At 71.3% G+C, this 57,671-nt stretch carries 46 protein-coding genes, 3 tRNA genes and 1 riboswitch (2 of these 50 only partly in view); of the genes, 30 read left to right on the top strand and 19 right to left on the bottom strand.

Going from position 1 to position 57,671, the window contains the following annotated elements; all coding sequences use genetic code 11:
* The 4 genes from dnaG to IE195_RS17045 all read left to right on the top strand — a co-directional run.
* Positions 1–2,046, top strand: partial view of a DNA primase gene (gene dnaG, locus IE195_RS17060; protein WP_191272556.1) — the 3' portion only. 780 nt of this gene lie to the left of the window's left edge; the window shows 2,046 of its 2,826 coding nt (coding positions 781–2,826); its start codon lies off the left edge, out of view; it ends in the stop codon at positions 2,044–2,046.
* Between the two features lie 104 nt (positions 2,047–2,150).
* Complete coding sequence (rpoD, locus tag IE195_RS17055) at positions 2,151–3,233, top strand: RNA polymerase sigma factor RpoD (RefSeq protein ID WP_191272554.1); 1,083 nt, start codon at positions 2,151–2,153, stop codon at positions 3,231–3,233.
* A gap of 136 nt (positions 3,234–3,369) precedes the next feature.
* Positions 3,370–4,695 (top strand): glycoside hydrolase family 18 protein, encoded by a 1,326-nt coding sequence (locus IE195_RS17050; RefSeq protein WP_229826253.1) that lies wholly within the window; start codon positions 3,370–3,372, stop codon positions 4,693–4,695.
* 95 nt (positions 4,696–4,790) lie between these two features.
* Complete coding sequence (locus tag IE195_RS17045; RefSeq protein ID WP_191272550.1) at positions 4,791–7,721, top strand: FAD-binding and (Fe-S)-binding domain-containing protein; 2,931 nt, start codon at positions 4,791–4,793, stop codon at positions 7,719–7,721.
* Positions 7,722–7,770: 49 nt separating this feature from the next.
* Here IE195_RS17045 and IE195_RS17040 read toward each other — a convergent pair whose 3' ends face one another.
* Complete coding sequence (locus tag IE195_RS17040) at positions 7,771–8,289, bottom strand: hypothetical protein (RefSeq protein ID WP_191272548.1); 519 nt, start codon at positions 8,287–8,289, stop codon at positions 7,771–7,773.
* Positions 8,290–8,291: 2 nt separating this feature from the next.
* Positions 8,292–8,624, bottom strand: coding sequence for a hypothetical protein (locus tag IE195_RS17035; protein ID WP_191272546.1), 333 nt, complete (start codon positions 8,622–8,624; stop codon positions 8,292–8,294).
* A gap of 159 nt (positions 8,625–8,783) precedes the next feature.
* Between IE195_RS17035 and IE195_RS17030 the strand changes: the two genes are divergently transcribed.
* Positions 8,784–8,856 (top strand) — tRNA-Asn (locus IE195_RS17030).
* A gap of 209 nt (positions 8,857–9,065) precedes the next feature.
* Positions 9,066–9,138, top strand: a tRNA-Asn gene (locus tag IE195_RS17025).
* A 132-nt stretch (positions 9,139–9,270) separates the two neighbouring features.
* Here IE195_RS17025 and IE195_RS17020 read toward each other — a convergent pair.
* Positions 9,271–10,158 (bottom strand): SAM-dependent methyltransferase, encoded by an 888-nt coding sequence (locus IE195_RS17020; RefSeq protein WP_191272544.1) that lies wholly within the window; start codon positions 10,156–10,158, stop codon positions 9,271–9,273.
* Positions 10,159–10,744: 586 nt separating this feature from the next.
* Here IE195_RS17020 and IE195_RS17015 point away from each other — a divergent pair.
* Together IE195_RS17015 and IE195_RS17010 are read left to right on the top strand one after the other, a co-directional pair.
* Positions 10,745–11,449 carry a RibD family protein gene (locus IE195_RS17015; RefSeq protein ID WP_191272542.1) on the top strand — a complete coding sequence of 235 codons (705 nt, stop codon included), beginning with the start codon at positions 10,745–10,747 and terminating at the stop codon, positions 11,447–11,449.
* On the top strand, positions 11,446–11,934 hold the full coding sequence (locus IE195_RS17010) for a cytidine/deoxycytidylate deaminase family protein (protein WP_191272540.1): 489 nt from the start codon (positions 11,446–11,448) through the stop codon (positions 11,932–11,934). Before IE195_RS17015 ends, IE195_RS17010 begins: the two co-directional genes overlap by 4 nt.
* Before the next feature lie 55 nt (positions 11,935–11,989).
* On the opposite strand, the gene IE195_RS17005 is transcribed toward IE195_RS17010, so the two are convergent.
* Positions 11,990–14,482 (bottom strand): DEAD/DEAH box helicase, encoded by a 2,493-nt coding sequence (locus tag IE195_RS17005; protein WP_191272736.1) that lies wholly within the window; start codon positions 14,480–14,482, stop codon positions 11,990–11,992.
* Positions 14,483–14,670: 188 nt separating this feature from the next.
* Entirely contained in the window at positions 14,671–15,660 is a 990-nt protein-coding gene (locus tag IE195_RS17000; protein WP_191272538.1) for a malate dehydrogenase, read from the bottom strand.
* A 261-nt stretch (positions 15,661–15,921) separates the two neighbouring features.
* Here IE195_RS17000 and IE195_RS16995 point away from each other — a divergent pair.
* Both IE195_RS16995 and IE195_RS16990 read left to right on the top strand, forming a co-directional pair.
* Positions 15,922–15,995: transfer RNA gene (locus IE195_RS16995), tRNA-Ile, on the top strand.
* A gap of 352 nt (positions 15,996–16,347) precedes the next feature.
* On the top strand, positions 16,348–18,258 hold the full coding sequence (locus IE195_RS16990; RefSeq protein WP_191272535.1) for a GDSL-type esterase/lipase family protein: 1,911 nt from the start codon (positions 16,348–16,350) through the stop codon (positions 18,256–18,258).
* Positions 18,259–18,274: 16 nt separating this feature from the next.
* Here the strand turns inward: IE195_RS16990 and IE195_RS16985 are convergent, their stop codons facing one another.
* Together IE195_RS16985 and IE195_RS16980 are read right to left on the bottom strand one after the other, a co-directional pair.
* Positions 18,275–18,895 carry a TetR/AcrR family transcriptional regulator gene (locus IE195_RS16985; RefSeq protein WP_191272533.1) on the bottom strand — a complete coding sequence of 207 codons (621 nt, stop codon included), beginning with the start codon at positions 18,893–18,895 and terminating at the stop codon, positions 18,275–18,277.
* A gap of 82 nt (positions 18,896–18,977) precedes the next feature.
* Positions 18,978–19,700 (bottom strand): glycerophosphodiester phosphodiesterase, encoded by a 723-nt coding sequence (locus IE195_RS16980; RefSeq protein WP_191272531.1) that lies wholly within the window; start codon positions 19,698–19,700, stop codon positions 18,978–18,980.
* Between the two features lie 233 nt (positions 19,701–19,933).
* Here IE195_RS16980 and IE195_RS16975 point away from each other — a divergent pair, with 233 nt between their 5' ends.
* Positions 19,934–20,704, top strand: a complete 771-nt coding sequence (locus IE195_RS16975) for a DeoR/GlpR family DNA-binding transcription regulator (RefSeq protein WP_191272528.1) — start codon at positions 19,934–19,936, stop codon at positions 20,702–20,704.
* A gap of 76 nt (positions 20,705–20,780) precedes the next feature.
* Here the strand turns inward: IE195_RS16975 and IE195_RS16970 are convergent, their stop codons facing one another.
* Positions 20,781–21,245, bottom strand: a complete 465-nt coding sequence (locus tag IE195_RS16970) for a VOC family protein (protein ID WP_191272734.1) — start codon at positions 21,243–21,245, stop codon at positions 20,781–20,783.
* Between the two features lie 71 nt (positions 21,246–21,316).
* A complete protein-coding gene (locus tag IE195_RS16965) occupies positions 21,317–22,576 on the bottom strand; it encodes an MFS transporter (RefSeq protein WP_191272526.1) in 1,260 nt (419 codons plus the stop codon).
* Positions 22,577–22,716: 140 nt separating this feature from the next.
* Here IE195_RS16965 and IE195_RS16960 point away from each other — a divergent pair, with 140 nt between their 5' ends.
* The 3 genes from IE195_RS16960 to IE195_RS16950 are packed head-to-tail and all read left to right on the top strand — an operon-like array spanning position 22,717 to position 25,712.
* Entirely contained in the window at positions 22,717–24,315 is a 1,599-nt protein-coding gene (locus tag IE195_RS16960; protein ID WP_191272524.1) for a sensor histidine kinase, read from the top strand.
* Positions 24,316–24,369: 54 nt separating this feature from the next.
* Positions 24,370–25,032 (top strand): response regulator, encoded by a 663-nt coding sequence (locus IE195_RS16955; RefSeq protein WP_191272732.1) that lies wholly within the window; start codon positions 24,370–24,372, stop codon positions 25,030–25,032.
* Positions 25,029–25,712, top strand: coding sequence for an HD domain-containing protein (locus IE195_RS16950; RefSeq protein ID WP_191272522.1), 684 nt, complete (start codon positions 25,029–25,031; stop codon positions 25,710–25,712). Before IE195_RS16955 ends, IE195_RS16950 begins: the two co-directional genes overlap by 4 nt.
* A 62-nt stretch (positions 25,713–25,774) precedes the next feature.
* On the opposite strand, the gene IE195_RS16945 is transcribed toward IE195_RS16950, so the two are convergent.
* A complete protein-coding gene (locus tag IE195_RS16945) occupies positions 25,775–26,047 on the bottom strand; it encodes a DUF4031 domain-containing protein (protein WP_191272520.1) in 273 nt (90 codons plus the stop codon).
* Positions 26,044–26,511: an Lrp/AsnC family transcriptional regulator gene (locus IE195_RS16940; RefSeq protein ID WP_191272518.1), complete on the bottom strand. Its 468-nt coding sequence runs from the start codon at positions 26,509–26,511 to the stop codon at positions 26,044–26,046. The genes IE195_RS16945 and IE195_RS16940 overlap by 4 nt, the downstream gene beginning before the upstream one ends.
* Before the next feature lie 204 nt (positions 26,512–26,715).
* Between IE195_RS16940 and IE195_RS16935 the strand changes: the two genes are divergently transcribed.
* The 3 genes from IE195_RS16935 to IE195_RS16925 all read left to right on the top strand — a co-directional run bounded on the left by IE195_RS16935 (position 26,716) and on the right by IE195_RS16925 (position 30,518).
* Positions 26,716–27,621: a tryptophan 2,3-dioxygenase gene (locus IE195_RS16935; RefSeq protein ID WP_191272516.1), complete on the top strand. Its 906-nt coding sequence runs from the start codon at positions 26,716–26,718 to the stop codon at positions 27,619–27,621.
* A 73-nt stretch (positions 27,622–27,694) separates the two neighbouring features.
* Positions 27,695–28,933: a kynureninase gene (kynU, locus tag IE195_RS16930; protein WP_191272514.1), complete on the top strand. Its 1,239-nt coding sequence runs from the start codon at positions 27,695–27,697 to the stop codon at positions 28,931–28,933.
* A 700-nt stretch (positions 28,934–29,633) separates the two neighbouring features.
* The gene (locus tag IE195_RS16925) at positions 29,634–30,518 is read left to right on the top strand and encodes a hypothetical protein (RefSeq protein ID WP_191272512.1); all 885 of its coding nucleotides are present in this window, start codon (positions 29,634–29,636) and stop codon (positions 30,516–30,518) included.
* A gap of 208 nt (positions 30,519–30,726) precedes the next feature.
* Here IE195_RS16925 and IE195_RS16920 read toward each other — a convergent pair whose 3' ends face one another.
* The 3 genes from IE195_RS16920 to IE195_RS16910 form a co-directional block, all read right to left on the bottom strand.
* Positions 30,727–32,118 carry a dihydrolipoamide acetyltransferase family protein gene (locus IE195_RS16920; RefSeq protein ID WP_191272510.1) on the bottom strand — a complete coding sequence of 464 codons (1,392 nt, stop codon included), beginning with the start codon at positions 32,116–32,118 and terminating at the stop codon, positions 30,727–30,729.
* A complete protein-coding gene (locus IE195_RS16915) occupies positions 32,115–33,098 on the bottom strand; it encodes an alpha-ketoacid dehydrogenase subunit beta (RefSeq protein WP_191272730.1) in 984 nt (327 codons plus the stop codon). The genes IE195_RS16920 and IE195_RS16915 overlap by 4 nt, the downstream gene beginning before the upstream one ends.
* 88 nt (positions 33,099–33,186) lie before the next feature.
* Positions 33,187–34,284: a thiamine pyrophosphate-dependent enzyme gene (locus tag IE195_RS16910; protein WP_191272508.1), complete on the bottom strand. Its 1,098-nt coding sequence runs from the start codon at positions 34,282–34,284 to the stop codon at positions 33,187–33,189.
* A gap of 133 nt (positions 34,285–34,417) precedes the next feature.
* On the opposite strand from IE195_RS16910, the gene IE195_RS16905 reads away from it, so the two are divergent.
* The 5 genes from IE195_RS16905 (at position 34,418) to IE195_RS16885 (ending at position 38,829) form a co-directional block, all read left to right on the top strand.
* Positions 34,418–34,858: an Lrp/AsnC family transcriptional regulator gene (locus tag IE195_RS16905; protein WP_191272506.1), complete on the top strand. Its 441-nt coding sequence runs from the start codon at positions 34,418–34,420 to the stop codon at positions 34,856–34,858.
* A gap of 88 nt (positions 34,859–34,946) precedes the next feature.
* Complete coding sequence (locus tag IE195_RS16900; protein WP_191272504.1) at positions 34,947–35,735, top strand: PhzF family phenazine biosynthesis protein; 789 nt, start codon at positions 34,947–34,949, stop codon at positions 35,733–35,735.
* 9 nt (positions 35,736–35,744) lie between these two features.
* Positions 35,745–36,167: a hypothetical protein gene (locus tag IE195_RS16895; RefSeq protein WP_191272502.1), complete on the top strand. Its 423-nt coding sequence runs from the start codon at positions 35,745–35,747 to the stop codon at positions 36,165–36,167.
* Positions 36,168–37,024: 857 nt separating this feature from the next.
* Positions 37,025–38,278, top strand: a complete 1,254-nt coding sequence (locus tag IE195_RS16890) for an MFS transporter (protein WP_191272500.1) — start codon at positions 37,025–37,027, stop codon at positions 38,276–38,278.
* 86 nt (positions 38,279–38,364) lie between these two features.
* Positions 38,365–38,829, top strand: a complete 465-nt coding sequence (locus tag IE195_RS16885; RefSeq protein ID WP_191272497.1) for a TetR/AcrR family transcriptional regulator — start codon at positions 38,365–38,367, stop codon at positions 38,827–38,829.
* A 286-nt stretch (positions 38,830–39,115) separates the two neighbouring features.
* Here the strand turns inward: IE195_RS16885 and IE195_RS16880 are convergent, their stop codons facing one another.
* Entirely contained in the window at positions 39,116–40,360 is a 1,245-nt protein-coding gene (locus IE195_RS16880; RefSeq protein ID WP_191272495.1) for a nucleotide disphospho-sugar-binding domain-containing protein, read from the bottom strand.
* 189 nt (positions 40,361–40,549) lie between these two features.
* On the opposite strand from IE195_RS16880, the gene IE195_RS16875 reads away from it, so the two are divergent.
* The 3 genes from IE195_RS16875 to IE195_RS16865 all read left to right on the top strand — a co-directional run bounded on the left by IE195_RS16875 (position 40,550) and on the right by IE195_RS16865 (position 44,654).
* Positions 40,550–42,313, top strand: a complete 1,764-nt coding sequence (locus tag IE195_RS16875) for an ABC-ATPase domain-containing protein (RefSeq protein ID WP_191272493.1) — start codon at positions 40,550–40,552, stop codon at positions 42,311–42,313.
* A gap of 281 nt (positions 42,314–42,594) precedes the next feature.
* Positions 42,595–43,518: a proteasome assembly chaperone family protein gene (locus IE195_RS16870; protein WP_191272491.1), complete on the top strand. Its 924-nt coding sequence runs from the start codon at positions 42,595–42,597 to the stop codon at positions 43,516–43,518.
* The gene (locus IE195_RS16865) at positions 43,515–44,654 is read left to right on the top strand and encodes a quinone-dependent dihydroorotate dehydrogenase (protein ID WP_191272489.1); all 1,140 of its coding nucleotides are present in this window, start codon (positions 43,515–43,517) and stop codon (positions 44,652–44,654) included. The genes IE195_RS16870 and IE195_RS16865 overlap by 4 nt, the downstream gene beginning before the upstream one ends.
* Before the next feature lie 152 nt (positions 44,655–44,806).
* Here the strand turns inward: IE195_RS16865 and IE195_RS16860 are convergent, their stop codons facing one another.
* Positions 44,807–46,336 carry a polysaccharide deacetylase family protein gene (locus tag IE195_RS16860; RefSeq protein WP_373295665.1) on the bottom strand — a complete coding sequence of 510 codons (1,530 nt, stop codon included), beginning with the start codon at positions 46,334–46,336 and terminating at the stop codon, positions 44,807–44,809.
* A 128-nt stretch (positions 46,337–46,464) separates the two neighbouring features.
* Positions 46,465–48,021: a polysaccharide deacetylase family protein gene (locus IE195_RS16855; RefSeq protein ID WP_191272728.1), complete on the bottom strand. Its 1,557-nt coding sequence runs from the start codon at positions 48,019–48,021 to the stop codon at positions 46,465–46,467.
* 215 nt (positions 48,022–48,236) lie between these two features.
* Positions 48,237–48,466: riboswitch (cobalamin riboswitch) on the top strand.
* 140 nt (positions 48,467–48,606) lie between these two features.
* Between IE195_RS16855 and metE the strand changes: the two genes are divergently transcribed.
* On the top strand, positions 48,607–50,907 hold the full coding sequence (gene metE / locus IE195_RS16850) for a 5-methyltetrahydropteroyltriglutamate--homocysteine S-methyltransferase (RefSeq protein WP_191272485.1): 2,301 nt from the start codon (positions 48,607–48,609) through the stop codon (positions 50,905–50,907).
* Positions 50,908–51,012: 105 nt separating this feature from the next.
* On the opposite strand, the gene IE195_RS16845 is transcribed toward metE, so the two are convergent.
* Entirely contained in the window at positions 51,013–52,101 is a 1,089-nt protein-coding gene (locus IE195_RS16845) for a DUF3558 domain-containing protein (protein ID WP_225942488.1), read from the bottom strand.
* A 598-nt stretch (positions 52,102–52,699) separates the two neighbouring features.
* Positions 52,700–53,761: a coiled-coil domain-containing protein gene (locus tag IE195_RS16840; protein WP_191272482.1), complete on the bottom strand. Its 1,062-nt coding sequence runs from the start codon at positions 53,759–53,761 to the stop codon at positions 52,700–52,702.
* Between the two features lie 646 nt (positions 53,762–54,407).
* Here IE195_RS16840 and IE195_RS16835 point away from each other — a divergent pair.
* The 4 genes from IE195_RS16835 to IE195_RS16820 form a co-directional block, all read left to right on the top strand.
* Positions 54,408–55,364: a methionine ABC transporter ATP-binding protein gene (locus tag IE195_RS16835; RefSeq protein ID WP_191272723.1), complete on the top strand. Its 957-nt coding sequence runs from the start codon at positions 54,408–54,410 to the stop codon at positions 55,362–55,364.
* Positions 55,361–56,092 (top strand): methionine ABC transporter permease, encoded by a 732-nt coding sequence (locus IE195_RS16830; RefSeq protein WP_191272480.1) that lies wholly within the window; start codon positions 55,361–55,363, stop codon positions 56,090–56,092. Before IE195_RS16835 ends, IE195_RS16830 begins: the two co-directional genes overlap by 4 nt.
* A 63-nt stretch (positions 56,093–56,155) precedes the next feature.
* A complete protein-coding gene (locus IE195_RS16825) occupies positions 56,156–57,016 on the top strand; it encodes a MetQ/NlpA family ABC transporter substrate-binding protein (RefSeq protein WP_191272478.1) in 861 nt (286 codons plus the stop codon).
* Positions 57,017–57,196: 180 nt separating this feature from the next.
* Positions 57,197–57,671, top strand: the beginning of a protein-coding gene (locus IE195_RS16820) for a GH1 family beta-glucosidase (RefSeq protein WP_191272476.1). Its footprint extends 923 nt past the window's final position; only the first 475 of its 1,398 coding nucleotides appear in the window; it begins with the start codon at positions 57,197–57,199; its stop codon lies off the right edge, out of view.

Below are 57,671 nucleotides of genomic sequence, written 5' to 3'. Positions count from 1 at the left end.
CTGCTCAACTGCGCCGACCGTTCCGTGCTGGAACACGTCCGCATGGTCGCGACCCGGCTCGGGATCGGCACCTACGGGATCACCGAACAGGTGCGTGAGGGCTTTCCCGGGCGTGAGCCCTCCTCACTCTCCAGGGTGCACTTCGTCAACGAGGACCTGACGGACGAGTTCTTCCTGCACGACGACCACCGCCTGCGCTTCACCAGCGCGGAGAAGAAGTTCGCCCGGCGGGGCTGGACGGTGCGCTCGGTGGAGGAGACCGACCGCTTCGAGGAGGTCTTCTGCGCCGTCGTGGACGAGGGCCACGCCTTCGTTCTCGAGGACAACATCCTCACCGGGAACTGCTTCGGCTGCGGAGAGGGCGGGGACGTCATCTCCTTCGTGCAGCAGATCGACAGCCTCAGCTTCGCCGAGGCGGTCGAGTCGCTGGCGCGGCAGACCGGGATCGTACTCCGGTACGAGGAGGGCGGACGCAGCACCTCCCGGCGGGACGAGGGCAAGCGCCAGCGGCTGCTGGACGCCCACCGCACCGCCGCCGAGTTCTACTCCGAACAGCTCCTGGCCCCCGGGGCGGTCGCCGCACGACGGTTCCTGGACGAACGCGGTTTCAACCGCGTCCACGCCGAGCACTTCGGGCTGGGCTTCGCCCCCGCGGGCTGGCAGAACCTCACCGACCACCTGCGCGCCAAGGGGTTCACCGACGCCGAGATCATCGAGGGCGGGCTGGCCAGCCAGGGGCGGCGCGGCGCCTACGACCGGTTCCGCAACCGGCTGCTCTGGCCGGTACGCGAGGTCACCGGGGAGGTCGTCGGGTTCGGCGCGCGCAAGCTCGACCCGGAGGAGGACGGGCCCAAGTACCTCAACTCCCCGGAGAGCCCGATCTTCCACAAGGGGCGCCTGCTCTACGGGCTGGACCTGGCCAAACGGGAGATCTCACGGCAGGGCAAGGCGGTCATCGTCGAGGGCTACACCGACGTGATGGCCTGCCACGAGGCGGGCGTCACCACGGCGGTCGCCACCTGTGGCACCTCCTTCGGCGAGGACCACCTGAAGATCCTGCGCCGGATGCTGCTGGGCCGCTCCAACCACGGCAGCAGGGTCGTGTTCACCTTCGACGGTGACAAGGCCGGACAGAAGGCCGCGGTGCGCGCCTTCGCAGAGGAGCACGGCTTCACCTCCGAAACCTTCGTCGCCGTCCAACCGGACGGGCTCGACCCCTGCGACCTGCGGCTCCAGCACGGGCCGCAGGCCGTGGCCGACCTGGTCGACGGCGCCAGCCCGCTGTACGAGTTCATGATCCGCAACATCGTCGAGGGCTACGACCTGTCCAGCGCCGAGGGCCGCATCGCCGCCCTGGACGCCGCGGCCCCGGTGATCGCCAGCATCCGGGACGAGGGCGTGCGCCTGACCTACGGCAAGAACCTGGACCGCTGGCTGGGGCTGATGGACGAGTCCTTCGTGCTGCGCCGCGTCCGCCAGCACATGGGTCGCGGTCGCGCGCGCGGCGGCTCCGCGAAGGCCCCCGCGGCCGCGCCGGTGCCCACCCCGGACGCCCGGTCGGCCCCCTACGACCTCCGGGACCCCTCCGTGCAGCGGGAACGCCAGGCCCTCAAGGTCGCGGTCAAGCACCCGAACCTGGCGCACGGCTTCGACACCCTCAGCGAGGAGGACTTCACCGTCCCCCAGCACCGGGCCGTGCTCCGGCTCATCCGGGAACAGGGCGGGATCTCGGGGGTGCAGAACCCGGAAACCTGGGCTCTCATCCTGCGTGACGCGGCCCCGAACGACGCACAACGTGATTTTGTCACGCGCCTGGGTGTAGAGGAGATCGAGTTCTATGGAGAACTCGACGAGCATTTCGCCCAGCAAATGCTGAGCACAATCAGAACTCATTCCATCAACCGGCGGGAGGCAAACCTCAAATCCGAGCTCCACCGGATCGACCAGGTCGCCCAGCCGGAGGAGTACAACCGGGTGTTCGTCGAACTCATGCGTCTTGGCCAGCAGAAAAGGGCCCTTCAGGAGTCCGGTGGCGGTGCCGTGTAGCACCGGGGTGACAATAGTAGTTCTCCCTCTCCGGGTAGTTTTATGGGCACAATGTAGTGGTGGCTCCCACTGTTGTGACCAACGAAATACCACCTGTCCGTCAGGTGGTCCGACTACTACCTGAAGCGGGTCGGGGAACGGTCAGTCGCGGGGAGGTCGCGTCGGCGTTGGAGCGCCTGGACGCGCCCCCCGACTCCCTGGACCGGATGATCACCGGCCTCGCCCGGGCCGGAGTCGACGTGGCCGACCCCGAGGAGGCGGCCCCCGCGGACCCGGGCCGCCGTTCAGGTTCCGACCTGGTCCGCCTGTACCTGCGCGAGATCGGCAGGGTTCCCCTGCTCAGCGCGCAGGAGGAGGTGGACCTGGCCAAGGCGGTCGAGGCGGGACTGTACGCGCAGCGCCGCCGACCCGAACCGGGCGAGTGCGCCGCGGACGAGCTCGCCGAGCTGGTGGACGAGGGCAGACGCGCCAAACGGCGCCTCATCGAGGCCAACCTGCGCCTGGTCGTGTCGATCGCCAAACGCTACCTGGGGCGGGGCCTGCTGCTCCTGGACCTGATCCAGGAGGGCAACCTCGGCCTGATCCGCGCGGTGGAGAAGTTCGACTACGCCAAGGGCTTCAAGTTCTCCACGTACGCCACGTGGTGGATCCGCCAGGCGATCACCAGGGCCATCGCCGACCAGGCCCGCACCATCCGCATCCCGGTGCACATGGTCGAGAACATCCAGAGGCTCCTCCGGGTCCAGCACCAACTCCACCAGCAGTTGGGCCGGGAACCCAGCGTCGCCGAGATCTCCTCGGCCGCCGGGTTCGGCGGGGAGCGCGTCCTGGAGATCCAGCGCATCGCCCGCGAACCCGTGTCCCTCCAGGCACCCATCGGGGAGGAGGAGTCGGACTTCGGTGACTTCATCGAGGACTCCGACGCGGTGGTACCGGTGGAGGCGGCCGCCTTCACGATTCTCCGGGAACAACTGCGGGTGTTCCTGGGCGACCTCTCCGAACGAGAGCAGCGCATCATCCGGTTGCGGTTCGGCCTGGCCGACGGCCGCCCGCGCACCCTGGAGGAGGTGGGCAGGGAGTTCGGTGTGACGCGGGAACGGATCCGTCAGATCGAGGCGAAAACCCTCGCCAAACTCCGCCACCCCTCGCGGGCGGGCTCCCTGAAGGACTTTCTGCGCAGCAGCTGACCTGGGCACGGGCCGGGCGGGGTCGCCTACAACGTCCAGGAGGACCTCCGGGTTCCCACACCCGCGAGAACGGCCTCATCCGGCCGACATGGGCCGAATGGCCCGTCTGACCCCGCGGTGCCCCTACGGTCGAGGTGTGAACGCCACCCCGCTCCAGCCGAGGCCCAGGACACCCGTCGGGCGGCGTCCACTGCTGGTACTGGGCGCGGCCGCCGCCGCAGCGGTACTGCTCGTGGGAACCCTCGTGCTCGTGAACCAACGCGACCCGGAACGCATCGGCTACTTCGCCGACTGGAACGTGGCCAACCGCGGCTATACCGTGAACGAGCTGCTCGGGAGCGGTGCCCCCGAGCACCTCACCAGAATCATGTGGGCCTTCGGCGACATCGACCGGGACGGCCTGTGCCACATCCCCCAGGACAACCACGACCAGCCCTGGGAGCTGTACCAGCGCCGCTACGACGCCGACGAGAGCGTCAGCGGGGAGGCCGACGAGTACGAGCAGGAACTGGCGGGCAGCCTCAACCAGCTGCGCCAGCTCCGCACGCGGTACCCGGACCTGGGGGCCAGCCTGTCCCTGGGCGGCTGGAACTGGTCGGTGAACTTCTCCACCGCGGCCCGCACCGAGGAGTCCCGTCAGGCCTTCGTGACCTCCTGCCTGGACCTGTGGCTGCGCGGCGACCTCCCGGTCCGCGAGGGGGAGCCCCAGGGCGGGGCGGGAGCGGGCGCGGGCGTCTTCGACGGCATCGACCTGGACTGGGAGTGGCCGGGCGGGCAGGGCAACTCCGACAACGTGGAGCACCCCGACGACCCCCGCAACTTCACCCTGCTGGTCGCCGAGTTCCGCCGCCAGCTCGACGAGCTCTCCCGGGAGACCGAACGGGACTACGTCCTGTCCGTCTCCCTGCCCGGGGGAGCCGCGCACACCGAGGCCTACGAGGCGGAGGTCTTCGACCACGTCGACTTCGCCACCGTGCAGGGGTACGACTTCGCCGGCCCCTGGAGCGAGCGCACCGCCCACCACTCCAACCTCCGCGTCCCCGCCTACGACGAGGACGCCAACAGCGTGGACCAGGCGGTCCGGCGCTACCTGGACCTCGGGGCCGATCCCGGACAGATCGTCATGGGCGTTCCGGCCTTCGGTCGCGGCTGGCAGGGCGTCCCCGCCGAGCAGGCGGGCCGCCACCAGGAGGCCGCCGCTCCCGCCGAGGACGACTACGACGGCCCCACCCGGGCCTTCAGCGACCTCGAGGAGACGGAGGGGCGCCGCTACCTGGACGAGGAGGCGGGCGCCTACTGGGTCTACGACGGCGACCAGTGGTGGACCTACGACAACCCCGACGTGATCGGTATCAAGGGCCGGTACGTCCGGGACAACGGCCTGGCCGGGATGATGGTCTGGAGCCTCGACATGGACCCCGACGGCGTCCTGGTCCGGGCCATGCACGACTCCCTGGACTGATCCTCGGCCCCGCCCGGGCAGTGGAGCCGCAGCCCGGCGGGCCGCGCCGCGTGCCGTGGTTGCCACGCCGCCACCGCCCGCGACACGCTGTGGGCATGGCCGACCCGCACAGCACCACCCCACGCCCGGACCTCACCGCGCTCCGCAGGGACCTGGAGGAGGGCGTCCAGGGGACCGTCGCCCTGGACGCGGGCACACTCGCCCTCTACACCTCCGACGCCTCCAACTACCGCCGGGTCCCGCTCGCGGTGGTCATCCCCGAAACCATCGACGACTGCGTCGCCGCCGTCCGCGCCTGCTCCGCGCACGGGGTGCCGATCATCCCCCGCGGCGGCGGCACCTCCATCGCCGGAAACTCCATCGGTACCGGCGTGGTCATCGACACCTCACGCCACCTGCGCACCATCGAGGCCATCGACCCCCAGGCCCGTACCGCCAGGGTCCAGCCCGGAGTCATCCTCGACGATCTGCGCGCGGCCACCGCCGAACACGGGCTCACCTTCGCCCCGGACCCCTCCACCCACAGCCGGTGCACCATCGGCGGCATGGTCGGCAACAACGCCTGCGGTTCCCACTCGGTCGCCTGGGGCACCACCGCCGACAACATCGTCGAACTGGACCTGCTGCTCTCCGACGGAACCCGGATCACCGTCGGGTCCGGGCACACCGCGGAGGAGTTCGCGGAGCTGGCCGCCCGCCCCGGCCGCGAGGGGCGGATCCACGCCGCCCTGGGCCGCCTCGTGGAGGCCCACCGTTCCGAGATGCGCACCGCCATGCCCGATTTCCGGCGCCGCGTCTCCGGCTACGCCCTGGACCGCCTGCTCCCGGAGAAGGGACGCGACGTCGCCGCCTCACTGGTGGGAACCGAGGGCACCTGCGCCATGGTCCTGGGCGCCACCGTGCGCCTGGTCGAGTCGCCGCCGGCCCGTGCCCTGGCCGTCCTGGGCTACGAGGACGCCCCGGCCGCCGCCGACGCCGTCCCCGGAATCCTCGTGCACTCCCCGCTCACGGTCGAGGGGCTCAACGACCGCATCGTCGCAGCCCTGGACCGGAACGGTTCGAAATCCCGGGTGCCCCTGCCGTTCGGCCACGCCTGGCTGCTGGTGGAGATCGCGGGCGGCGACGCCGAGCAGGCCGCGGCCGCGGCCCAGGCGATGCTCGACTCCCTGGACGGGGCCAGCCGTCCCCGCGACGCCGCCGTGGTCACCGACCCGGCCCACCAGAAGGCGCTCTGGCGTATCCGCGAGGAGGGCGCCGGGCTCACCTCCCGTACCCCGACCGGAGCTGAGGCGTGGTCGGGGTGGGAGGACGCCTCGGTGCCGCCGGAGAACCTCGGCGCCTACCTGCGCGACTTCGAGGACCTGATGGCCCGCCACGGCCGCTACGGGGCGGTGTACGGCCACTTCGGCGACGGCTGCCTGCACGTGCGCATCGACTTCGAGCTCACCCGCCGGAGCGGCCGCCGCGAGTACCGCGCCTTCATGGAGGAGGCCGCCGAGATCGTGGTCCGGCACGGCGGGTCGCTCTCCGGTGAACACGGTGACGGGCAGGCCCGGTCCGAACTTCTCAGCCGCATGTACCCCGAGGGCCTCATCCGCGCCTTCGGCGAGTTCAAGCGGGTCTGGGACCCCGACAACCTGATGAACCCGGGCATCATCGTCGATCCGCTGCCCCTGGACGCCGACATCCGGGTGGCCGCCGACGTGCGCCCCGAACTCCCCCTGATCTCTGAGGCGACCCTGGCCTACGGCGAGGACGACGGCGATTTCGCCAAGGCCCTGCGCCGCTGCTCCGGTGTGGGCAAGTGCCGACGCCAGAGCGGCCCCGGCGTGATGTGCCCCAGCTACCAGGTGACCCAGGAGGAGAAGCACTCCACCCGCGGCCGCGCCCACCTGCTGTTCGAGATGGCCAACGGGGAGGTGATCACCGACGGGTGGCGTTCGGAGGAGGTCCGGGAGTCACTGGACCTGTGCCTGTCCTGCAAGGGCTGCCTGAGCGACTGCCCGGTCAACGTGGACATGGCCTCCTACAAGGCCGAGTTCCTGCACCAGCACTACAGGGGCCGGGTGCGCCCGGCCGCGCACTACTCGATGGGCTGGCTGCCGGTCCTGGCCCGCCTGGCCGCGGTGGCGCCGGTGGAGGCCAACCGGGTGGTCCGCCTGCCCGGGGTGTCCTCCCTGGCCAAGCGGATGGCCGGGGTGGCCGCCCAGCGCGAGCTCCCGGCCTTCGCCCGCACCACGTTCACCCGGGCCTTCCAGCGACGTCAGACCCGCGGCGGGGGGCGCGTCGGCGGCCCCAAGGTGGTGCTGTGGCCGGACACCTTCGGCAACCTGCTCAACCCGAACGTCCTCGCCTCCGCCGTGCAGGTGCTGGAGGACGCCGGGTTCTCCGTGGTGCTGCCCAAGGGGCAGGTCTGCTGCGGGCTCACGTGGGTCTCCACGGGTCAGTTGGACGTGGCCCGTGCGGTGATGCGCCGTGCGGTGGCCGCGCTGTCGCCCCTGGTGTCCCAGGGGCTGCCCGTGGTGGGTCTGGAACCGAGCTGCACGGCGGCGCTCAAACACGATCTGGTGGAGCTCCTGCCGGGGGAGGAGAGCCGGCGTGTGGCGGCGGCGGTGCACACCTTCGCGGGTTTCCTGGAGGAGTACGCCCCGGACTGGCAGCCGCCGCGCGTGCCCGCGTCGGCGCTGGCGCAGGTGCACTGCCACCAGCACGCCGTGACGGGTTTCGACGCGGACCGGGACCTGATCTCCCGTGCCGGTATCGACGGCGAGGTGCTGGACTCGGGCTGCTGCGGGCTGGCGGGGGACTTCGGCTTCACCGAGGGCCACTACGAGGTGTCCCAGGCGATCGGGGAGCGTGAACTCCTTCCCCGGGTGCGTGCCGCGGACCCCGGCACCCTGGTGCTCGCCGACGGCTACAGCTGCCGCACCCAGATCGAGCAGGGGACGGGGCGCAGGGCCCTGCACCTGGCCGAGGTTCTGGCCAGGGGGCTGGCCGAACGCGACCGCGGGCGTGCCCGGGGGTGAGCAGCGTTCCCGGGGGCGGCCCCGAGCCGCCCCCGCGAACGGTGACCGCTCACACGCCCATCTGCTCCCGCAGGAGGGCCAGGGCCCGGGAGACGGCGTCGGACAGCCGGGGGTCCCGGGGGTCCAGGCCCTCGCCCAGGTGCACCCGCCAGTCGATGTCGGTGGCCAGCGGCGCGCGCCGGGCCACGAGCCGGAAGCCGGTGGTGGAGTCGGTGCGGGGGAAGGGGACGAAGCGGTTCACCAGGATGGTGGAGGTGACCCGTTCGGAGACCGTTTCCGCCATCCGGCGGTAGTCCACCGGGCCGCCGGTCAGCTCGGTCCGCAGCCGCACGGTGTGCCCGCCGACGCCCTCTTCGACGAAGGTGAGTGTGTCGGGGCTCCAGCGGGCCTGGTCGATGTCCTGCCAGAGCACTGCCCGGCCCTCGGGCAGGTACAGGGCGCGCGTGGTCGCGACGAGGTCGGCGCCGTCCCCGGCTGGAGCGGCGACGGACGCGTGCGCGAGCACGCGTTCGCCCCGCTCCAGCCGGGAACGCACCTGTTCGGGAACGTCCCGACCGAACAGTGCCATCGTCAGGCGTCCCGGCCCTCGTCGGAGTCCCGGCTGGGCCGGGTCCCGTTGGCCAGGCTGGTTTCCGACTCGACGAGGTCGACCTCCTCCTCACTGGGGCGTGCGAGGAAGTCGCGCACGGAGGTGATCGGCATCTTCTCCACGGCCCTGTCGTAGACGGCCCGGCCTGCCTTGCTGGTCTGGGCGCCGACTACCCCGGCCACCTCCTGGACCAGGGGGCTGTCCGCCACCCTGCGGGCGGTGCGGGACAGCTGCTCGTAGCGGGCCCTGCCCGCCTTGGCGCCCAGGACGTATCCGATGGCGATTCCGGCGACGAACGTGATCCGGTAGCGCATGGCTCCCTCTTTACGGCCTTGGTTGCGGTCGGCGTGGTCCGTGCCCCGACGTTACCCCTTCGTGGTTCGGGCCACACGGGCCGACACCGGTCACGAGCACTCTCCAGGCGCGCTAGTCTGTTCATGTCGCCGGAGCCGCAGGGCCCCGGAGTCGCGCGATCCCGCGTAGCTCAATCGGCAGAGCAGCCGGCTGTTAACCGGCAGGTTACTGGTTCGAGTCCAGTCGCGGGAGCAGTGGACGCTGGCCCGTCGGAGAGATCCGGCGGGCCTTCGTCGTTCCCGAGGGGTCCGGTTCCGACCCTCCCTCCCGCCTGCCCGGCGGCCGGCCGCGTGATGTGCGGAACAGGGTGTGCGGCGGAGTGGAAAGACGTCGCGAGCACCCCTGGAAAGGCGCTAGGCTTGTTCATGTCGCCGGAGCCGCAGGGCCCCGGAGTGACGCGATCCCGCGTAGCTCAATCGGCAGAGCAGCCGGCTGTTAACCGGCAGGTTACTGGTTCGAGTCCAGTCGCGGGAGCAGTGGACGCTGGCCCGTCGGAGAGATCCGGCGGGCCTTCGTCGTTCCCGACGGGCTCCTGGCGGGCAGGGGGTGGCCCTCACCCGCTGCCAGTCCCCTGGGGGCTCCAACGCGGGTACGAGGGCGTCGTGTTCAGATCCGGCCCATACCGCCGATGATGAGCTGACGGTTGCGGTGCGGCATCTGGTAGCTCCCGAAGACGGGGGGAGCGACCGGCAGGGTCCGCCACTTCTGGGCCTGGAGCAGGCCCGGGGGCACGGACTCCCAACCTTCGAAGAACGCGGAGATCTCCTTCTCGGTCCGCCAGTACCCGTGGCCGAGCCGATCGGTGAACAGGTGCTGGAGCTGTTCGGCCCGGAGGGCGTCCTTGGGGTACCGAGCGGGGTCGGGGCGGCAGTAGTGGCTGAGGACCATGTGGCTACCGGGTGCCAGTGAGTCGCGTAGGGCCGCGATGCTCCGGGCCGCCGCGGTGGCGTCGGTGGTGTGCGAGACAACGCCGGTGAGCAGCAATCCGACCGGTTGGTCCAGGTCGAGGAAGCGGTGGCTCTCCGGGTTGTGCAGCAGACCGGACGCGTCGTCCAGACCGCCGGGCACGGCGGTGGTGGTGCGGCCGTCGCGGATCAGGGCGAGGTGGTGGGTGAGCACCACGGGGTCGTCGCTGGCGTAGACGACGCGGGCCTCGGGGTTGCTCTCGTGGGCGATCTCGTGCGGGTCGCCGGGAGCGGGCATACCTGCCCCGACCTGGAGGAACTGGTGGATTCCCAGGTTCGCGGCGAGGTGCCGTACCGCGCGTTGGAGGAAGGCGCGTTCCCCCAGGACGATGTCGACGAAACCAGGGGCCGTGCGCTCGGCCTGGGTGGCCAGCTCGCGGTCGACGGCGAAGTGGTCCTTCCCCTTGAGGTGGAAGGAGTGGAGCCGCGTGATGCTGGCCCTGGCCAGGTTGACGGGCGGCGGGGGTTTGGCCCTGACGTGTTTGCCCCCCGCCTGCCTCAGGAAATCGGGGGAGGTGAAACGAGACATCGCCGTCCTCTTGTCTGAGGTGGGGAAGTGCGGTCGACTCCCAGGATTGTGGGACGGCCCCGCGCGGGGGCGCGTCAAAGGATTGTATTCCGCCTTGGCGTGGTTGTTAACCGGGTCGGGGACACCGGTGGTAAAAATCGTTGCCCGAGGTCGCCCCGGAAGGTGTGCGTGCTGCGCGTTACGACTGCCTTGGGCAGACAAGCACTTATACACCCAATGTCCATTATGCGAGGAACGACTCGGTGGTGTCGTGTCTTCGGTGGCCTGCTGGCGCCGAGATCCCCCGGAGGAAGGCGGTTCCGGCGCGCCCGTCCGTTCTCCGCCGGCGCCCGGACGCCTCGGGTCCCGGAGGAAGAACAGGGAGGCCGGTGCGAACGCTCGGGCATCGAATCGTCCGGGCCCTTATGGGAAAAAAAGGTGTGCCATTTCGCTGACGAACCGTCTGCCAGCGGAAATCCCGCACGGCACGGTTGGAACATTTGTTCCCTCCTTCACCGGGAAGCATCGGAAAAGGACCCCGCGGGCAGGGACACACCACGCGCGCATCCTCGGACCCCGAGTGCACGAACGCCGTTAACCTGGGGGCATGGACCGTCCCTACACCATCCTGAGCTGCGCGATGTCGATCGACGGCCGGATCGACGACACCAGCCCCGAACGCCTGCGCCTGTCCAACGAGGCGGACTTCGCCGAAATCGACGAGCTGCGCGCCGGATGCGACGCGATCCTGGTCGGCGCGGGGACCCTGCGTGCCGACAACCCCCGGCTCCTCGTGCGCTCCCCGGTCCTGCGCGAGCGCCGCGCCGAGCAGGGGCGCACCGAGAACCTGCTCAAGGCCGTGGTCACCCGCGGCGGCGACGTGGACCCCGGGGCGCGCTTCTTCTCCACCGGTGACGCCGGCGCGGTCGTCTACACCGGCGGCCCCGGAGTGGCCACCGCGACCCGGTGTCTGGCAGGGCGCTCCGACACCGGCCCGCCCGTCGAGGTCGTCGACGCGGGCGACCCGCCCACCGCCGAGGCGATCCTGACGGACCTGGCCGACCGGGGCGTCACCCGGCTGCTCGTCGAGGGCGGCGGGCACATCCACACGATGTTCCTCGGCTCGGGACTGGTCGACGAGCTCCGGCTGGCGGTCGCCCCGTTCCTGGTGGGTGAGGAGGACGCTCCGCGCTTCGTCATGCCGGGCTCCTACCCCTACACCCCCCAGGCGCCGATGCGCCTGGTGGAGGCCCGTTCCCTGGACGGGATCGCCGTCCTGAGGTACTGCCTGGCCACGGAGGGGCGGCCGTGACCGGGGCGGCGGAGCAGGCCCTCGGCCCCGCACCGGCGGCGGGGGAGGCCGACCGGTACTGGCTGGAGCGAGCCGTGGAGCTGTCCCGTTCCTGCCCGCCCTCGGACACGGCCTTCTCCGTGGGCGCCGTCGTGGTGGCCGAGGACGGCCGCGTGCTGGGCGAGGGCCACTCACGCCGCGACGACCCGCACGACCACGCCGAGGAGGTGGCGCTGCGCGGGATCGACCCCGACGAGCCGGGGCTGGCCGGGGCGACGATGTACTCCTCCCTGGAACCGTGCAGCTCCCGTTCCTCGCGCCCCCGCTCCTGCAGCGCCCTGATCCTCACCACACCCATCCCGCGCGTGGTCCTGGCCTGGCGCGAACCGGCCCTGTTCGTCGACTGCGACGGGGCCGAACGCCTGGCCGCCGACGGACGGACCGTGGTCGAGCGCCCCGACCTCGCCGAACCCGTACGCGAGGTCAACGCCCACCTGCTCGGCTGAGACCCCGGCCACGGGCAGGACCCCCGCCCGGGCCCCGGCAGGAGGCGGACGGAGCCTAAAGCCGGTTCACGTCCGTCACGTGGACCACCGCGCGGCCCTCGGCGTCGGAGGCGGCCAGGTCGACTTCGGCGCTGATGCCCCAGTCGTGGTCCCCGGCCGGGTCGGCGAGGATCTGGCGGACCCGCCAGATGTCGTCCTCCTCCTCGATGAGGAGCATCTTCGGGCCGCGCGCGTCCGGTCCGGTGCCGATCTCGTCGTGCTCGGCGTAGTACGCCTCCACGGCCTCGGCCCACTCCTCGCCGGTCCACTCGTCGTCCTCGGACAGCTTGCCCAGGTCGCCGTAGCGGCGCCGGGACGCCAGCTCCACCCGGCGGAACATCTCGTTGCGGACCAGCACACGGAAGGCCCGGGCGTTCGCGGTGACCGGGCGGACCTTCTCCTCGCTCTCCGCCGCCTCGCCCTCGACCTCCTCCTCGGGGTTGGTGAGCTGCTCCCACTCGTCCAGGAGGCTGGAGTCGACCTGGCGCACCAGTTCGCCCAGCCACTCGATGAGGTCCCGCAGCTCCTCGGTCTTGGCGTCGTCCGGCACCGTCTGGTTGAGCGCCTTGTAGGCGCTGGCCAGGTAGCGCAGCACCAGCCCCTCGGAACGGGCCAGCTCGTAGTGGCCCACGTACTCGACGAAGTTCATCGCGCGCTCGTACATGTCGCGGGCGACGGTCTTGGGCTGGAGCGGGTGGTCGCCCACCCAGGGGTGACCGCGCCGGTAGACCTCGTAGGCGTGGTCGAGGAGCTCCTCCAACGGCTTGGGGTAGTCGACCTCCTCCAACCGCTCCATGCGCTCGTCGTACTCGATGCCGTCCATCTTCATCTCCTGGACGGCCTCGCCGCGGGCCTTGTTGAGCTGGGCGCCGAGGATCTGGCGGGGGTTGTCCAGGGTGGACTCCACCACTGTGAGCACGTCCAGCGGATAGGTCGCGGACTCCGCGTCCAACAGGTCCAGGGCGGCCAGCGCGAACGTGGACAGCGGCTGGTTGAGCGCGAAGTCGGCCTGCAGGTCCACGGTGAGCCGCGCGGTGCGCCCCTGGTCGTCCGGCTCGGGCAGGGTCTCCACGATCCCGCCGTCCAGCAGCGACCGGTAGATGGCGATCGCCTCGTGGATGTGGCGGCGCTGCGTCCTGCGGTCGTCGTGGTTCTCGGTGAGCAGGTGCTTCATCGCGGTGAAGCAGTTGCCCGGCCGCGCGATCACACTCAGCAGCATCGCGTTGCTCACCCTGAAACGCGAGTTGAGCGGCTCGGGGTCGGCCTCGATGAGCTTGCGGAAGGTGGCCTCGTCCCAGGAGACGAACCCCTCGGGGGCCTTCTTGCGCACCACCTTGCGCCGCTTCTTGGTGTCGTCGCCGGCCTTGGCCAGCGCCTTCTCGTTCTCGATCACGTATTCGGGAGCCTGGGCGACCACGTTGCCGACGGTGTCGAAGCCCGCTCGTCCGGCGCGCCCGGCGATCTGGTGGAACTCGCGCGCGCGGAGCCGGCGCACCCGCACACCGTCGTACTTGCTCAGCGCGGTGAACAGCACGGTGCGGATGGGCACGTTCACGCCCACCCCCAGGGTGTCGGTGCCGCAGATGACCTTGAGCAGCCCCGCCTGAGCCAACCGCTCGACCAGGCGGCGGTACTTGGGCAGCATCCCGGCGTGGTGGACGCCGATACCGTGCCGCACGTACCTGGACAGGTTGCGCCCGAACTTGGTGGTGAAGCGGAAGTTGCCGATCTCCTCGGCGATCTTCGCCTTCTCCTCCTTGGTGCACATGTTGATGCTGGTCAGCGACTGCGCGCGTTCCACGGCCTGCGCCTGGGTGAAGTGCACGATGTACACGGGGGCGTCGCCGTTGCCGAGAAGCTCCTCAAGGGTCTCGTGCAGCGGCGTGGCCCGGTAGTCGTAGTAGAGGGGGACGGGGCGCTCGGCGGAGGCGACCACCGCGGTCGACCGTCCGGTGCGCTTCTCCAGGTCCTCCTCGAACCGGCTCACATCCCCGAGGGTGGCGGACATCAGCAGGAACTGCGCCTGGGGCATCTCCAACAGGGGGACCTGCCAGGCCCACCCGCGGTCGGGCTCGGCGTAGAAGTGGAACTCGTCCATGACGACGGTGTTGATGTCGGCGTCGGAGCCCTCCGCCAGGGCGATCTGGGCGAGCACCTCCGCCGTGCAGCACACGATGGGGGCGTCGGAGTTGACGCTGGCGTCGCCGGTCATCATGCCGACGTTCTCGGTGCCGAAGATCTTGCACAGGTCGAAGAACTTCTCCGACACCAGCGCCTTGATGGGCGCGGTGTAGAACGCGCACTCGTCCCGGGCCAGGGCGGCGAACAGGGCGCCGGTGGCGACCATGCTCTTACCGGAGCCGGTGGGCGTGTTGAGGATGACGTTCGACCCGGAGACGACCTCGATGAGGGCCTCCTCCTGGTGCGGGTAGAGGGTGAGGTCCCGCTCCTCGGCCCACAAAGCGAACGCCTCGAAGAGGGAGTCGGGTTCTGGTTCGGCCGGAAGCACATCAATGAGACTCACGGTCTCTATACTGCCCGCTCCCCGACACCCTTGGGGACACGAGGAGGTGTTCGCCCCCTCACGGGCTCCGGGACGGCTCCGCACGACACGGCGGGCACGCCCCCGTGGCGGGGGCGTGCCCATCGTCGCCCGAACGGTCGTCAGGGCCCGGACCGGAGCGGCCGGGAGAGTCCTCAGACCAGACCGAGCTGCTTCACGGTGTCGCGCTCCTCGACGAGCTCCTGCACCGAAGCGTCGATGCGGCCGCGGGAGAACTCGTCGATCTCCAGGCCCTGCACGATCTCCCACCTGCCGTTCCTGGAGGTGACGGGGAAGGAGGAGATGAGGCCCTCGGGGACGCCGTAGGAACCGTCGGAGGGGATGGCCGCGGAGGTCCAGTCGCCCTCGGGGGTGCCGTTGACCCAGTCGTGGACGTGGTCGATGGCGGCGTTGGCGGCCGAGGCGGCCGAGGAGGCGCCGCGGGCCTCGATGATGGCGGCGCCGCGCTTGGCGACGGTCGGGATGAAGTCGTTCTCCAGCCAGGCCTGGTCACCGACGGCCTTGGCGGCGTTGGTGCCGTTGACCTCGGCGTTGAACAGGTCGGGGTACTGGGTGGCGGAGTGGTTGCCCCAGATCGTGAGCTTCTTGATGTCGTTGATCGACACGTTCAGCTTCTTGGCGAGCTGGGTCAGCGCACGGTTGTGGTCCAGGCGCGTCATCGCGGTGAAGCGCTCGGCCGGGACGTCCGGTGCGTGGCTCTGTGCGATCAGGGCGTTGGTGTTGGCGGGGTTGCCGACCACGAGGACGCGGATGTCGTCGGCGGCGCCGGCGTTGATCGCCTCACCCTGGGGCTTGAAGATGCCGCCGTTGGCCTGGAGCAGGTCGCCGCGCTCCATGCCCTTGCCGCGGGGGCGGGCGCCGACCAGCAGGCCGACGTTGGCACCCTCGAACGCCTTGTTGGCGTCGTCGAAGATGTCGATGCCCTGGAGCAGCGGGAAGGCGCAGTCGTCAAGCTCCATCGCCGTGCCCTCGGCGGCCTTGACGGCCTGCGGGATCTCCAGCAGGCGCAGCTTCACCGGGGTGTCGGCGCCGAGCAGCTGGCCGGAGGCGATCCGGAACAGGAGGGCGTAGCCGATCTGGCCGGCGGCGCCGGTGACGGTGATGTTGACGGGTGCTTTGGACATGCGTGAACTCTCCTGACGACGGTGTGCGACCCGCGATGTTACCAACGGGTTCGAAGCGGCTCCGGTGCCGGGCCCAGGGGGTACGGCCAGGCGCGCGCCGCACCGTCCCACCCTAGACCGCTCCCCGGCGGCCGTCGTGCCCCAGGTGCTCCCAAGCGGTTCGCGCGTTGTCGCGGTAGCGGTCAACCGCTGCAGGGCAACGGATTTACGGCGCGGAAACGGCGGACGCATCCTGTTAGGATGACGTTTGCTGACGACGGAGGGCCGGTAGCTCAGTTGGTTAGAGCAGGGGACTCATAATCCCTGGGTCGCGGGTTCGAGTCCTGCCCGGCCTACCCCTCTCACCAGCGTGGAACCCCCTCCACGCCGCGCCCACGGCTCTCCTCGGCCGTCGGCGCACCACCCTTCCAATTCTCGCGCCAGGGTGGCCTGTGTCGCCTCTCTCGCTTTTCGTGGCGTTTGTCCGAATGGCTTCTTTTTCTGGTTTTCGGGAGGCACGCGTCCAGTGAAGACCAGGTTCGCGTCCGTAAACGGACAACGTCGGAGCCCTTCCCCGCGCAGTCGGACGAGGCCCTCCCCTAAACTGGCCGCCGGTCGGAGACCGCCGTGTCACGCGTCTCGGAAACCACCGCGCGGCCGGGGCCGTCGGACAGTTCAGCGGACAGGTACAGCCGGGGAGGAAGGCGTGTGGTGGACGGGGGCCGAACGGGGGCGGACGGCACACACCGGCGGAGCTCGGTCTGGGACCACGTGCTCAGGGCCGTCTCCGTAGCCGCCGTGGCCCTGCTCGTCCTGGCCGCCTTCAACACCACGGTCACCTCGGACGTGACCGCCCGGCCCTCCGGCCGACAGGACGAACCCGCGGCCCGACCGCTGGCCGACCTGCTGAACCGCGTCGGCATCTCCCAGGACGGGTCCGCGGGCACCGCGGACCTCGACGGGGCGGGCAACAGCCTGTCCGCCCGCACCCTCGCCGCGGCGGGTTGGCACCCCTCGGGAGAGGTCTTCCTCCTGGACACGCCGCTCGAACTGCCCGCCTACGGTCCGGGCCGCCCCGACCACCTGGTCTCCGACGGCCAGTCCGTGGCGCTCGCCTCCGAGCCCGCCCGCCTGCGCTCCCTGACCTTCCTGGCGACCGGCACCAGGACCGACGGCACCGGCGCGGACGTCCGTGGTTCCGGGCGGGTGGTCTACGCCGACAGCAGCACACAGGACTTCCCGCTCGCGGTGCCGGACTGGGCGGCCGGACCGGCCGGTGACGCGGCCCTCTCCCTGCCCTACGCCAACTCGGCCACGGGTTTCGGGCAGGGCGCCATCGGTGCCGTGCGCCTGTACGCCCGCTCCGTCCCGGTGGACCCCCACCGCGAGATCGACCACGTCGTCCTGCCCACGGTCCGCGACAGCGAGGCGAGGCTGCACGTGTTCTCCGTGGGGGCACGTCCGGCGGCGCAGGAGTGGACCGGGACCTGGGCCCGGGCCACCTCCGGATACTCGGAGGTGGGCCCCTGGCAGGACCAGACGCTGCGTCTGACGGCGCGCACCACCACGGGCGGCCGCAAGGCACGGATCCGGTTCGACAACACCTTCGCCTCCCGCCCCGTCGCCCTCGGAGCGGCCTCGGTGGCGCTGCGCTCGGAAGGGGCGGCGACTCGGGGCGATGCGGTTGCGCTCACCTTCGACGGGGACCCCGAAGCGGTGATCCCGGCCGGGGGAAGACTGGTCAGCGACCCGGTCGACATCTTCCTGCCGCCGCAGACCGAGGTCCTGGTCAGCATCCACCTGCCCGAGCGGGTGACGGCCGCCCCGATCCACTACGCGTCGGTGGACACCAACTACACGAGTGTTCCGGGCAGCGGGGACCAGACCCTGGACAGGACGGGACAGCCGTTCACGGGTGTGGTGGAGCAGTGGCCCTTCCTCACCGGGATCGAGGTGCTCGACGGGCCGGGCACGGTGGTGGCCTACGGCGACTCCATCACCGACGGCATCGGCTCCGGCCGGGACACCTACACGCGCTGGCCCGACGTGCTCAGCTCGCGCCTGCACGCCAGCAGGGACCTGCCGAACCTGGGAGTGCTCAACCTCGGGATCGCGGGAAACCGGGTCACCTCGGACGGCTACCCGGGGGAGGGCGTGTCCGTCTACTCCAGCGGTGTGAGCATGCTGCACCGGGCACAGCGCGACGTGTTCTCCCAGAACGGGGTGGAGTCGGTGGTGGTCTTCGCGGGGATCAACGATCTGCGCTGGGGAGTGCCCCCGGACGTGGTGGTGGCGGGTCTGGGGCGTCTGGCCGACACCGCGCACGAGTACGACGTGCGGGTGTTCGTGGCGACCCTGGTGCCGTGCGCGGGGGAGTCCCGCTGCACCGCCGAGGTGGAGCAGGGGCGGCAGCGGGTCAACGCCCACCTGCGTGAACAGGCCCTGGAGCCGGACTCGCTCTTCGACGGGGTGTGGGACTTCGACAGGGTGTTGCGGGACCCGCAGGCTCCGGAGAGGCTGCGCCCGGAGTACGACTCCGGCGACCACCTGCACCCCAACGAGGCCGGGTTGCGGGCGATCGCGGAGTCGGTGGACCTGTACGAGCTGGTCGGCGGCTGACCCGGCCGGGGCGCGGTCAGCGCGGGCCGCGCAGGTGGTGGTGGATCACCAGGTCGACGTAGACCCCGCCGAGGTCGTTGAGGCTGAGCCCGGCCCCGGGTTCGTACCAGTGCAGGAGTGAGTCGAAGGTTTCGAGGACGGTGTCCGTGGCCCTGCCGGCGTCGCGGATCCGGAACTGGTCGGCGGCGACCCCGGCCGAGATGATCTCGTGGACGTGCTCGCGGAAGGCCCGGTGCAGTGAGCTGACCTCGCGGTGCCTGGCGGGGTGGATGGCCCGCAGGGTCGGTAGGAGTTCCTGGCTGAGGGCGATGGCGGTCCGGTGCCTCCAGCCGGAGCTCACGTGCCGGTGGACGAGGTCGGACATGCGTTCGGTGGGCGCCCGTGCGGGGACGTCGGCGGCCAGTTGGCCGTTGACGCGTTCGCGGGTGGCGCGCAACACGACGGCGTAGGACAGGTCGAACCTGGTGGGGAAGGCGCGCCTGAGACACGCCGCGTCGGTGCCGGTCTCGGCGGCGAGCCGGCGGGTCAGGTCGGACATGGCCATGCCCCGGGAACCGTGTTCGGCGAACAGCCGGGCCGCGCAGTCCAGTACGGGTGCCGTCGTGCGAAGCGCGTGAGGGGAGAGGTCGGCCGTCATCCCTTGGTTTCTCGTAGTTGTCCTGCGCCGTGCAGGCGCGGGTCGGTGGCTTTTCAGGCACCCCGCCCGCCGGGGTGCGGGTTCAGGCCGGGCCTGGTGCGACGGCCGCACCCTGTGCCCGTCCGGTGGTCAACGACACCAGGTCGTCGACGCGTTCGGTGGCGAGGGCGTCCACACCCATGCCGATCAGGCGGGCCATCTCGGGGAACTCGTTCACCGTCCAGGCGGCGATCCGATAGCCGAACCGGTGTATCTCACCCACTGTCTCCCGGTCCAACAGGGTGTAGTGCGTTCCCAGGAACGCCGGGCGCAACGTGCGGACCACCTCCTCCGGCGGCGGACCGGGTTGGTCCCACGCCAGCATCAGCCGTGCGTCGGGGCGGCGGCCCCGCAGGGCCTGGAGCGTCTCCAGGGGGCCGGTGAACAGCGCCTGGTCGCCGAAGCCGTGCTCACGCAGGACCGTGTCGGCGGCCAGCGCGGCCTCCGGAGCGGCCGCGTCGACCAACAGCGGGGAGGCGTCCCGGCCGCAGAACTCGGCCAACACCTCCATCAGTGTGGGCACCCGCCGTTCCACGTCGTCGCGGGTCCCGGCGACTTCGGCCAGGGTCAGCTCCCCGATCTGGCGGGGCGGGGAGCCCGGGGCGGTCACGACGCGCTCGTCCACCAGGACCGGGTATCCGTCCGAGGTCAGGTGGACGTCGATCTTGACCAGGTCGGCTCCGGCGCGCAAGGCTGAACGCAGGGCCGGGAGCGTGTTGCCCGGGAATCGTGCGGTGTCTCCGCGTAGTGCGATGGACAGCGTCATACAGTCAAGAGTGGCAAAAAGCATCGCGGCATGTGGCGTAAACAGGAAAAACGCCTACCAAGACGGCCTGTGTCCGCTCGCGCGGTGCGGTGCGCGGGGCCGCCGCACCGGGATTGCGAGCGGTCTCACGTCGTGTGGGCGCTGTTCCGGACGCAGCGACCTGGGAAACTTTGTTACCGGGTGTCGTGACCGCACGGCACCCGTCAGGCCGGCCCCCGAGTGTGAGGCGAACGATGATCCCGGACCAACGGCGAGAGCACATCCTGAAGCTCCTCCAGGAGCGGCACGTGTTGAGTATCAACGAGCTCACGTCGATGCTGTCCGTCTCCCACATGACGGTACGCCGCGACATCCAGGCCCTGGAGAACGACGGCAAGGTCCTGTCGGTCACCGGTGGCGTGCGGCTGGCCGCCCGGCTCAAGAGCGAGCCGTCCTACCTGGCCAAGGCCCAGTTGGAGGTGCCCGCCAAACGGGCGATAGCGCGTGCCGCGGCCGAGCTGGTGCGGGAGAACTTCACCATCTACCTCGACGCGGGCACCACCACCCTCCAGATGGTGCCGCTGCTCACCGACAAGGTGGGGCTGACAGTCATCACCAGCGACTTCAACGTCGTCGGACACCTGATGGAGTACCCGGGGATCGAGTTGATCCACACAGGGGGCGTGGTGTCGCACTCCGACCACTCCTCGGTCGGTCAGTTCACCGCGGACTTCCTGCGCCAGGTCAACGTCGACCTCGCGTTCATCGCGAGCAGTTCCTGGGACGCCGAACGCGGTTCGACGACCCCCTCCGAGGCCAAGGTGATCGCCAAGCAGGAACTGCTGCGCATCGCCTCCAAGAGCGTCCTGGTGGTGGACAGCACCAAGTACGGCAAGTTCGGCACCTTCAGGGTGGCCCGCCTGGAGGAGTTCGACCTGATCATCACCGACGACCGGCTGCCGCGCTCCGCGGTGGAGGAGCTCGGCGAGCGCGACGTGCGCCTGAGGACGGTGGGAAGCGACTGACCCGGCGCGTGTCTGGAGGGCGCCGCCGGCCGGGGGCGTGACCGGCAGCCCGCGTGGGGGCCGTCCGCGGACGGCCTCAGTCCTCCCCGGCGTCGAGTTCGGCGGGGGCGAACAGTGCCAGCTCGGTGCCGTCGGGGTCGTGGAAGACCAGAGTGGACCCCTCCTCGCCGTGGAAGACGGGGGTGTGCTCCACGTCGAGCCGGGTGAAGCGGTCCTCCCAGGCCTCCAGGTGGCCCAGGTTGGCCACGGTCAGGGTGAGGCGGTCCAGGCCGCAGCGGCGGTGGTCGAAGCGCCCCTTGAAGTTGTCCGGGTACTGGACGAGGTCGATGAGCGCGCCGCAGGGGTGGCTGAACCCGCTGCGCAGGACCCCCTCCCGGCATTCCCGTCGTTCCGGGCGGAATCCGAGGACGGATCGGTAGAAGTGCGCGCTCTCCTCGTGGTCGCGCACGGAGAGCGTCACACGCCCCAGACCGGTCAGCGGTGGAGCGGAAGGGGAGGGGGCGAAGCGGAGTCGGGCGCGTGGAGCCAGCGCCTTGAACATCTCAAGCACGTTTCCCGAGGCTAGACGAGCCGGGCGCCCTCCGCGCGACTCCTTAACGCGTACTTAACACCTCAGATCGCGGTGACCCCGGTGTCCTTGGTCACGGGAGCCTCGGGGCCCTTGGTTCCGCGCTCGTACCAGCGGCCGCGCAGTATCAGGGTGGTCACCGCGAACGAGATCACACCGCCCGCCGTGGCCAGCGCGAACGCGCCCTGGTGGCCGTAGGAGTCGGCCAGGGCGCCCGAGGCCATGGAGCCCAGGGACTGCCCCAGGATCAGGCTGCTCAGGATGATCGCCATCGACTGGGACAGGCGGCTGGGCGGGGCGGCCCGCTCGATCAGTCCGAACAGGCTCACCAGGTGCGGTCCGATCGCCACCCCCAGGACGAAGATGGTGACCGCGAGGGTCGCCGGCCCGTGGTCCAGGTACAGGGGGAGGGTGAGCAGGGCCAGGCCGCCCGCCGCCACCCTGGTCCGTGCGGTCAGTGAGAAGCCCACCGGCAGCGAGGCCATCATCAGACCGGCGACGGCGCTGCTGGAGCCCATCACCGCGTACATCAGGCCGGACAGGTCGCCGTGCCCGGCGTTGTCCGCGAAGGCGGTCACCCCGGTGGACATCCCGCCGAAGAACAGGCCCTGGCAGAACATCGGCACGGCGAGCAGGAGCAGGGCCGGGCGGGCGATCCGGCCCGCGGCCCCGCGCACGGGGGCCGACCCTGCGGTGGCGGTGGGGTGCAGGGCGAACACGGCCCCGAACACACCGATCAGGACGGCCGCGCCGAGCACGCTCGCCGAGGGCGAGAGGGTGAGGGTGAGGAGGCCGACCAGAGCGGGGCCCAGGACGAACGAGGCCTCGTCCAGAACGCCCTCCACGGACATCGCGGCCGACACCGAGCGTTCGCGCTCCGCTCCCCGGTCGGCGCCCTTCCGGATCAGTACCACCCAGCGGGTGCGTGCCATCGGCCCCACCTGGGGCATGCACAGCCCGCCGACGGCGGCGAGCGCCACCAGGGCGGGCAGGGGCGCGCCGGTCGTGACGGCGGCGACGAGGAGGGCGATCAGTGCGGTGTCGAGGACGGCGGCGGCCAGGACCGGGACGCGTTGCCCGTGCCGGTCGGCGAAGCGGGCGATGACCGGTCCGCCCACGGTCTCGCCGAGCGCGAAGGCGCCCGAGACCAGCCCGGCCGCGGCGACGCTCCCGGTGGTGCTGGTGACGAGGGTGAGCAGCCCGATCAGGGTCATCGAGACGGGCAGCCGGGCCAGGAAGGTGGCGAGGAGCAGGGGCCAACCGGCGATCCGGTTCATCCGCCGCAGGGTTTCCAGAGGTGACATCCAGCCTCGTTCTGTGTCGTGTTGCCTTGCCGTCGCCCTCGGTCGCAAACCATCCCATGATAGGTGGACTGCCGTGGGAGGGGTACGGAGCTCACTTTCGTGGGTGACCGGGCCCCGCACGGTCTGTGTAGGTTTCCCCCATGGACTACGCCGAACTGTCCCGGGGCGTTCGCCGGGCCCTGGCCCCCGCCCCCGGCTGGCCCACCAGGGGCGCCCTCGTGCGGGACGCGCTGCTGTGGCTCGGGGTGTGCCTGCTGCTGACCGCCGAGTTCTTCGCCTTCGCGGCCGTGGGCTACGACGTCATGGCGAGGGCGCTCGTCTTCGCGGCCCTGGCGGGACTGACCATCGTGCTCACCCGCACCTACCCCCTGCTGGCACCCTGCCTCGCCGTGTTCGTCACCCTCTGGGGACAGTCCTTCCTGGTCCTGCTGGCCTGCGTGTCCTATCTCGCCGGCCGCCGCTCGTCCCGGGGCTGGCTCGCGGTGCTGCTGTTCGTGTTCCTGTCCCTGGTGGTCGCGGTGCACGTGCTGAGCGTGCGCGAGCAGACCCCGGGGCTGTGGGTCACCGCCGCGACTGCTCTGGTGTTCTGCACGGCCCTGCCCTGGCTGGTGGGGGTGTACCGGCGCCAGCACCTCGAACTGGGCGCCGCCGGGTGGGAGCACGCCCGGCAGCTCCAGCACGAACAGCGGCTCACCGCCGAACAGGCCCGCCTGCGGGAACGCTCGCGGATCGCCCAGGACATGCACGACTCGCTCGGCCACGAACTCAGCCTGATCGCCCTGCGGGCCGGAGCCCTGGAGATGTCCCCGGACCTGGGGGAGGACCACCGTCAGGAGGTCGCCGACCTGCGCGCCACCGCCGTCTCGGCCACCGCGCACCTGCGCGAGATCATCGGGGTGCTGCGCGCCGACAGCGAGCCCGAACCCGCTCCCACCGCACCCGCGGGGGAAAGCGTCGCCGCCCTGGTCGAACGCGCCCGTGACTCCGGGGTCCGGGTCACGCTTGTGAGCGAGGGGCCGTTCGGCGAACTACCGCCGATGGTGGATCGCGCCGCCTACCGGGTCGTGCAGGAATCCCTGACCAACGCCACCAAGTACGCGCCGGGTGCTCCGGTGACCGTGTGGCTGAACGCGGACGACGCCCGCCTGCGGGTGCGGGTCACCAACACCGCGGCCCGGGGGCGGGGGCCGGTGCCCGCGGTCGGCGGCGGGCACGGGCTCACCGGCCTGCGCGAGCGTGTCCGGCTGGTGGGCGGGTCCTTCACCGTCGGCCCGCACGAGGACGGCTGGCAGGTGTACGCCGCCATGCCCCTGAACGGTGGATCGGTGACCGAGGACGAGGAGGAGGGCGGTGCCGGGGCGATCGACGAACTCCAACGGGCGGCCCGGCGCAAGGTCAGGCCGTGGACCGCGGCTCTGATCGCCGCGCCGGTCGTCGTCGTCATGCTCGTGGTCGGGGTGGTCTACGCCCTCATCGCCCAGGTTCTGGAGGACACCACCCTGCCGTCGGAGGACTTCACAGCGATCTCCGTCGGCGACAGCGAGGAGGACCTCGCCCAGGTGCTGCCCCCGTACCCGTCAGGGATGAGCGATGACCAGCTGGAGGACTTCGTGTCCGCGGATTCGGACTGCGACCACTACCGCAGCAGCTCGGGGATGTTCGACGAGAGCGTGGTCTTCTACCAGCTCTGTTTCGAGGAGGGGGTGCTGACCGCCAAGGAGCAGCTGGAAAGCCGGTGAAACCGCCGCTGTGGGATGCTTCCCGGACAACCGATGCTTGAGGAGGACGCGTCCGTGATCAGGGTGCTGCTCGCAGACGACGAGGCGATGATCCGCGCGGGTGTGCGGGCGATCGTGCAGAGTGATCCGGAGATCGAGGTGGTGGCGGAGGCGGCCGACGGGCGCGAGGCGGTGGAGCTGGTGCTGTCCCACCGGCCGGACGTCGCGCTGCTGGACATCCGGATGCCCCGGATGGACGGCCTGGCGGCCACCGCGGAGATCCGCCGGGTTGCTCCGGACACCAGGGTCGTGATCCTGACGACCTTCGGTGAGGACAGCTACATCTCCCAGGCGCTCGGTGACGGTGCCAGCGGGTTCCTGCTCAAGGCCGGTGACCCGCGTGAGCTCGTCTCCGGGGTGCACGCGGTCGCCGAGGGCGGCGCCTACCTGTCCCCGCAGGTGGCGCGTCAGGTGATCGCGCAGTTCGGCGGCGGCCGGGCGGCCAGGGAGGCCGCGGCCGCGGAGCGTCTGGCCGGGCTCACCGAACGGGAACGGGACGTGCTCGCCCTGGTCGGGGCGGGACTGTCCAACGCCGACATCGCCGAACGGCTCTTCCTGGTCGAGGGCACCGTCAAGAGCTACGTGAGCGCCATCCTCAACCGGTTGGGCATGAAGAACCGCGTGCAGGCCGCCATCCTCGCCCACGAGGCGGGGCTGGCGGGTGAGGCCGCCTCGTGAAGGGCCCGGACCGTTCCGACCTCCCGCGGGAGGAGGCGACCCTGCTCGCGGAGTCCTGGAGCCACCTGGCGGGGACGGGCGCCGAGGCCAGGGCGGTCGGGGAGGAGTTGCTCGACCGCTGGAGCGAGGAGCACCGCCGCTACCACACGCTCAGCCACCTGTGGAGCGCGCTCTGCGCCGTCGAGGTCCTGCGGGAGGAGGCCCACGACGTGGACGCGGTGCGTTACGCGGTCTGGTTCCACGACGCCGTCTACGAGGGGCGTCCCGGGCAGGACGAGGACGAGAGCGCGGCGCTCGCCGAACGGCTGCTCTCCCTGATGGGGCAGGATCCGGAGCGGATCGCCGAGGTGGTGCGCCTGGTGGGGGTCACCAAGGACCACCGGCCCGGTCCGCGGGACGCCGACGGCGCGGTGCTCTCCGACGCCGACCTGTCCACCCTGGCCGCCGGCCCCGAGGAGTACCTGGCCTACACCGGGGCGGTCCGGGCCGAGTACCGGCACGTACCCGACGAGGCGTTCCGGGCGGGGCGGCTGGGGGTTCTGCGGTCCCTGTTGGAGGCCCCGAACATCTTCCACACCCCCTTCGGCCGCACGCACTGGGAGCCGAGGGCCAGGTCCAACATGCTCGCCGAGATCGACCACCTCAGCCGTGGCGGCACCGAGGCACCGCCTCCGCCCTGACCGGGGACGGCCCGGGGCGCCCCCGGACGGGCCCGCCTGGCCCGGCCTCGGCGCCCGGGGGTTCAGACGGGCCGCGGGTGCTTGGGCCGGCGAAGCCCCGCCGCACGCAGACGGGTGACGATCTCTCGGCCGCTGACGTGCTCGGCGCCCAGTTCCAGTGCGCGGGCGTGCAGGTGTTCGGGGATGTCGTAGTGGTCGCGTTCGAAGGCGCGCGGGTCGATGCCGAGGTCGCGCGCGAAGGAGTGCAGTTCGGCGTAGGAGCTGTCGCTCACCAGGTGTGCGAAGCGCCAGCCGCGCGGGCCCGGCCAGACGGGGCTGTCGATCAGGATGCTCACGGCGCCCCCGGGGCGGTCACGGCGCGCCAGGGCACCGGGCTGGACAGGACCATGGTGCTGGAGGGGCGGCCGTGTTCGGCGAGCTGGTCGATGACCTCCTCGAAGTGTTCCATGGAGCGCACCGCGATCAGCAGGACGCAGCAGGCGTCCCCGGTGACGCGGTGCACCTGGAGGATCTCCGGCAGTTCCAGCGAGGACCGTTCACGCAGCAGGCAGTGCGCGCCGAAGCACTCCATCCGTACCAGCGCGGTCACCGGAAGTCCGGCCGCTGCCGGGTCCACGTGTGCGTGGTAGCCGGTGATCACCCCGCGGTCGGTCAGCCGGCGGACGCGGTCGGCCACGGCGGGCGCGGAGAGGTTCACCCTGCGGGAGAGCTCGTTGAAGGAGAGTCGTCCGTCCTGCTGGAGCTCGTTGAGGATCCGCTGGTCAACGCTGTCCAAAGGGGTTGCCAGTCGTGAGGCCATATCTTGTGTTCCCAAAGCCGATGGTCGTTTCCCGTTATGAATACTAAGCGCATGCCCGACTTGTGTCGTCGGCGGCCATTCCTTCTGGCGTTGTTTTGTCCGAGTATGTGAGTTCACGTTCACGCTGCCGTGCGCGGGGGCCTCCCGGTCACGGCGCGGCGCGTGTGACCACCGAAGTCGCGCAGTACACGAGGGGTAGTCCCAATGCTCTCCACCACGTCCGCCCAGCAGTGTCCGTACGCTCCGGTCGAGGACGGCGACGCCGAGGCGGCCCGTGCCGACAGGGCCGAGAGCAACGGGGGGAAGCCGACCCTGGCCTTCGACCAGAACACGCCCTACGTCGACTACGTCGGGATCGACACCCTCCTCAGCCTGCAGAACCCGCGCACCAAGGAGCCCGCCGAGTCCGCCTTCATCATCACCACCCAGGTGATGGAGCTGCTGTTCGCCCTGGTCCAGGAACGCTGGGAGGCCGCCCGGGACGCGATGGAGGACGACGACGTGCCCGGCGCCGTGGCCTGGCTGCGCAGCGCCTGCAACGCCCAGGACGTGCTCAACAGCTCCTGGGCCCTGCTCGGGGACATGACCCCCACCCAGTTCAACCGGTTCCGTGACGCCTTCGGGGAGGCCTCGGGCTTCCAGTCGTACAGCTACCGCAAGCTCGAGTTCCTGCTGGGCAACAAGTCCGCCGCCATGATCCGCCCGCACAAGGCCATGAGCGGCGTCGTCACCGAACTCACCACCCTGCTGGAGCGCCCCAGCCTGTACGACGCGGCGCTGCGTCTGCTGCACCGCCGGGGCCTGCCCGTTCCGGACTCCAGCATCGAGCGCGACTGGACCGCCGACTACGAACCCTCCGCCGAGGTCGAACAGGCATGGATCGGGGTCTACTCCGACGACCGCCCCGGAAACGAACTGTTCCTGCTGGCCGAGGCGCTCGTCGATGTCGCCGAGCGGGTGACACGATGGCGTCAGCTCCACCTGGTCGCGGTCAAGCGCACCATGGGGGGCAAGCCGGGCAGCGGCGGCTCCAACGGGCTCAACTGGCTGGCCCGCAACGCCGAACAGGACGTCTTCCCGGAGTTGTGGTCCCTGCGCAGCACCATCTGAGCGCCCGCACGGGTCCACCCCGGCACCCCCGCCCCCAGTTCACAGCACCACCTTCGCAAGGAAGCAGGCTCCGATGACGCCCACCACCCGTGAGGAGTGCGCCGCCCTGGACGCGGCCGACCCCCTCGCCGCCCTCCGCGAGGAGTTCGTCCTCCCCGAAGGGGTGATCTACCTGGACGGGAACTCGCTGGGCGCGCTGCCCCGCGACACCCCCGGCCGGGTCGCCGACATGATCGAGCGCGAGTGGGGCCAGGACCTCATCCGCAGTTGGAACGACGCCGGCTGGTGGGACAAACCGCGCACCCTGGGCGCCAAGGTGGCGCCCCTGGTCGGGGCCGGCCCCGAAGAGGTGGTCGTCGGTGACGGCACCTCCGCCAACCTGTTCAAGACCCTGGTGGCGGCGCTGCGCCTGTCCGACCGCAGGGTGGTGCTGGGTGAGGCGGGCAACTTCCCGACCGACCTGTACGTCGCCGAGGGGGCGGTCGGCCTGGCCGGAGCCGAGCAGCGCCGGGTCGATCCCGACGGTCCGGAACTGGCCGAGGCCCTGTCCCGGGGCGACGTCGCCGTCCTGCTGCTCAGCCACGTGGACTACCGCAGCGGTGTCCTGCGCGACATGGCGGGCATCACCCGGCTCGCCCACGAGCACGGCGCCCTGGTGGTCTGGGACCTGTGCCACAGCGTCGGCGCGGTGCCCATCGACCTGTCCGGCAGCGGAGCGGACTTCGCGGTGGGGTGCACGTACAAGTACCTCAACGGCGGTCCCGGCGCCCCCGCCTTCCTGTACGCGGCCCGCCGCCACCACGCAGCCGCGGACCAGCCGCTCAGCGGTTGGCACGGGCACGCCCGCCCCTTCGACTTCACCCCCGACTACGAACCCGCCCCGGGGGTCTCGCGCTTCCTCAGCGGTTCGCAGCCCCTGGTGGCCGACGCCGCGCTGGAGGCGGGGCTGGACGTGTGGGCCAAGGCCGATCTGGCCCAGGTCCGGGCGAAGAGCCTGGCCATGACCGACCTGTTCCTGGCCAGGGCCGCCTCGGTGGGACTGGCGTCGATCACCCCGGCCGAGCACGACCGGCGCGGCAGCCAGGTCGCCCTGCTCCAGCCCGAGGAGGGCGCCGGGTATCCGATCGTGCAGGCGCTGATCGAGCGGGGCGTGATCGGTGACTTCCGCGCCCCGGACGTCATGCGCTTCGGGTTCACCCCGCTCTACCTGCGCTACGTGGACGTCTACGACGCAGCGACCGCCCTGGTCGAGGTCGTGGCTTCGGGGGAGTGGCGCGCCGAGCGCTTCAACCACAGGTCACAGGTGACTTGACCTCAGGGACTCTCCGGCGGGGCAACCTTCCGGGGAGTCCTTGGCGTTCACCGGGTACGGAACGCTCTCACGTGACCTCGGCCATTACCACGATGACGTTCTCTTTGCCGTGACGCCCTCCCTCCGGCCCGTGCCGACTGGGTCCCGTTTTCGTGACCTGCTGGCGCGTATGTGGCCTCTCAGCCGGTTCTGGCCACATCCAGCGCCACTTCTCCCGGTTTATGACGAGGACCACCCGCGGGCCTGTCCGCCGTCCTCGGACAGGCCCGCCAGCCCCTGCCACCAGGGGTTTTTGTGTTTTCAGGACTGTTTGCGAGTGGCGGCAAATCGTAATTGTCCAAATACGGACTGTCATTTTACTCGGAATCCTTCGGCACTTTGCCAAAGCCTGGGTTAGTGTCCTTCGTGACCGGTTCGTTATTGACCTTTGGCGAACCGGTGCCGAGCCCTTGACCGGCCTGCGTGCCGCAAGGGAATCGAGACCCCGTTGTTTCTCTCGGGGAGCGAGCAGCGCGAATCCACGCGCAGCTGTCCGGCGGAGCCGATCCGGCCCCCCGCTCCCACCCGCCACTCGCCGCCAGCGACGCGGGACGCCCCATGGCATGACCCCGGCCCCGGAGTGCAGACCTGTGCGCCCGTGTGCCCTGACCCGTCATGCCCCGGTCTTCTCGGCCTCTGTCGTCAACCTGGCTAATACTTCATGAGCAACGAAACTCCCATCCAGCACGGCGAAGTCACCGCGACCTACTTCTGGGACGACGGTTCCGGCATCAACGGTGACACCGGAGCTCCCGCAGGCGGCGAGCCCATGCAGAAGGGCCTCTTCTCCAGCCCCAGCTGGCCCCTGGGCACCGAGGGCTACATCGTCCACGAGGGCGAGCAGTACGACTTCTTCATCGGTGACCGCGGTCCGGGCGTTCCCTCCCACGACTGCGACGTCCTCCTCGACATCGACGGCAAGACCTTCGCCGACATGATGGGTGAGAGCTTCGACGAGCAGACCCTCGTCGTCAGCGGCGGCAACGGGCACGCCGAGGTCGAGTACTACATCACCGAGTGGGGCGACGGACACGGGACCGAGGGTGCCCCCCACCCGTTCCAGCAGCCCGGGAACAAGTGTGAGAACGCCGTCTCCCCGATCCCCGAGGAGCACCTCCCCCAGGAGGAGCCCGAGGAGGAAGAGGAGACGGAGGAGACCGAGGAGGAGACGGCCGAGGAGGAGTCCACCGAGGACTCCGGTGACGAGAACTCCGAGGAGTCCGGGGACGCCGAGGAGCAGGAGCAGCAGGACGAGGCTTCCGCCACCGAGGAGCAGGAGGACTCCGACACCGGAGTCACCGCCGAGACCGCCGCCAACGACCTGTCCGGCTTCGGCCTGATGGGAGCCGAGGGCACCCCCTCCGCCGCCGGTCTGCTGACCCTGGCGATCATCCCCGCGATCCTCATCGCCCTGTTCTTCGCCTGGACCCGTCGCCCCGCCGGCGCCCACGCCGGTGCCGACGACGACAGCGGCAAGGGCCTGATGACCGCCGGCACCGGCCGCCACGGCATCAGCTCGCTGATCGACAGGCTGCGCCGCAGGTAACGCAGAACCACCCCCGGCCCCACTCGGGTCATCCGTGACCCCGGGAGTCCGTCGAGCCAGGTGTTCCTCCTGGCGGGGGGAACAGAAGACTCCCGAAGGGGCACGGCCCCGGGGGAGCGGGCAGGGCCACCAGGGGCCGCGGTCACCGACCGCGGCCCCTGGCGTGCCCGGTGCGCCCGCAGGCCCGTGCCTCCGGGGCCCGGAACGTTCAGAGGTCCCCGAGGAGCAGGTGGGGGCGTTCCACGCAGTCCGCGACCAGTCGCAGGAAACCGCCCGCGACGCCGCCGTCGCACACCCGGTGGTCGAAGGCCAGGGTCAGCTCCACCACCGGACGGGGCCGCACGTCGTCGCCGACCACCCACGGGCGGCGCAGGATCCGGCCCACGCCGAGGATCGCCACCTCCGGATGGTTGATGATCGCGGCTGACCCGTCCACGCCGAACACCCCGTAGTTGTTGACCGTGAACGTGCCGCCGCCCAGGTCGGCGGGGGCGAGTACGCCGCTTCGGGCGGCCTCGGCGCGCTCGCCCAGACGGGCGGAGAGTTCTCGGGTGGTGAGGGAGTGGGCCCCGCGGACCACCGGCACCACGAGGCCGCGCGGGGTCTGCGCCGCGAACCCCAGGTGCACGGCCTCGTGGCGCACCAGTTCCTGGCGGGCGGTGTCGAAGTGCGCGTTCAGGTCGGGGAAGCGGGCCAGGCCCAGCAGCGCGAACCGCGCCACCAGGGCCAGGACGCTCACCGGCCGGTCCGGGGCGGCCTCGTTGAGCTGCCCGCGCAGCTCCAGCATCCCGGTGGCGTCGGCGTCCACCCACACGGTCGCCTCGGGGATCTCCCGGCGCGAGCGGGACAGGTGCTCGGCCATGCTCCGGTGCGCGCCGCGCAGCGGGACGCGGTGGGTACCGGGTTCGGCGGGCGGGGACCCGACGGCGGGCGAAGGGGCGCACGCCTCGATACGGGCCCGCACGTCCCGGCGCAGGACCAGCCCGTTCTCCCCGCTGCCGCGCAGCTCCGCCACGTCGATCCCGTGTTCCCTGGCCAGCCGCCGGACCAGCGGAGACACTACCCGGATCGGTTCCTTCCCGGTGGTCCCTCCCTCTCCGGGCAGGGGTTCGGCGGGGGGTGCGGGCGGACCGCCGGTCGCCGTTGACCGGGACGGCCCGCCCTTCCCGCGGACACGGCGGCGTGTGGGCCGCGTGCCCCGTCCCGTGCCGTAACCCACCAGGACGGCGCCCGAATCCGCGTCACTTCCGGCGGCGCCGTTGCCGCCCGCGGGTCCGGGGCCCTCCCGTGCGTCCGGCACGGTGGTCCGTGTGTTCGCCGGGGCCCTGCCGCCCGGCTCGGAGAGGCCAGCGGCCGGTACGACGGTGATGAGGGGCGCGCCGACCGCGACCACCTCGCCCACCGCGCCGTGCAGCCCGGTGACGGTGCCACCGTAGGGGGAGGGGACCTCCACCGAGGCCTTGGCGGTCTCCACCTCGGCCACGGGTTGGTCCACGGCGATCTCGTCACCGACCGCGACCAGCCAGGAGACGATCTCCGCCTCGGTCAGCCCCTCGCCCAGGTCGGGGAGGGAGAAGGTGCTGGCGTCCGCCTCGCTCATCCGTGGTCCTCCGTCCACTGCGACTCCCACTGGAGGCGGTCCACCGCGGCCAGGATCCGGTCGACCCCGGGCAGGTGGTGTTCCTCCAGCTTCGGAGGCGGGTAGGGGACGTCCAGCCCGCCCACCCGCAGTACCGGGGCCTCCAGATAGTGGAAGCACTGCTCGGTGACGCGCGCGGCCACCTCGGCCCCGTAACCGCCGAAGACCGAGGCCTCGTGCACCACCACCGCGCGTCCGGTGCGCCGGACCGACGCGGTCACCGTGGCGTCGTCGAACGGGGCCAGCTGGCGCAGGTCCACGACCTCGACCTCACACCCCTCCGCGGCAGCCTGTTCGGCGGCCTCCAGGGCGGTCTCCACCGTCGGCCCGTAGGCGATGAGTGTGAGGTCGGTTCCCGGGCGGCGCACCACGGACCGCGCCATCGGCCGGGTGCGCACCGGGAGTTCCACGGACTGCCTGGACCAGTAGCGCCGTTTGGGTTCCAGGAACACCACCGGGTCGTCGCAGGCGATCGCCTCGCGCAGCATGGAGTAGGCGTCGGCGGGGGTGCCGGGGGTGACCACGCGCAGCCCGGGCGTGTGCGTGTAGTAGGCCTCGGAGGAGTCGCTGTGGTGCTCCACGCCGCCGATGCCGCCGCCGTAGGGAATCCTGATCACCACCGGCAGGGTGAGGGCGCCGCGGGTCCGGTTGCGCATCTTGGCCAGGTGCGAGACGACCTGCTCGAAGGCGGGGTAGGCGAAGGCGTCGAACTGCATCTCCACCACGGGCCGCATCCCGTACATCGCCATGCCGATCGCCGTGCCCACGATCCCGGACTCGGCCAGCGGCGAGTCGAAACAACGCTCCTCGCCGAAGTCCGAGGCCAGGTCGTCCGTGACTCGGAAGACCCCGCCCAGGGGGCCGACGTCCTCCCCGTAGACCACCACGTCGGGGTCCTCGGCCAGGGCGTCGCGCAGGGCCTGGTTGAGCGCCGCTCCCATGGTGACCTCGGGTTCCGGCGGGCTCGGTGTGCCTGATGCGGCCGGTGTGGTTGCGGCGTCCGATGTGGTGGGGGATGTGTGCGCCATCTCAGACCTCCCGCAGTTCCTCCGCCAGCTCCCGCCGTTGTCGTTCCAGTGACGGGGGAACGGTGGCGTACACGTCGGTGAAGAGGGAGGCCGGATCGAGCCGGTCCTGCCCGGCCATTCGTTCGCGGACCCTTCCGGCGACCCGTTCTGCGTCGCGTTCGTAGATCTCCAGGAGGCCGTCGTCGACGATCTGCTCGTTGCGCAGCAGGGCCTCCAGGCGGGTCAGGGGGTCGCGCTCGGACCAGTAGGCGACCTCTGCGGGGTCGCGGTAGCGCTGCGGCGCGTCCGAGTTGGTGTGCGGGTCCACCCGGTAGGTGAGCGCCTCCACGATCGCGGGACCGTGCCCGGCGCGTGCCTCGGCCAGGGCGTGCGCGACGACGGCGTGTACCGCCGCGGCGTCGTTGCCGTCCACGTTGTAACCGCGGATGCCGTAGCCGACGGCCTTGTGCGCCAGGGTGGGGGCCGCGCTCTGCCGGTGGACCGGGACGCTGATCGCCCAGTGGTTGTTCTGGATGAGGAAGACCACGGGGGTGTTCCACACGGCGGCGAAGTTGTAGGCCTCGTGTGCGTCGCCCTCGCTCGTGGCGCCGTCGCCCATGAGGACCAGGGCGGCCACGTCGCGGCCCTTGCGCCGGGCGGCGTAGGTCAGGCCGACCGCGTGGGAGGCGTTGGTGGCCAGCGGGGTGCACTGGGGCGCGCAGCGGTAGTGGTGCGGGTTGTAGCCCGAGTGCCAGTCGCCGCGGAAGAGGGTGAGCGTCTTCACCGGGTCGACCCCGTGGGTGACCATGGCGACGCTGTCCCGGTAGCTGGGGAAGAGCCAGTCCTGCTCGGACAGTGCCAGCACCCCGCCGACCTGGGCGGCCTCCTGACCCTTCGAGGACGGGTAGACCGCGAGGCGGCCCTGCCGGGCGAGGGTGCTGGCCTGCTGGTTGAAGCGGCGTCCGATGACCATGGCCCGGTGGAGCTCGGCGAGCACGGCGTGGTCGGGAGCGGTGAACGAGGAGTGTTCGTGACGTCGGCCGTGTCGGTCCACCAGGCGGACCGGTTCCTGGGAGGGCAGGGGAGGAACCGGACGAGATCGCTCATCGGTGTGCTTCATGTCTTGAATATGCGGCGAATCACCCCATATTGTCGATGGCTCCACGCCGATGCTGGACGAACTGCTCGGTAGGACCCCTCAAGTCACAGATCATCTAACTTGTCCATGACACGGACGGTATGAGGTAAGACACATGGCCGTGCAGCTGGACGACACCGACCGTCGGATCATCGCCCTCCTGCGCGACGACGGCCGTATGTCCATCCGCGCCGTCGCCGAACGCGCACACATCTCCCGGGCCAACGCCTACTCCCGCCTCGAACGCCTGCGCGACGAGGGGGTGATCAGGGGCTACACCGCCGTCATCGATCCCGAGAAGTACGGCACCGCGCTCTCCGCCTACGTCTCGGTGCGGATCGAACAGCACTCCTGGGAGAGGTTCCGCGGCTATCTGCGCGACATCCCCGAGGTCGACCACGCCGCCCTCGTCTCCGGTGACGTGGACCTCCTCCTGCTGGTCCGGGTGGCCGACGCCGCGGCCCTGCGCACCTTCGTCCTGGAGCGGCTCCAGCGCCTGCCCGAGGTGAAGAGCACGCAGACCATGTTCATCCTGGACGAGCCCCACCTCCATTAGGGGCCGCCCTCGGCCGGCATTCCCGACAGGGGCCACTTCACTCAGTATTGGCCCTTGGCTGGTCCGGTCCATTCGACAGAATGGACCCATGCACGAGTACCGCGTCGTCGACGCCTTCACTGACCGGCCCCTCTACGGCAACCCCGCTGCCGTCCTCGTCCTGGACGAGCCCTACTCCGACTCCTGGGCCCAGGGGGTCGCCGCGGAGTTCAACCTCTCCGAGACCGCCTTCGCCCGCCGGGTGGACGGCCCCGACGCCGACTTCGAGCTGCGCTGGTTCACCCCGGCCACCGAGGTCGCCCTGTGCGGGCACGCCACCCTGGCCACCGCGCACGCCCTCACCGAGCTCGGCGTCGCGGGCCCGTACCGGTTCACCACGCGCAGCGGGATCCTGACCGTCGAGCAGAGGGACGGCAAGCTCTGGATGGACTTCCCCGCCCGCCCCGCCGCCGAGATGAAGGTGCCGGAGGGGCTGGCGGAGGCGCTCGGCGCCGAGCCGCTGTGGGTCGGCCGCGGCGGTACCGACGACCTCCTCGTCGAACTCGCCGACGAGGCCGCGGTCCGCTCTCTCGCCCCCGACCAGGCCCGGCTCTCCGGGATCCGTGCCCGCGGGGTCATCGTCACCGCGCGCGGCGAGGACGGACCCGACATCGTCTCCCGCTTCTTCGCTCCCAGCGTGGGCATCGCCGAGGACCCGGTGACGGGCAGCGCGCACACCGTCCTGGCCCCGTTCTGGGCCGAACGCCTCGGCCGCACCGAGTTCCTCGCCCACCAGGCATCCCGGCGCGGTGGTGACCTGCACCTGCGTCTGGCCGGGGACCGGGTCCTCATCGGTGGCGACGCTGTTACCGTCGCGACCGGAAACCTGAACCTGTGAGGAGGCCCCGTGGAGCAGTGGAGTACCCGGGAGGAGATCAACGCCGCGCGTGAGCGGCTGGAGTCCGGGCACGAGGGCTGGCGGCGGCCCGCGGCCTACGCGGTGGGTGTGCACCGGGACGGGGCGACCGCCTTCGGGCTGACCAACGTCGGTACGAGCCCGCTGCCCGCCGTCGTCCTGGCCGTCGAGTGCGGACACACCTCCGGTACCGCGACCTACGAGCTCACCCCCGACCGTCTCGGTGCGGCCATCGAGGCCCTGTCCCCGGCCGAGGCCTGCACCGAGCTCCAGCACCCCAACCTCGTGGAGTGGAAGAGGCTGGCCGCGGAGACCGGGGAGAGGGGCGGGCAGCCGGTGGCGGTGTTCGTCGCGGACCTGGAGGACACTCCGGTTGACCAGCACGACCGGGCATTCCGGGAGGCTATCGCCTGATTCGTTCCGTCGGAGCGGAGCCGCTTCCCGACGGATTCCCGGTTTCGCCCGTACGGTGCTCCCGGATCCGGTAAGAATAGTTCCACGACACCCCCACCCCCTCCGCGGAGGTGTCGGGGCGTGGTCTGACCGGAGGTCCCCTTACTTCCGGACGGGCGACGTCCTCCCAGTCGGTCGGCGCGGTACCCCCTCCTGCCCGGCTGACGGCCTCTGGTGGTCGGGGCGGGACCCCGAACCCGCTCCGACCACAGAGGTCCGGGAGTGCGGGGCGTGGGGGCCCGCTGCCAGGGGTCAGACCCGGAGTGCGGCCCCGGAGCCCCGTAGGAGTTCTCATCCCTCGGTCAGGGGCACCAGCCCCCCGGAGCATCCCGTTTCTCTGGCCGCCCCTTCTGGTTCGGGCCCTTTTCCGCCGCGATCTTGCTACCAGGGGCGATTTCGGCGCCGAAATCGCCCCTGGTAGCAAGATCACCGCGGGTTGGCCGTTCCCGGAAGCGGCGCACACCCCTACCGGGAGGGTCCCGGGTACCTCGGAGCGGGTGAGGGGGCAGGGAGGACGCCGGGTGCGCATCGCCTCGGCTCCGCCAACCGGGCTGTGGAAGGCGTTACCCGCCACCTCACAGACACCCGCCGCGCCCAACGGCCGCACCTGCACCGCCTGTCCCAGACCGAGCGGACCAACATCCACCCGCGCCCGGACCTCGTGGAAGAGGGCGCCGGTTCGGGGCGGGCTAAGGACTTCTCCGGGTGTGCCGTGCGTCACCGGGCCTTGCGCTGGACGACCCCGTCACAGAAACTGGGACGAGTGTCCCAGTTTTTTGGGGTGCCCGGATCCGATCTCTCGAACCGGAGGACCAGCCATGCCCAATCCGTACGCGCGGATCTTCGCCGCGCCTGGAACCAAGGGCTTCACCGTCGCCGGGCTCATCGGCCGCATGCCCGTGGCCATGACCAACGTCGGCATCATCACGATGCTCGCCGCCACCCACGGCAGCTACGCCCTGGCCGGGGCCGTCGCCGCCACGTTCACCCTGTCCATGGCCCTGCTCACACCGCAGGTCTCCCGCCTCGCGGACCGGTACGGACAGCGCCGGGTCCTGCCACCGGCCACCGCCGTCAGCGTGACCTCGCTCCTGCTGATGCTGCTGTGCGTCCGGGCCGAGGCGCCCCTGTGGCTCCTGTTCGCGTGCGCCGTCCCCAGCGGCACCATGCCCAACATGTCCGCGATGGCCCGCGCCCGCTGGACCGAGATCCACCGGGGCACACCCCGCCTGCACACGGCCTATTCCTTCGAGTCGGTGGCCGACGAACTCACCTTCATCACCGGACCGGCCCTGTCGGTACTTCTGAGCACCATGGTCTTCGCCCAGGCCGGTCCGCTGGCGGCGGCGGCCTTCCTGGCGCTGGGGGTGAGCCTGTTCGTCGCCCAACGCGGCACCGAACCGCCGGTACGCGCCCCCCAGGGCGCAACCGGCCGGGGTGCACGCGTACTCGGCGCCCCCGTCGCGGTCCTGGTCCTGACCCTGGTGGCCGCAGGGATGATCGTCGGCACGGTCGACGTGGTCGCGGTCGCCTTCGCCGAGGACCTGGGGGCACCCGGCGCGAGCGGGATCGTGCTGTCGGCCTACGCCCTCGGCTCGGCCGTCTCCGGGCTGGCCTTCGGCGCGCTGAACCCGCCCTGGCGCGCCCACACCATGCTGCTTCTGGCGGTGGTCGGCACCGCCCTGACCACGCTGCCTCTGGTGGCGGTCGGCGGGATCGCGGCCCTGTCGCTCGTGGTCCTGCTGTCCGGCGTGTTCTTCGCGCCGACCATGATCCTGGTGATGACCCTGATCGAAAGCGTCGTCCCGCCCGCCCGCCTCACCGAGGGGATGACTTGGGCCCTGACCGGACTCACCGTCGGAACCGCGCTCGGCACCCTCGCCGCGGGGACGGCGGTGGAGTCCTCCGGCACCACCGGCGGGTTCCTCGTGGCGGTGGTGGCGGGCCTGGCCGCCCTGGGGATCGTGGCCACGGGCACGCCCCTGCTCCGCCGCGCCACGGCGACCGCCGACCGCCGGGGGGAGGGGGCCGCTTCCGCTACCCTCGCAGCGGGACCGGAGGAGGAGACCTGAAACAGACGGACGGGCGCCGCGCCAAGGGCGAACTGCGCCGCAGGGCACTGATCGAGGCCACCCTGCGCGTCATCGAGCGCGACGGGGTGGCAGGGGTCAGCCATCGCACCGTCTCCCAGGAGGCGGGGCTGCCCACGTCCGCCACCACCTACTACTTCACCGGGCTGGGGGACCTCCTGGCCGCCGCCCTGACCAGCGTCATGGACGAGGACTCCGAACGGATGCGCCGCCTGTCCGCCGGCGGCGACCGCCGGCGCGACCTCGCCGAACTCCTGGCCAGGGTCGCGGCCGAACCGGGCCGCCTGCTCGCCGAGTACGAACTCTTCCTGCTCGCCGCACGCCGCCCCCACCTGCGCGAGTCCACGGACGCCTGGCTCGCCGCCGTGGGGGCGTTCGCGCACTGCTACACCGACGACCCCGTCCGGGCGCGCGTCGTGACCGCGGTGATCGACGGTGTCCTGCTGCACACCCTGCTCGGCGAGACCAAGCCGAGCGCCGACGAGTTCGAGGCGATCCTCACCGACGTGCTCCCCGAGCCCCCACAGCACTGATCCCCCGGGCACGATGGAACCGGCTGCGTACGAGGACCGCGCGGATCCCGGTTCAGGCGGTCCGGTCCAGCAGCCCGGGTCCACGACGGCCCCGCCGGGGACGGCCGCGCGCAGGCCGCCGGGCACCGGGGCCGCCTCCTTCCCGAGGAGCTCCCGAGGCGTCTCCACCCCGCCGTACCGGCTCCACGTGCGGAGGAAGGCGTCCGGTTCGGCGGGGGCGAGGTCGCCAGACAGCGGCAGGAACGCGCCGTCGGGGAGGTTCAGGACCGGTTCCAGCCGGGGGTGTTCACGAACGCTCTCCGATCAGGGCGTGGATGTGGTCGGCGGCGGCCCGGGCCCCGTCCGTCCCGGCCAGGTGTCGGCGCAGCTCACGGGCGCGGGTGCGCAGGTCCGGGTCGTGCAGCACGGACTCGAAGGCCCTGCGCAGCGGCTCGCCCCGGGCCTGCCGGGGGGTGAGCCCCACCGCGTTGCCGAACCGCACGCACTCGTCGACGTTCCAGCGCTGCTCCATCTGCAGTCCGATTCCCACGAACGGCTTGCCCGAGGCAGCAGCGGTCTGCACGGTGCCCTCCCCGCCGTGGATGACGGAGGCGTCGATCAGGTCGCCGAGGAGGTGCGCGGGGAGCAGGTCGAACACGTGCACGTGCGGCCCGAGCCCGGCGCGGTCCCCGGGCCGCAGGTAGCGGGCGACCGGTGCCAGGACGGTCACCGGGAGGCGGGACAGCTCCCGCAGGATTCCGAGCACGATCTCCCGGTCGGCGGAACTGCCCATGGCGAAGTACACCACCGGTCGCCTCTCCCTGCCGGCCCTCCCGACCAGCGCTTCAACCTCGGCGGGTACCTCCTCGCCCAGGTGCGCGTACACGGGGCCGACCCAGCGGTAGTTCGGGGGCAACAGGTAGGGGCGGAACCGCAGGGACGCGACGAGGTTGAGGTCCCCGTCCAGGGCCTCGACGGTGCGGCGGGGCAACCGCACCCCGTTCTCCCGGGCCACCCGGGTCCACCCTCCCGGTTTGGCGGTGGTGTACCGGGCCGCCTCGCGCAGCAGGTACGCGGCCCCGCCGTTGACGGTACGGGCGAGGCGGCCGCGCCCGCCGAGCACCGGCACCGCACGGGTCTGGCGCAGGTGCGGCCACGAGTACGCGAACGGCTTGACGTAGACCAGGGGGATCCCGTCGGCACGCGCCGAGACGAACTGGCTGAGCGTGCTGCCGATGACGGTCGCCGCCGGGCGCAGCAGGTGGTTGAGCTCCCGTTCGCTCGCCACCCGGGCCCGGAACACCCCGGCGGTGAACGGGTGGCTGACACCGCGCCCCCGGTCGAAGCGGATCGCCTGGTCGGCCTGTTCGCCGGTGAGCACCGGGCTCAGCGGTCGGTACTCGAACCCGGCCGCCTCCACCAGATCCGCGTACCGCTCGGAGTACCCCGCGAACACGCACTCGTGCCGGTCCCGCAGACGGCGCGCCACCTCGATCGCCCGAGTCGTCTCGGCGAGGTTGAAGGTCTCCGGGGCGAACAGGACGGTGCTCACGGCGGAACTCCTTGTCTGGGAGGGCTTCTGCGCAACCTAGCCCCGGGACGGGGGAAGGGCAACGGACCTCCCCGAGGCGGCGCCCGCCCGGGTCCGGCACGGGGCGGGTCGTCCACAGGGTCGGAGCGAGAACCTCGCAGAAGTCCTAACCTGGCCGGGAAGTGACGTCTCAGCGATACGGGGGAACCGATGGCGCAACAGCGGGGGAACGGCGGCCAGGGGCGTCGGCACGGCGGCGGTGGCGGCCGTGGCGGCGGTGGCCGCAAGCCCGAACCCGAACCCATCCGCGGGGTGCGCGACGAGGCCCGGCTCTCCGAGGAGCTCCTGAAGATGAACGGCGCCTCCTACGGGCGCTACAAGTCCCTCAAGGGCGACTGGGACTTCGGTGACTTCACCCTCACCGTGCAGCGGGTCCAGGCCGACCCCTTCGCTCCGCCCTCGCGGATCCGGATCCTGCGCCCCGACGCCGGCATCCCGGCCAGTGCCCACACCGACCCGGTCCGCCGCCGGGCCACCGCCGACCACCTGGGGCGGCGCGCCCGCCGACTGCTGCGGGGCTCCCTGCTCAAGATCGACACCGGCGGCCAGGAGGTCATCGCCCGGTCCTCCTGCCAGGTCACCGAGGAGGGAGCGCTGGACCTGCGGATCGGCCTGGACCTGCCCGGGCACGGGCGCCGGATCGACGGCCGCAGCGCCGAGCGCGAGCTCTGCCGCACCGTCCCGGAGCTGGTCGACGACCTCGACTGGGACGAGATCGACCAGAAGGAGGCCGAGGCCTTCGCGGACAGTGTGGCCGACACCGTCGCCCTGCGCGATTCCCTCGACAGCCGCGGTCTGGTCGCCTTCGTCGCCGACGGGGCGGTCCTGCCCCGGCGCAGCGGGGTGAGCGACGAACCCATGGGCGGTGAGGCGGTGGTGCCCTTCTCCTCGCCCGAGAGCCTGCGTGTCAGCGTGGACCTGCCGCACCGGGGAACCGTGACCGGCATGGGCGTGCCCGAGGGCATCACCCTGATCGTCGGCGGGGGGTTCCACGGCAAGTCCACCCTGCTGCACGCCCTGGAGCGCGGCGTGTACGACCACGTGCCCGGGGACGGCCGCGAGCTGGTGGTGACCCGCGCCGACGCGGTCAAGATCCGCGCCGAGGAGGGGCGCAGGGTGGAACGGGTGGACGTCAGCCCGTTCGTGCGCAACCTGCCGACCGGTGCCGACACCAGCGACTTCCGCACCGAGAACGCCTCCGGCTCCACCTCGCAGGCGGCCAACATCTGCGAGGCGGTGGAGGCCGGATCGCACACCCTGCTGGTGGACGAGGACTCCACCGCCACCAACCTGATGATCCGCGACGAGCGCATGCAGGCCCTGGTGCACGGCGACCGGGAACCCCTGGTGCCGTTCATCGACCTGGTGCGCCCCCTGCGCCGTGAACACCGGGTCTCCACGGTCCTGGTCATGGGTGGCAGCGGTGACTACTTCGACGTCGCCGACCAGGTGATCATGCTGGACTCCTACCACCCGCACGACGTCACCGAGCGCGCCCGCGCACTGGCGCACGAGCGTACCGACGCCCGGTTCGCACTGCCCCGCGCCCGCGTCCTCGACCCCGGGTCGGTGGACGACCGCACCGACCGCGGACGCGGCAAGCTCAAGCGCCGCGACATGGACGTCCTGGTCTTCGGGGAGAGCGACGTCGACGTGCGCTCGGTGGAGCAGTTCGTCGACCCGAACCAGATCACCGGGGCCGGGCTGGCCCTGCGCGCCCTGGTCCGGGGGCGGCACCTGGACGGGACCCGCACTCTGGCCGAGGCGTTGGACTCCCTGGAGGAAGCCCTGGCCGAACAGGGGGTCACCCTGCTCGGGGACGACTTCGGCGGCGACTACGTCCTGCCGCGCCGCCACGAGATCGCCGCGGTCCTCAACCGCCTCAGAACCCTGAGGGTGGCCGGCCAGCGGTGAATCACCGCCGGGGACCGGTGATCCGGGAGCCGGGCCGCGCGGCGTTGCGCGGCCCGGCGGGGCCCGGGCCCGCGGCGGGCACGTGCCGGGAGGGGCACAGGCCCGGTTGTGGTCGTGCTCACCTCCGGGGGCCGGGGTCCGACCCCACCCGTTCCGGGTCGGTATTGTGGAAAAGCAGGGCACAGCGACCCCGTTGACCGCCATGAGGCACCCTCCCGGCGACCCGGAGCGGATGTGTCGCACCCCCTGCGGCCCCGACCAGCTTTGGAGACGAGAACCCGGTGCGTGACCCCGCAGACCTGTACGAACTCCATCCCGGCTTCGACGACGTCACCGGTCTGGCGATGCTCGTCTGTCTGGACGGTTTCGTCGACGCCGGAAACGCCGGCCAGCAGATGGCCGAGGCGCTGTTCGAACGGTTCGCCGCCGAGGAGGTCGCGGTCTTCGACACCGACCTCCTGGTGGACTACCGCTCCCGCAGGCCGCCGATGACCTTCGTCGAGAACGCCTGGACCGAGTACAACCCGCCCAGGCTGGCCCTGTACCGGATGCACGACGAGGAGGCGAACCCCTTCCTGGTCCTGCACGGCCCGGAGCCCGACCGGGAGTGGGAGGCCTTCATCGCCGCCGTCCAGGAACTGGTCGAGCGGTTCGCCGTCTCGCTGTCCATCAGTACCCACGGCATCCCCATGGCGGTTCCGCACACCCGGCCGGTCACGGTCACCCCGCACGCGACCCGACCCGAACTGGTCGCGGGGCACACTCCGTGGATCGGACGGGTCGAGGTGCCCGGGAGCGCGGTCTCCCTGCTGGAGTACCGACTGGGGGAGAAGGGCCACGACTTCGTGGGCTACGCCATCCACGTACCCAGCTACCTCGCCCAGTCCACGTACCCGCGGGCGGCCATCGCCGCCACCGAGTACGTGGCCGGGGCCACCGGCCTGGCCGTGTCCACCGAGGACCTGGAGGAGGTGGCCGGAGCCACGGACGTGGAGATCGCCGAGCAGGTCGCGGCCTCCGAGGAGATCCAACGCGTGGTCGCCAACCTGGAACGCCAGTACGACGACATCATGTCCTCGCGCTCGGACGAGGACGGCGGGACCGTCCCGCTGTCCGACGACGGGTCGGGGCTGCCCACCGCCGAGGAGCTCGGCGCGGAACTCGAACGCTTCCTCGCGGAACGCGAGGGAGACGGAAACGGATGACCGTGTTCTACCAGATCCTCTTCAGCTCGGTCCTGCGCCACATGGACGCGGAGAAGGTCCACAAACTGAGCTTCGCCGCGCTGCGCGGTGTGACCGCGGTTCCCGGTGTGGCCGAGGCCATGGGCAGGGTCCTGGGGCCGCGTGAACCCGAGCTGACCGTCCACGCCCTGGGCCGGGAGTTCCCCGGGCCGCTGGGTATGGCCGCCGGGTTCGACAAGAACGCCGAGAGCCCGTGCGGCCTGGCCGCCCTGGGCTTCGGCTACGTCGAGGTGGGCACCGTCACCGCCCACCCGCAGCCGGGCAACCCCAAACCGCGCCTGTTCCGGCTCGTGGCCGACCGCGCCATCGTCAACCGGATGGGTTTCAACAACGAGGGGTCGGCACTGGTCGCCGAACGCCTGCACCACCAGCGCCGGGGGCCGGTGGTCGGCGTCAACATCGGCAAGACCAAGGTGACACCCGAGGCCGAGGCACCCGCCGACTACGCGCTGAGCGCGCTGCGGCTGGCGCCCTACGCCGACTACATGGTCATCAACGTCAGCTCGCCCAACACCCCCGGACTGCGCAACCTCCAGGGCGTGGAACAGTTGCGTCCCCTGGTCGCCGCGGTCCGCGAGGCCCTCGCCGAGGCGGGCCGCCCCGAACTGCCTCTGCTGGTCAAGATCGCCCCGGACCTGGCGGACGAGGACGTCGACGCCGTGGCCGACCTGGCCCTGGCCGAGGGGTTGGACGGCGTCATCGCCACCAACACCACGATCTCCCGTGCCGGGCTGGACACCCCCGGCACCGAGGTCGAGGCGGCCGGCGCCGGGGGGCTGTCGGGCGCCCCGCTCAAGGAGCGCTCGCTCCAGGTCCTGCGCCGTCTGCGCTCCCGGGTGGGCGACCGGGTGACCCTGGTCGCGGTCGGCGGTATCGAGACCCCCGAGGACGCCTGGGCCCGTATCCGTGCCGGTGCGACCCTGGTCCAGGGTTACACCGGGCTGATCTACGGCGGTCCGCTCTGGCCCCGGCGCATCCACCGCGGTCTGGCGGGGCTGGTCCGCGCCGCCGGGTACCGGTCCATCCAGGAGGCCGTCGGCTCCGACGCCCCGGCCCCGGTGCTGAAGGTGGTCCAGGAAGCCCCCGAGTCCGACTGACGCACCGAACCGGATCGACGGGTCAGGCGCTGGCCCGGACCCGACGGTCCGCGACGGCACGGGGCCGGTGGTGGGAACTCCCGCTTTCGCCCCCGTGCCGCTTTCCGGTCGCCGCCCGGGTCTTCTGCCGTCTCCCTTCCGACCCCCTGGCCTTACCAGTCGCCGTCCCAGTCAGGCGGGTGGACGTTGCCGGGTTCGGGGCCCCCGATCGCCTGGCTGCTCGTCACGAACACGTAGTCCTGTTCGCGCAGCCGCTCGACGATCTCCGGAACGGCCGCCAGGCTGGGTGCCAGGGGATCGTGCATCAGTACCACGGCCCCCGGCTCGACCCGGGAGAGGACGTTCTCCACGATCTGGTCGCGTTCCAGCCCCTCCCAGTCCTGGCTGTCGACCGTCCACGCAACCTCGGCCATGCCCTGGTCCGCGACCTCTGCGTGCACCCCTTCGCCGGTGGCGCCGAAGGGCGGCCGGAACAGTTCCACCGTGTGCCCGGTCTGCCTGCGGACCATCGCGCTCACCGCGGCCGTCTGACCGGGAAGGGCGTCGGTGTCCATCCTGTTCATGTGCTCGTGCCGGTCCCCGTGGCTGGCGATCTCGTGCCCCTCGGCGTAGGCCCGGCGCAGCACGCCCGGACGGGTCAGGACCGGGTCGCCGTTGAGGTAGAACGAGGCCGTCACCCCTTCCTCGGAGAGGATGTCCAGCAGGTGCGCCGTGGCCTCGACCGGGCCGTCGTCGAAGGTCAGGGCAACGCACCGGGTCTCCCCGTCGTAGCAGTCCACGTCGGGGTCGCCCGCGGTGAAGGTGCCTGGCGGGGCGGCGCCGGAACCCTGCCCGACGCCCTCCGCCCCGGGCAGGGCCAGGTCGGCCCCGTCCACCAGGGCGGCCTTCCGGGCCCGCTCTCCCAGATCCGAGAGCAGCGGCGCGGCCTCCTCGTGGCCGACCACCACGGTCTTGCGTCCGGGTGCGCTGTCCGGCACGTGCCCCTCGACGGCCGGTGACAGGTGCCCGTCGTCGAACTCCACCACCAGGTCTCCGGTGCCGTTGAAGCCGATCGAGTCATAGGTCCGCAGCACCGGGTACAGGCTGTCGGTGTCCACGTCCCCGTCGTCGGCCAGGTCCTCGCGTGCGATCGCGTTGAGCTCGGTCAGCTCCTCCTGCCCGGCCAGCAGTTCGGTGGAGTAGGCCGTGTCCTCCGTGCGGGCGTCGTACCAGTACGTCGCGTAGCCCTCGCGCAGGCCGTGCATGTCCTCCTCGGTGCGGACCAGCCGTACCCCGAGGACGCCCCCACCCGCGGCCACCAGCTCCCAGCCGATGTCCAGGCTCACCGGGTCGCGGGTGCCTCCGCGAAAGTCCTGGACCTCCTCGTCCACGCGTGCCGCCAGGCCCTCGGTGAACGCCTCGGCATCCTCGAACTCGGGATGGGCGACACTGACCTGGACCCCCTCCGGCTGGTGCGGGTGGTCCGTGAAGTCCCCGGCGTCGCCGCGCCGCTCTCCGACACCCCCGCCGGGTCCGTCCGCCAGTACGGCGAGCCGATCGGGCTCCTCCCCGTCCGCGCTCCGGTTTCCACAGGCGGCCAGTGCGAGGGCCAGCACGACCAGCAGGGTCCCGGGCCGGAGCGGGCGGGCCCCCGCGCGCGTTCGGGGAACGGTTCGGTCCGGTTGGACTCTCCTCGACGACAAAACCCGACTCCCTCGTCCCTGTGGAGGTGCTCGCACGGCTGCTGGGAGCAACATAGGGGAGAACGGCCCCTGCCCCGGGGCGGTGTCCACATGTGGACACCGCCCCAGGTCGGAAGTGTTCCCTCAGGTCACTTCCGGTCGCCCGCGTCCCCTTCTCCGGCGTCCTCCGCCCCGTCCTCCGCGGGGGGTTCGGGCACGCCGTCGACGTAGACCTCGCCGGGCTCGGCAGTGCCCAGCAGCTGCGACACGGTGACCATGGTGTAACCGCGTTCGTCCAGTTCGCGGATGATGTCGACCGAGGCGTCGATGGTGGTGTCGTGGATGTCGTGCATCAGGATGATGGCGCCCTCGGACGCACCGTTCACGGCGCGTTTGCGGACCACGTGCGCCTCGCGGTCCTTCCAGTCGTTGGTGTCCACGCTCCACAGGATCTGTGCCAGCCCCAGCTCCTCGGTGAGCTCCGCGACCCCGTCGTCGGTGGCCCCGTAGGGCGGCCGCATCAGGTCCATCGTGTAACCGGTCTCCCGGTACACCAGGGCCTGGGTCGTGTTCAGGTCGGCGCGGGCCGAGCCGGTTCCGATCCTGGTCAGGTCCGGGTGGCTCAGTGTGTGGTTGGCCAGCTCGTGGCCCTCCGCGTAGGTGCGTCGCACGACCCACGGGTTCTCCATGACCGGGTGCCCGGTGACGAAGAAGGTGGCCCGGGCGTCGTGCTCGGCCAGGGCGTCCAGCAGTTCGGGGGTCCGTCCGCCGGGGCCGTCGTCGTAGGTCAGTGCCACGCACCTGGTGTCGGGGTCGGCGCAGTCGACGGAGTCCTCACGCGGGAGGAGTACACCGGGTGCTGTGGCCTCGGAACCGTCCTTGTCGGCCGCGGGGGCCTCGGCCACCGAGAACTCGCGTACGCCCGTGGTCGAGGCCTCGCGCACGCGCAGTCCGAGTTCGGAGAGCAGGTCCTGGGCCTCGTCCCGGTCGATCACGGCGTGGATGCGGCCCTCGGACGCGGGGGCGACCTGTCCGGAGTCGAACTCCACCACCAGGTCTCCGTCGGGGTTGAACCCCACGGAGTCGTACAGGGAGCTGATCGGGTGCAGGGCGGCGGGTACGGCGGCGGTGTCCGACACGGCCTCACGCACCCGGTCGTTGAGTTCGGCCAGCTCCTGCTGTCCGGCGAGCAGGCGGCTGGAGCCGTGGACCGCGCCCTTTCCGGTCTCGTACCAGTAGGTGCTGTGGCCCTCGCGGGTCTCCTCGGAGTCGGTTTCGGTGGTGGTCACCCGGACCCCCACGATCCCGCCCTCCGCCGCGGTCAGCCCCCACTCGCCGACGAATGAGCGTGCGCCGGGGTTCGCGGCCTCGAAGGCGTGCGCCTGGTCGGTCAGGGTGCGGTCCAGGAAGTCCGCCAGGGGTTCGGCGTTGGGGATCGCCGGGTAGCTGACGGCGACGTCGCCCCCACCCTCGTAGGCGATCTCGGTCTCGGTGAGTCCGGGGAGCGCGGCGGGGTCCACGACGGTCAGTTCGTCGGGTTCACCGGTGGCGGGGAGGCGCACGTCCTCCTCCTCGGGTCGTTCGGCCGTCCTCTGGGCTTCGGCGGTGTCCTCGAGCAGGCCCGGGGGTCTGGCCGCCGACAACACCAGCCCCAGTAGGACGACCATCGCGAACGCGACCGTGAGTAGGGGGCGGTCGGGGGACATGGTCGGACGGTCTTGCTGCTTCACCTGGGGTTCTCCACGTTCATCGTCAGACGAACGTTCGCGGGGGAGGCGGGGGCGCGCTCTCCCACGTAACGCTGATGTCGGGTGTGATGCCGAGCACACGGCGGGGGTTCGTCTCGTGCGGGCGAGGGCCGCGCCGGGGTCAGGGGCGGAGGGGGCGCTCCTATACTTGCAGGCGTGGAAGGTACACGCTCCATCCTTTCCACCCCGGAGGCCCTCCGGGGCGGGTGGTGCGTGTCGAAAGAGGGAACCCGGTGCGAGTCCGGGACTGCCCCGCAGCGGTGAGTGGGAACGACCGTCGCCATAAGCACTGGTGAGCCGACCGGAAAGGTCGGGAACCGGGAAGCGGCGACTGCTAGGAGAACCGGCCCTCACGCCGGAAGCGCCCACGAGTCCGAAGACCTGCCTCCGCCCGGCGGTGCACCTGTGCCGCCGGTGGTCCCGTGCCCCGAGGGAGGGCCGAGGGCGGAGACAGCCGTGCGCTGGAGAAGTGTTCCTCGGCGTGTCCGCGTCCTCGCTCGCCTCGCGGCCGGTACCCGGCTTTCGACGAGGGAGAGAAGCTTCATGGCCACGACCCCGGGGGCTGCCAGGCCCACCGTGCGCTCCACGGTGCACGGCTACCCGCGCATCGGCCCCGACCGTGAACTCAAGCGTGCCAGCGAGTCCTACTGGAAGGGCGGTACCACCGCCCGGGAGTTCGACGCCGTCGCCTCCGAACTCCGCAGGGGCGTCTACGCCCGACTGCGGGAGGCGGGCGTGGACGACCTCCCGTCCAACACGTTCTCCCCCTACGACCACGTGCTGGACACGGCGGTCCTGTTCGACCTCGTCCCCTCCCGCTTCCCCTCCCCGGCCCAGGCCGGGGACCGGGACGAGCAGCTGCGCCGCTACTTCGCCCTCGCCCGCGGCGAGCAGGGCGCCCCGCCCCTGGAGATGACCAAGTGGTTCGACACCAACTACCACTACCTGGTTCCGGAGCTGTCCCCGAGCACTCGGCCGCGCCTGGTCGGTGACAAACCCGTCGCGGAGTTCCGCGAGGCCTCCGAGGCCGGTTTCCGGACCCGCCCCGTGCTGCTCGGCCCGCTCACCTTCCTCCTGCTGGCCAAGGCCGCCGACGACGCCCCCGAGGGCTGGGAACCGATCGAGCTGCTCGACCAGCTCCTGGACGCCTACGCCAGGCTTCTGGGTGACCTCGAGGAGGCGGGCGCCACCGAGGTCCAGCTCGACGAGCCGATCCTGGCCACCGACGAGGGCCGCGCCGCCGTCGGCCACCTGGAACGCGTCTGCCAGCGGTTGGGTTCCCTCACCGAGCGCCCCTCGCTCCTGGTCTCCACCTACTTCGGCTCCATCGGCGCCGCCGCCCTGCGTGTGCTCAAGGACTCCCCGGTGGAGGCGGTCGGCCTCGACCTGGTCACCGACCGGGAGGGCGTCGGGGACCTGGCCGCGGTCTCCGGTCTGGGCGCCACCCGGCTGGTCGCGGGCGTCGTGGACGGACGCAACGTCTGGCGCACGGACCTGCCCGCCGCCGCGGCCGAGCTCGGCACCCTGCTCGCCCTCACCGACGAGCTCACCGTGAGTACCTCCTGCTCGCTGCTCCACGTCCCCATCGACCTGGACGCCGAGACCGACCTCGCTCCCGAGCTGCGCGGGGCGCTGGCCTTCGCCAGGCAGAAGGCCGAGGAGGTGGCCCTGCTCGGCCGCGTCCTGTCCGAGGGCACGGACACCGGTTTCGACGCGGTCGAGACCCGGCCGCCGTCCTTCACCGACGCCCGGGTGCGCGCCCGCCTGGACGCTCTGGGCCCGGACGCCTACGAGCGTCCCGAGGAGCGGGGTGCCCCCACCGACACCGCGCTCACCACGACCACCATCGGTTCCTTCCCGCAGACCCCCGAGCTGCGCCGCGCGCGTGCCGCGCACCGTCGGGGCGAGCTGCCGACCGAGGAGTACAAGCGGATCCTCCGCGCGGAGATCGACCGTGTCATCGCGCTCCAGGAGGAGATCGGCCTGGACGTCCTCGTCCACGGCGAGCCCGAGCGCAACGACATGGTCCAGTACTTCGCGGAGCAGTTGGAGGGCTACGCCACCACCCGGAACGGGTGGGTGCAGTCCTACGGTTCGCGCTGCGTACGTCCCCCGATCCTGTTCGGTGACGTCTCGCGCCCCGAGCCGATGACGGTCGAGTGGATCACCTACGCCCAGTCGCGCACCGACAAGCCGGTCAAGGGCATGCTGACCGGTCCGGTCACCATGCTCGCCTGGTCGTTCGTCCGGACCGACCAGCCGCTCGGCGAGACCGCCCTCCAGGTCGGGCTGGCGCTGCGCGACGAGGTCGCTGATCTGGAGAGGGCGGGCATCCGCCACATCCAGGTGGACGAGGCGGCCCTGCGGGAGCTGCTGCCGCTGCGGGAGGAACGGCGGCAGGCGTACCTGGACTGGGCGGTGCGTTCGTTCCGCCTGGCCACCTCCGGGGTCGCACCGACCACGACCGTCCACACCCACATGTGCTACTCGGAGTTCAACCAGATCGTCGGCGGAATCGAGGCGCTGGACGCCGACGTCACCAGCGTCGAGGCGGCCCGTTCGCGGATGGAGCTCGTGGCGGCCCTGGGCCGGCGCGGCTACCGGCGGGGGATCGGCCCCGGCGTGTACGACATCCACTCGCCGCGAGTGCCCTCGGTGGAGGAGATCGAGGCCTCGCTGCGGCTGGCGGTGCGGCACGTGGACGCCGGGAACCTGTGGGCCAACCCGGACTGCGGTCTGAAGACCCGCGGTTACGCCGAGGCCGAGCAGGCCCTGCGCAACATGGTCGAGGCGGCCCGCCGGGTCCGCGCCGATATCGGCCCCCAGGCGCCGGCCGGGGGCTGATCCCCGGCCCCCGCCGCGGGCTGACAGGGAAGGAACAGGCGAAGGGGGGCCGCGGCTACCGCGGCCCCCCTTCGGTGCCCGACCGGAGTCCGGCCCGGACCTGGGTCAGGTGCCGACCAGGTTCATCGCCTCGGTGGCGGCGTTGACCATGATGCCCTCGACGTCCTCCGGAAGGGTGAGGTCCTCCGTGTCACCGTTGAAGTCGTCGAGGTAGTAGTTGACCTCGACGACGAGGTTGTCCGCACGGACCAGAAGCGTGGCCTCCGGGACCAGGTTGCCCAGCATCTCGTACTTGGTCACGACGAGGTGGGCCTCGTCGCCCAGGCCCTCGACGGCCTTGTTCTCCTCGATGTCGTCCGCCGAGTAGCGGTCGCTGTAGCCCTCGCCGGTGATGTTGTCGATCGTCTCCTGGAAGTCCTGGGCGGCGGCCTCGTTGGAGTCGCTGGCGCTGTAGGGCAGGTTGTAGCCGATCTCCAGGTACCCGTAGGCGTCATCGGGGTTGCCCTCGGGGACCTCGGCGGTCTCGGAGCAGCTGGAGTTGTTGTCGGAGACGTACTTGCTGCCGCTGTCGCGGAGCAGGAAGTCGGACTGGACCTGCTCGGTGAAGGAGTCGCAGGGTTCGGCGGGCAGCGCGTAGGGCGGCTCACCGCTGGGGCCCTCGTTGGCAGCCGGCTCCTCGGCGGGCTCCTCCTCCGCGGGGTCCTCGGCGGGCTCCTCCCCGGCGGGTTCCTCCTGCGTGGTCTCCCCGGAACCGGCCGCGACCTCCTCGCCGCGGTTGCCGTTGGTGACCAGCATGGCGACCACGGCGATCACCAGGACGACGATGACCACACCGCCGCCGATGACCACCCACAGGCCCGCTTTGCTGCCGCCGCCCTGGGGCGGCGGGGCGGGGGGATAGCCGCCGGGTCCGCCGGGTCCGACGGGTCCCCCGGGTCCCATGGGCCCTCCGGGGCCAGGGGGGCCTCCGGGGCCGACGGGGGCGCCGTAGGGCGGCTGGCCGCCCGCGTACATGCCCTGGTCCTGCCCGGGCGCGCCCGGATACGGGGCCTGGCCGTAGCCGGGCTGACCGCCGGTGCCGGGGTCGCCGTAGGGGCCTCCGTGCGGCTGACCGTAGGGCGGCTGGCCGCCGGTGCCGTCCCCGCCACCGTAAGGGTTCTGCGGTGGCTGGTTGTAAGGTCCGTTTTCGCTCATGGCTCCCCTCGCCCGGTGATGTGGTGACCGTGTTGTCTTAGGCGCGCGTTCACGCCTTTGGGTTCTCACGAGTTCCCGTGGTGGCCACCGGCGGATCGCCGGGTGGGTGACAGCACGGGGAACCGTGGGGGAGGTGGGCCCGCACCGGGTGCCGGTTCCGCGGGCGAGAGCGGGCGGCGTGGGCGGGAGTTCCCCGTGTCGTGAGGGGGTCCCCGGTTCGAACGGGGCGCCGACCTCCGCTGTGGAGCCGGCGGGTCGGTTCCCCGCAGGCCAGGGGTCGGGACGTGTTGCATCCTAACCGCGACTGGTGTCCGGAGGGCAGGGCGGACCAGGGGTAACGGGGGGAATCGTCACCGTTTCGTGCTTCTCGCGAAAGAGGTCGCCTTGGGAGTGATTCAATCGTGATGCCGGCCCGTGGACAGACGTCCGGAGGGGAGGTAATACAAACCTCTCCGCGCCGGGGTTTCCCGTCTCGAAACGTGAACGCGGCGCTCCGAATGTGACATGGCCGACTCCGGCGGGCGATCGTTGGCCGCCGCCGGGGAAGATCCGTGACCGGATGTGGCCAAGGGGCGTACCGCCGTCGCGGCGGCACCGGTCAGAACATCGAGATGTGCACGTGGTCGAAGTGGTTCTCGGTGATGCTGCCCCGGTCGGCCATCGGCCGCCAGTCGGTGTCGCCGCGGCGCACGTCCCAGATCTGCTGCCGGTAGATGACGTACATGATCCCGAGGTCGTCGGCGTTGTCCCTGGCCCACTCGGAGATCGCCCAGCCGCGGTCGACCTGCTCCTGGGAGGGCATACTGCCGTTCGCGTCCACCATGAAGTCGCAGGCCCGGCCCTTGGGGTGCTCGCCGACCACCCAGCCGCCCACGGCCCGGTAGCAGCCGTAGCCGCCCACGTCGTCTCCCGGGCCGAACTCCTGGACCACCAGGTCGCGCATCTGCTCCGTGCGCGGGGTGAGGTTGTTGTGCGGCTGCATGGGCTGTTCCGGGTGGTCGGCGATGAGGCGGCGCACGTCCATCCGGCGGTCCTCCAGCTCGTCCAGGTCCTCCTGGGCCTCCGCCAGCCGCTCCTCCGCGTTCTCCTGGGCGACCTCGTCGCGTGAGTGCGCCTGGTCGAGCTGGTCGATCTTCTCCTGGTTGGTGCTGGAGAGGTAGTCGATGATGATGGCGCGGTCGATGACCTCGTCGGGCTCGGCCTCCACGAACAGGGACATCGAGGGGGCGATCCCGCTGCTGGTGTAGGTGGCCACGGCCAGGGACCTCACCTGGCCCTGGGCCTCCTCCACGTCCTCGCTGGTGGCCTCGGCGCGCTCCTGGGCCCGCTCGGCCTCCTCCAGAACCGCCTCCATGTCGCGCAGTTCGCCGTTGTACTCCTCGGTCATGCTCTCGGCGCGGGACTGGAGTTCGCTCATGCTCTCCGGCTCCCGGGGCGTGAACCCGGGGGCCGCCGAGGCGGGCAGGGGGAACGCCGCCGTCGCGGTGAGCAGGGAGAGGGCGACCACGGCCACCCGGCCGCGGCCCGGGCGCGAGAGGGCACGGAGGGCGGGGAGGGCGTCCGCGCAGTCGGCGAGGGCTTCCCGCCAGGTGCGGGACGCGGGATCGGGCGCCCAGAAGTCGGCGTAGTCGTCCACTCGGCTCAGGTCATCGGACTGCACGGTGTGGTCGCTCCTCGGGCCCGCGTGCGTCCCCTGCGGACACGGGGCGCTGCGGTCGCTTCTACTCGTCTTTCCCGGTGCGGGGCCGGCGGCCGTCGGACTACCAGGGGCCCTCGATACTCACTGGCGCGCTACCGCGGGGAGAGTCACGGGACGGTAATGAGTGTAGGCACTCGTGTGGGTGTTCGGGAGGGCTGGGGTGATCCCTCGCCACCCTAAACGCCCCAATGTGGCATAAATAACCATATTAAGGTCAAGTATTTTGCTGAGCGGAGCCATCCGTCCATGGTTGAGTTGGTGCCGTGAAGGCTCCTGAGCACGACGAAGCGACCCCCGCCGACCCGGCGGACACCACCCGGCGGTGCGTTCCGCTGCCCGGCGGTCGCTGTCGCACGCGCTAGCCGCCTCTGAGCCGGAGCCGGAGCCGCGCCCGGTGTACCGAGCCGGGGCCGCTCCCGGGGCCCTCCTCCGCGAAGCCCGTCAGGCCGCCGGGCCCACCGGCGCGTCGCCGCCGCCCGCCCGCTGAGTGCTTCGTACGCTCGGGTGTGGCGTCAAATCCACGCTGAACCGGGAGCCCGTCCGCCTGCGAGCGCCGCCTCCCGGGACACCACCGCCAGACGTCGATGGGAAAACCGTGATTGACGCAGTGGGTCTGCACAAGACCTACAGGTTGAAGAAACGCCAGGTGCACGCCCTGAACGGGGTGGACCTGCATGTCGAGTCCGGTGAGATCTTCGGGGTCGTGGGACAGAGCGGTGCGGGAAAGAGCACCCTCCTGCGCTCGGTGAACCTTCTGGAACGCCCGGACGGCGGCACCGTGCACGTCGACGGGGAGGAACTCACCTCCCTGCGCGGGGCCCGCCTGCGCGCGGCGCGGAGGCGGATCGGCATGGTGCACCAGCACTTCGCCCTGCTCTCCTCGCGCACGGTCGCGGGCAACGTCGGTTTCCCTTTGGAGGTCTCCGGGGTCTCCCGCGCCAGGCGGACCGCCCGGGTGGGCGAGCTCCTCGACCTGGTGGGCCTCTCCGACAAGGCGCGCGCCTACCCCGCCCAGCTCTCCGGCGGCCAGAAGCAGCGCGTCGGCATCGCGCGGGCCCTGGCCTCCGACCCCAAGGTGCTGCTCAGCGACGAGGCGACCTCGGCCCTGGACCCCGCCACCACCGAGTCGATCCTCACGCTCCTGCGCCGCCTGCGCGACGAACTGGGTCTGACGATCCTGCTGATCACCCACGAGATGGACGTGATCAAGCGGATCTGCGACTCCGCGGCGATCATGGAGGACGGCGAGTTCCGCGAGTCCGGCCGTGTGCTGGACCTCATCGGGACGCCCGGATCACTGCTGGCGCGCTCACTCTTCCCGCTGCCGGACAACGGCGGCCCCGAAACGGTCGTCATCACCTACCCGCGCTCCTTCGACGAGCCCTTCATGTCCGAACTCACCCGCCGCTTCGACGTGGACGTGAACATCCTCGGCGGCGGGGTGGAGCAGGTCGCGGGCCAGTCAGTGGGCCGTCTCAGCGTCGACATGCGCGGCGACCGCCGCCGTGAGGCGCTCACCTACCTGTCCGAGCACGGCCTGCTGGTCGAGGAGGCCGGAAAGTGAACACCAACCCCGCCGACGTCCTCGTCCTCGCCCAGGGCGGTGGAGCGGTCACCGCCGTCACCGACTTCCTCGCGGCCTGGCCCGACATGTGGCCCAGCCTGTGGCTCGGCACCCAGGACACCGTCTACATGGTGTTGTGGGCGACCGTCTTCAGCGTCCTCTTCGGCCTGCCCCTGGGCGTGCTGCTGGTCGCCACCGACAAGGGGGGCCTCATCCCGGCCCCGGCCGTGCGCGCCGTGCTCAGCGCGATCGTCAACATCGGCCGCTCCCTGCCCTTCATCGTCCTGATGGTGGCGGTGCTGTCGCTGACCCGCTTCCTGGTGGGCACCACGCTGGGACCGACGGCCGCGATCGTGCCGCTGAGCATCGGGGCCATCCCGTTCTTCGCGCGCCTGGTGGAGACCTCCCTGCGCGAGGTCGACCGCGGGGTGGTCGAGGCCGCGCACGCCATGGGAACCCGCAAGCTCACGATCGTGGGCAAGGTGATGCTGCCCGAGGCCATGCCCGGCCTGATCGCCGGTCTGGTGATGACCGTGGTCACCCTCATCTCGTACTCCGCGATGGCCGGTGCCATCGGCGGCGGAGGTCTGGGCGACCTCGCCATCCGCGAGGGCTACCAGCGCTTCAACGACCACTACCTGTGGGCCACCGTGATCCTGCTGATCGTCATCGTGCAGGTCGCGCAGAGCGTGGGCGACCTGATGGTACGCAGGCTGTCCCGGAGCTGAGGCCCGCCCCGACCCCCCGCACCCCCCACAGAGTTGTCCGGATCGAACGGCAAGGAGACAGCGATGACAGGGAGTGCGAACGTACTGCGGGGGGTCGCGGCGGCCGGCGCCGCGGCGGTGCTGCTCGCGGGCTGCGGTAGCCCCAGCGAGCGGGCCTCCGAGAACGGCGGGGGCGACGACGGCCTGGTGACGCTGCGGGTCGGCGCCACCCCGCTGCCGCACGCGGAGATCCTGGAGTTCGTCAACGACGAGCTGGCGGCCGAGGCGGGTCTGGCCGTCGAGGTGGTCGAGTACACCGACTACAACCAGCCGAACGCGGCGCTGGCCGAGGGCGAGCTGGACGCCAACTACTACCAGACGGTCCCGTTCCTGGAGGAGTACCTCCAGGGCAACCCGGGCGCTGACCTGTCCTACGTGGCGGACGTGCACCTGGAGGCGTTCGGCCTGTACTCCGAGGACGTGGAGGACCTGGACGACCTGCCCGAGGGCGCGGACATCGCGGTGCCCAACGACTCCTCGAACATGGACCGGGCCCTGCGGCTCCTCGAGGCGCAGGACGTGATCACCCTGGCGGAGGGTGCCGAGGGACAGGCCGCCGAGTCCGACATCGAGGACAATCCGCTCGACATCACGGTCACCCCGGTGGAGGCGGCCCAACTGCCGCGCTCCCTCCAGGACGTGGACGCGGCGGTGGTGAACGGCAACTACGCGCTGGAGGCCGACCTTCCCGAGACGGCGAACGCGCTGGCATGGGAGGAGACCGAGGACAACCCGTACGCCAACGGCCTGGTGGTGCGCTCGGAGGACGTGGAGTCCGAGGACCTGGTACGGCTCAACGACCTGCTGCACAGCCCCGAGGTGACCGACTTCATGGAGGAGCGCTGGCAGGGCATCGTGATCCCGGTCGGTGAGGTGCGGGAGTAGCCTCACCGCCGCACACGGTCCCGGGGGCGGCCCCGGGACCGTGCCCGCAGAGGGCACCCTCGGTAACGGTTGGGTTTCGGGCGGGCTTCGATCCGTTGACTTGGCGGTGGGGGTCTGATTCGGTACTGGGAGCGCTCCCAAAGCGATATCCGCTCGTCATGGAAGGTGCGTACCGAAGCAGTGAGCAACCCCAACGATTTCCCCGAGGGCTTCCTCTGGGGGGCGGCGACCGCCTCCTTCCAGATCGAGGGCGCCACCACCGCCGACGGCCGGGGCCGCAGCATCTGGGACACCTTCGCCGATACCCCCGGCAAGGTCCTCAACGGGGACACCGGCGACCCCGCCGACGACCACTACCACCGCTACGCCGAGGACGTCGCCCTGATGCGCCGACTCAACCTCGGCGCCTACCGCTTCTCCGTCGCCTGGCCCCGGATCATCCCCGAGGGCAGCGGCGCGGTGAACCAGGCCGGGCTGGACTTCTACGACCGCCTGGTCGACAGCCTCCTGGAGGCGGGCGTCCAACCCTGGGCGACCCTCTACCACTGGGACCTGCCCCAGCCCCTGGAGGACGCCGGAGGCTGGCCCGCCCGGGACACCGCCTACCGCTTCGCCGAGTACGCCAAGGTCGTCGCCGACGCCCTCGGTGACCGGG

The organism is Nocardiopsis terrae, from assembly GCF_014651695.1.
Taxonomy (GTDB): Bacteria; Actinomycetota; Actinomycetes; order Streptosporangiales; family Streptosporangiaceae; genus Nocardiopsis; species Nocardiopsis terrae.
The sequence above is the reverse complement of the archived record's forward strand: the minus strand, read 5'-3'. Positions and strand labels throughout refer to the sequence as shown.

Excerpts from the sequence above, each read along its gene's own strand:
- IE195_RS17045 (WP_191272550.1), top strand. The coding sequence starts at position 4,791 with ATGGCCGACCCGCACAGCACCACCCCACGCCCGGACCTCACCGCGCTC.
- IE195_RS17040 (WP_191272548.1), bottom strand. The coding sequence starts at position 8,289 with ATGGCACTGTTCGGTCGGGACGTTCCCGAACAGGTGCGTTCCCGGCTG.
- IE195_RS17035 (WP_191272546.1), bottom strand. The coding sequence starts at position 8,624 with ATGCGCTACCGGATCACGTTCGTCGCCGGAATCGCCATCGGATACGTC.
- IE195_RS17020 (WP_191272544.1), bottom strand. The coding sequence starts at position 10,158 with ATGTCTCGTTTCACCTCCCCCGATTTCCTGAGGCAGGCGGGGGGCAAA.
- IE195_RS17015 (WP_191272542.1), top strand. The coding sequence starts at position 10,745 with ATGGACCGTCCCTACACCATCCTGAGCTGCGCGATGTCGATCGACGGC.
- IE195_RS17000 (WP_191272538.1), bottom strand. The coding sequence starts at position 15,660 with ATGTCCAAAGCACCCGTCAACATCACCGTCACCGGCGCCGCCGGCCAG.
- IE195_RS16985 (WP_191272533.1), bottom strand. The coding sequence starts at position 18,895 with ATGACGGCCGACCTCTCCCCTCACGCGCTTCGCACGACGGCACCCGTA.
- IE195_RS16980 (WP_191272531.1), bottom strand. The coding sequence starts at position 19,700 with ATGACGCTGTCCATCGCACTACGCGGAGACACCGCACGATTCCCGGGC.
- IE195_RS16975 (WP_191272528.1), top strand. The coding sequence starts at position 19,934 with ATGATCCCGGACCAACGGCGAGAGCACATCCTGAAGCTCCTCCAGGAG.
- IE195_RS16970 (WP_191272734.1), bottom strand. The coding sequence starts at position 21,245 with ATGTTCAAGGCGCTGGCTCCACGCGCCCGACTCCGCTTCGCCCCCTCC.
- IE195_RS16965 (WP_191272526.1), bottom strand. The coding sequence starts at position 22,576 with ATGTCACCTCTGGAAACCCTGCGGCGGATGAACCGGATCGCCGGTTGG.
- IE195_RS16960 (WP_191272524.1), top strand. The coding sequence starts at position 22,717 with ATGGACTACGCCGAACTGTCCCGGGGCGTTCGCCGGGCCCTGGCCCCC.
- IE195_RS16940 (WP_191272518.1), bottom strand. The coding sequence starts at position 26,511 with ATGGCCTCACGACTGGCAACCCCTTTGGACAGCGTTGACCAGCGGATC.
- IE195_RS16935 (WP_191272516.1), top strand. The coding sequence starts at position 26,716 with ATGCTCTCCACCACGTCCGCCCAGCAGTGTCCGTACGCTCCGGTCGAG.
- kynU (WP_191272514.1), top strand. The coding sequence starts at position 27,695 with ATGACGCCCACCACCCGTGAGGAGTGCGCCGCCCTGGACGCGGCCGAC.
- IE195_RS16925 (WP_191272512.1), top strand. The coding sequence starts at position 29,634 with ATGAGCAACGAAACTCCCATCCAGCACGGCGAAGTCACCGCGACCTAC.
- IE195_RS16920 (WP_191272510.1), bottom strand. The coding sequence starts at position 32,118 with ATGAGCGAGGCGGACGCCAGCACCTTCTCCCTCCCCGACCTGGGCGAG.
- IE195_RS16915 (WP_191272730.1), bottom strand. The coding sequence starts at position 33,098 with ATGGGAGCGGCGCTCAACCAGGCCCTGCGCGACGCCCTGGCCGAGGAC.
- IE195_RS16910 (WP_191272508.1), bottom strand. The coding sequence starts at position 34,284 with ATGAAGCACACCGATGAGCGATCTCGTCCGGTTCCTCCCCTGCCCTCC.
- IE195_RS16905 (WP_191272506.1), top strand. The coding sequence starts at position 34,418 with ATGGCCGTGCAGCTGGACGACACCGACCGTCGGATCATCGCCCTCCTG.
- IE195_RS16900 (WP_191272504.1), top strand. The coding sequence starts at position 34,947 with ATGCACGAGTACCGCGTCGTCGACGCCTTCACTGACCGGCCCCTCTAC.
- IE195_RS16890 (WP_191272500.1), top strand. The coding sequence starts at position 37,025 with ATGCCCAATCCGTACGCGCGGATCTTCGCCGCGCCTGGAACCAAGGGC.
- IE195_RS16875 (WP_191272493.1), top strand. The coding sequence starts at position 40,550 with ATGGCGCAACAGCGGGGGAACGGCGGCCAGGGGCGTCGGCACGGCGGC.
- IE195_RS16865 (WP_191272489.1), top strand. The coding sequence starts at position 43,515 with ATGACCGTGTTCTACCAGATCCTCTTCAGCTCGGTCCTGCGCCACATG.
- IE195_RS16855 (WP_191272728.1), bottom strand. The coding sequence starts at position 48,021 with ATGTCCCCCGACCGCCCCCTACTCACGGTCGCGTTCGCGATGGTCGTC.
- metE (WP_191272485.1), top strand. The coding sequence starts at position 48,607 with ATGGCCACGACCCCGGGGGCTGCCAGGCCCACCGTGCGCTCCACGGTG.
- IE195_RS16845 (WP_225942488.1), bottom strand. The coding sequence starts at position 52,101 with ATGAGCGAAAACGGACCTTACAACCAGCCACCGCAGAACCCTTACGGT.
- IE195_RS16825 (WP_191272478.1), top strand. The coding sequence starts at position 56,156 with ATGACAGGGAGTGCGAACGTACTGCGGGGGGTCGCGGCGGCCGGCGCC.